Here is a 57671-nt window from a genome sequence, read left to right as displayed (position 1 = left end):
CTCGCTGCCTGCACCCGCACGCCGCGCAGGGCCAGGGGGATCAGCACGACGATGATCAAGGCGTTGAAGACGATGGCCGAGAGGATCGCGCTCTGCGGGCTGCTCAGGTGCATGACGTTCAGCACGCCAAGCTGCGGATAGATCGAGGCGAACAGCGCCGGCAGGATCGCGAAGTATTTGGCGATGTCATTGGCGATGGAGAACGTGGTCAGCGCGCCACGGGTGACCAGCAATTCCTTGCCGATCTGCACCACGTCCAGCAACTTGGTGGGATCGCTGTCGAGGTCGACCATGTTGGCCGCCTCGCGTGCGGCCTGGGTGCCGTCGTTCATCGCCATGCCCACATCGGCCTGGGCCAGGGCCGGAGCGTCGTTGGCGCCGTCGCCGCACATGGCGACCAGCCGGCCATCGTTCTGCTCATGGCGGATACGCGCCAGTTTTTTCTCCGGCGTCGCCTCGGCCAACACATCATCCACGCCCGCTTCGGCGGCAATCGCGGCGGCAGTCAACGGGTTATCGCCGGTGACCATCACCGTGCGGATCCCCAGCTTGCGCAGCTCGGCAAAGCGCTCGCGGATACCGGGCTTGACCACGTCCTTGAGGTGAATGGCGCCGAGCAATTTGCCGTCCACGCAGACCAGCAACGGCGTGCCGCCGCTCTGGGCGATCTTGTCGACTTCTCGCGCCAGTGCGGTGGGCAGCCCGTCACGGGGCAGGCCGATGAAACTCAACAGGGAATCCACCGCGCCCTTGCGATAAACGCGTCCTTGATAATCCACGCCGGACAAACGGGTTTCGGCGCTGAAGGGCACGGCGGTCAGCGCGTCCAGAGCGGGTTCGGCCTGCGGATGCAACCCGCGCAGGTATTCGACGATGGACTTGCCCTCGGCCGTATCGTCAGCCAGGGAGGCGAACAAGGCGCCTTCGGCCAACGCCTTGGCGCTTACGCCTGGGGCCGCATAAACCGCGGCACAGCGGCGATTGCCAAAGGTGATGGTGCCGGTCTTGTCCAGCATCAGCACGTGCACATCCCCTGCCGCCTCTACCGCGCGGCCGGACTTGGCGATTACGTTCAAGCGCACCAGGCGGTCCATCCCGGCGATGCCGATGGCCGACAGCAATCCGCCGATGGTGGTGGGGATCAACGTCACCAACAGCGCCACCAGGAACACCAACGGCAGGCTGCCGTTGGCGAAATGGGCGAACGGCTGCAACGTCACCACCACCAGCAGGAAGATCAGCGTCAGGCCGATCAACAGGATATCCAGCGCCACTTCGTTCGGGGTTTTCTGGCGTTTCGCGCCCTCGACCAAGGCAATCATGCGGTCCAGGGTGGACTCGCCGGGGTTGCTGGTGATGCGCACCAGCAACCAGTCGGAGACCAGCCGCGTGTTGCCGGTGACCGCCGAGCGATCGCCGCCGGACTCACGGATCACCGGTGCCGATTCCCCGGTAATCGCGGCTTCATTGACCGCCGCGATGCCTTCGATCACTTCGCCGTCACCGGGGATCATCTCCCCTGCCGCGACCCGTACGACATCGCCTTTGCGCAAGCGGGTGGCGGGTACGACTTCAAAGCCGTCCGCGGTCTGGCGACGGGCGCTCAAGCCTTCGCTGCCGGCCTTGAGGCTGTCGGCACGGGCCTTGCCCCGACCTTCGGCCAAGGCTTCGGCGAAGTTGGCGAACAACACGGTGAACCACAGCCATAGGGCGATTTGCGCGGCCACGAAAGTCGGCACGGCGCTGTCGGGAACCAGACACAGCACGGTTGTGAGGATCGCGGTGAGCTCCACCACCAGCATCACCGGCGCACGGTGCAACTGGCGCGGGTCAAGCTTGACGAACGCTTGCACCAGCGCTGGCCGCCACAGGGCTGACAGATTGGTTTTGGCTTGCTCCGGCGCCTTGGCGACGACGGTCTTGCTCATTGGCATGTTCATCATCAACTCCTCAGAAACCCAGGCTCAAGTGTTCGGCGATCGGGCCGAGGGCCAGGGTTGGCAGGAAGGTCAAGCCGCCCACCAACAGGATGGTCACGGTCAACAGCGTCACGAACAGCGGGCCATGGGTGGGAAAGCTGTTCTGGCCGATGGGCGCGGTTTTCTTCAGGGCCAGGCTGCCAGCCAACGCCAGCACCGGCAGGATGTAGCCGAAACGACCGATCAACATGCCCAGGCCGAGCATCAGGTTGTGAAACGGCGTGTTGGCGCCGAAGCCGGCGAACGCCGAACCGTTGTTCGCCCCCGCCGAGGTGTAGGCGTAAAGCAACTGGCTGAAACCGTGGGCGCCAGGGTTGCTCACCGCCGCCGCAGGGCCGGGCAGGCTCGCGGCAACAGCACCGAGCACCAGCACGCTCACCGGCATCACCAGCAGCGTTACCACCAGCAACTGCACTTCCCGGGCGCCGAGCTTCTTGCCGAGGTATTCCGGCGTGCGGCCGATCATCAAACCGGCGAGGAACACCGCGATCAGCACGTTCAGCAGCATCCCGTAGAGCCCGGCGCCGACGCCGCCGAAGATCACTTCGCCGACCATCATGTTGACCAGCGCCACCATCCCGCTCAGCGGATTGAGGCTGTCGTGCATGGCGTTGACCGAGCCGTTGGACGCCGCCGTAGTCGTCACCGACCAGAGCACCGTGGCGGTGGTGCCGAAGCGTGCCTCCTTGCCTTCCAGCGGCGCAGTTTGTTCGACGGCTGCGTCGTTGAGGGCTGGATTGGGTTGGTATTCGGCCCACAGCGACGTCGCCCCGCCGATCAGGAACAAGGCCAGCATGCAGGCGATAATCGCCCGGCTCTGGCGCAGATCCTTGACGTAATGACCGAAGGTGAACACCAGCGCCGCCGGGATCAGGATGATCGACGCGACTTCGAAGAGATTGGTCCAAGCGGTCGGGTTCTCGAACGGGTGCGCCGAATTGACGCCGAAGAAGCCACCGCCGTTGGTGCCCAGTTGCTTGATCGCAATCTGGCTGGCCGCCGGACCGAGCGGAATCACCTGATCCACTCCCTGCATCGTCACCCCATGCACATAATGCGCGAAGGTCTGCGGCACGCCCTGCCAGACCAGGAACAACGCCAGCAACAGGCACAGGGGCAACAATCCGTAGAGCGTGGCACGGGTCATGTCGACCCAGAAATTGCCTAAGGTCGTGGCGGACTTGCGCCCGATCCCACGGCACAGCGCAACCAGCACGGCCAGGCCCGTGGCGGCGCTGACGAAGTTCTGCACGGTCAGGCCGATCATCTGGCTCAAGTAACTGAGGGACGCCTCACCGCTGTAGGACTGCCAGTTGGTGTTGGTCATGAAACTGACCGCCGTGTTGAACGCCTGGGTCCATTCCATGCCGGGCAGGTTTTCAGTGTTGAGCGGCAAATGCCCCTGTAACAGGAGCACGGCGAACAACAAGGCGAAACCCGCCAGGTTGAAGGCGAGCAACGCCAGGGTGTACTTCTGCCAACTCTGCTCGGTGGTCGGATCGACGCCAGCCACCTTGTAACAACACCTTTCCACCGGACCCAGCACGGGTGAGAGCCAGGTGCGCTGGCCTTCCATCACCCGATAGTAGAACCGCCCCAGGAAAGGCGCGGGGATCAGCACCAGCGCGAAAAAGCCGAGGATCAGCCCGTAGTCATAACCGTGCATAGCCGCTCCTAACCCCGGTCCGCGCGCAACAGCGCAACCAACAGATAAATGAACAGCGCCACTGCCAGCAGCAGCGACACCCCGTCCAGAACACTCATGGGATTTCTCCGTGGTACGGCGTCGTGCCGTGTGTGGAGGGATTGTCGGTAGGGAGGGTGTAAAGGTGCGAGATCGAGGGTGGGGTGGGGGAATAAAGAATCTGTAAAAACTGGTTTCTTGGTTGCCCGGGTGGACCTCATCGCGAGCAAGCTCGCTCCCACATTGCTCGGGCTGGGAATGAAAATTCGGAGCCACTAAAGATCCCCCTGTGGGAGCGAGCTTGCTCGCGATGAGGCCAGCCCAGGCACCGACGCTCCGAACTGGGGCACAAACCCAGGCGATCCAGCCGCGAACATCCCCGATACGACACGATTCTCCCCATTACGACCGCCCGAACCATACTGGCACGTCCACTGCACTGCCCTCCTCCAGCGCTTTTGCTACTTATCGAGGGGGAGCCACCAATGAACACACAACTAAAACCCACCCTGGGCACCCTGCACCTATGGGGCATCGCCGTCGGCCTGGTGATATCCGGCGAATATTTCGGTTGGAGCTACGGCTGGGGTGTCGCCGGCACGCTGGGCTTTCTGGTGACATCGTTCATGGTCGCGGCCATGTACACCTGCTTCATCTTCAGCTTCACTGAACTGACCACCGCCATTCCCCACGCCGGCGGACCGTTCGCCTATAGCCGCCGGGCCTTTGGCGAAAAAGGCGGCTTGATCGCCGGACTCGCGACGTTGATCGAATTCGTCTTCGCCCCGCCTGCCATCGCACTGGCCATCGGCGCCTACCTGAACGTGCAATTCCCGGCGCTCGACCCGAAACACGCTGCCGTCGGCGCTTACATCGTGTTCATGGGCCTGAACATCCTCGGCGTGAAACTGGCCGCGACCTTCGAACTGATCGTCTGCGTACTGGCCGTCGCCGAGTTGCTGGTATTCATGGGCGTGGTCGCGCCGGCATTCAGCTTCAGCAACTTCGCCCTCAACGGCTGGGCCGGCTCCGACGTATTCGGCGCACCCGCCATTGCCGGGATGTTCGCGGCGATCCCCTTCGCGATCTGGTTCTTCCTCGCCATCGAAGGCGCGGCCATGGCCGCCGAAGAAGCCAAGGACCCGAAGCGTACGATCCCCAAGGCCTACATCAGCGGCATCCTGACTTTGGTGGTGCTGGCGATGGGCGTGATGTTCTTTGCTGGCGGCGTGGGTGACTGGAGCACCTTGTCCAATATCAACGACCCGCTGCCCCAAGCCATGAAAGCCGTGGTAGGCGAAAGCTCCGGCTGGCTGCACATGCTCGTGTGGATCGGCCTGTTTGGCCTGGTGGCGAGCTTCCACGGCATCATCCTCGGCTACTCGCGCCAGTTCTTCGCCCTGGCCCGGGCCGGCTATCTCCCCGCCTCCCTCGCCAAACTCTCGCGTTTCCAGACTCCGCACCGAGCCATCATCGCCGGCGGCCTGATCGGCATCGCCGCCATCTACAGCGACGGCCTGATCAACCTCGGCGGCATGACCCTCACCGCCGCGATGATCACCATGGCCGTGTTCGGCGCCATCGTCATGTACATCATGAGCATGCTCAGCCTGTTCAAGTTGCGCAAAACCGAGCCCAACTTGGAACGCACCTTCCGCGCGCCGGGCTATCCGATCGTGCCGGGGATCGCCCTGGTCCTGGCGGTGGTGTGCCTGGTGGCGATGGCTTGGTTCAATGCCCTGATCGGCTTGATCTTCCTCGGATTCATGGCGGTGGGTTTCGTGTACTTCGTGTTGACCGCGCAGTTACGCGCAGACGCTCCGGCCGATGCGATGTTGACCGGGCTATAAGGTGAGCCAGGCATAACCGGCGTAGTATGGAACCACTGCGAACCGTCTTCGCTCATAAGTGGTACGGGCAATGACCAGCGAAATACTCGTCTGGCCATTGCCCCTCAAGGAGAGCCCTATGCCCTGGTATGCCTGGTTAATCTTGATCGTCGCCATCGGCTCGATCGTGGGTGGTTTGATGATGCTGCGCGACACCGCCAACAAGGTTGAGCTGACGGACGAACAGCGCAAGCGTGTTGCCGAACGCAATGCGGAAATGGATGCGAAAGAGGCGAAGGATCGCTGACTGCTTGCTGCGCATCACTCTGTGGCGAGGGGATTTATCCCCGCTGGGGCGCGTAGCGGCCCCAAAACGTTTGAACTCGCAGTTTTAGAGTCAGGATCACTCCCGTAGGGAGAGGGCTGCTACGCAGCCCAGCGGGGATAAATCCCCTCGCCACAGAGGGCAATGCCTTGCCGCGTCAGCAGTGTTATTTCTCCCAATCCGCCTTGGCAATATGCAACCCGTGCAGCCCTTTGTAAGCCGCCCGCTCCGGCTGACTCCAGCCTTGTAGCAACGAATCCTCCAACCGATAAATCTCCACCCCCAGCGGACGACAGACGCTTAAAGGATCCTGCGCTTCCGGCCCCCACATCGCCAGCGACAGATCCCCGCCAGGGCAAGTCGACAGCGCACACAACAAATCAATCTCGGCAAAAAACTCCAGGTAGTCGCCCTTCTGCGCCGGACACGCCTTCATGAAATACATGTCGTCATGATTCAGCCCGGTGCATTGGAAGATATTCAACACGTCATGCACATCGAACTCCGTCAGGCCGTGGGGCAACACCGCACGGGTCAGGTTCGAGTGACAGTGATGATGGAAATCCTCGCCGGTCAGCATCTTGTTTACGTAGGGATCACACCGTGTACCCAGCAGATCGTGCAAACGCCCGCCATGCTCGTCGATACCATAGCCCGCGAGACTGTCATCGGTAATCGTCACCAACGGTCGCAGAAACGGCAGATTGGACCACAGCCGATCATAGGTGCTGACATGAGCGCCTTGAAGCTGACGAGTACGAGCCGCCCATAAGCGCTCCCGCGGATCGTTGGCATTCCAGACGTTGAAGTCCCCCACTTGCGGACCGACCGGGGTTGTCACACGGAAGACATGACCGGCCGGCACATGCCAGGCACGGCCGGTGCGGATTGGGACTTCGAACTGCTCGATCAGCGTGCGCTTGTCTTGCTGAGTGCGGATGCGGTCGTAGAAGGGTTTGTCCACTTGCAGGGCGGAGCCTTTGCTGACCTGGTAGGCGGCTGGGTAGTCTTTGTACATGGCGCGAGTCCTTTGATCAGTGAGGGTTGGCGGGAGTCAGTAGATGCAGAAGCAACTGCTCGGAATCGTCGAGGTAAAGGCTCAACTCGTCGTGGGCAGCGAGCTTGTTACCTTCGGCCAGCAAATCGTGGATCTGCCGGTCACGGGCAAGCCACGGCGCCTGGAAACGTGCCTCATCGGGGGCGGAACAAAACACCAAACGCAACTGTGCGACCACGTTGGTGAAAAACTCATCGAGCAAGGGACTGCGCATCAGCCCCACGATGTGTTGATGGAAGGCCAGACCGTGGGTGCCCACCGCTCGCCAATCTTCGCGCTCGCGAGCCAGCTCGGCGGCCTCCAAGGCTTCGAGCATGCGGTCGGACTGGTATTCGCTCAATGGCTTGCTGGTGAGAATGGCCTGCAGTTCCAAGGTGCGACGGACCTTGAACACGTCTCGCACGTCATCGACACCCAACCTGCGGACCATGACCCCTTTGTTACGCACGTAACGGGTCAAGCCCTCCTGGCCGAGACGGTGTAACGCTTCGCGGATGGTGTTACGGGACGCGTTGTAGGCTGAGACCAGGTTGTTTTCGATCAGCGCCATGCCGGGGATTAGGCGGCCGCCGATGATGTCGGCGCGGAGTTCGAGGGTGATCTGGTCGGCTAGGGAAAGGGGGTTGGTCATGGGGGGCCTTGGATTGTTGAACAATCGGTTGGCGTTAGGTAATCAGCATTCGTGCCAATAACGACAAGGTTAAGCCGATGAATCAAAAATCAGACCGAACAATCTCATGGGGTCACTCTTATAAAGATGGACTCAAAATATCAGAAATGAAAAAGCCCAGCGGGTGGGCTGGGCTTAAATGATTTATCCATAGAATCTTTGCCTAAGCACCCACCCCGTGCGGCCAGCCAGGGACCGCCAAAAACGATGATCGCTCGGTCGCCCATCGAGGTGGTACAGCAAGAACGGCCCCGGGCCGAAGGTCTCTCGTGGTTGCGTAGTTGGTCGCGCCGCAGGTATCCAGACTTTCGAAGTCGCTTTTGGTATAGTTCGGCAGTTTTTTAGCAGAACAGCTTTTCAGCTGTCCAAATTCGCTAGGCTTGTCCGTCATGCAAGCAAATAGAAAAGGGAGATACACATGGGCGTGCGAACTGAACAAGAGCTTTTTTGGGAAGGTGAGTTCGGAGACGTATACACGGAGAGAAACAAAGGATTGGACTGGGTTGCTAGCAATACAAGTTTTTTTTCAAAAGTCCTCCACAGAACATCCAAAATAGAATCTGTTCTTGAGTTTGGTGCTAATAGAGGTCTTAATATTTACGCATTGCAGACACTGCTTCCAAAAGCACATTTATCTGCTGTTGAGATTAATTCAAGCGCCGCCGCAGAGCTTAGAAAAAACCATCCCTTGGCAGAAGTTTTCAATACATCTATATTTGAATTCGAAGCTCCGAGAAAATGGGACCTTACATTCACCAAAGGCGTTCTGATACATATCAACCCTGAGAAACTGCCAGAGGCATACGCAGCCCTGTACAACAATTCATCAAAATACATTGTCATCGCGGAATACTACAACCCTTCGCCGGTAGAGCTGTCCTACCGCGGTCACTCGTCCAAATTATTCAAACGAGATTTTGCTGGCGAACTAATGAATACATACAATGACCTTGTATTAGTAGACTACGGCTTTGTTTATCATCGCGACAGAAACTTCCCTCAAGATGATATCAGCTGGTTCATTATGGAAAAACAACCTAAATAATTGCAAAAAATGAATCACTGATGTGTATGCTAAATAGTAAAAGGCCAGTCATCTGACTGGCCTTCCTTAAACAACCCTCAATTCACTTCCAGCTTGTCACGATTCCTATCGAGGATCGCCTTGCCGATGCCCTTGACCTCAAGCAGTTCGTCTACCGACGAAAAAGGCCCATTACTCTCCCGATAGGCAACAATCGCCTCGGCCTTGCCTTTGCCTATCCCTGACAGCTCGCGCTGCAACGTTGCGGCATCTGCCCCGTTCAGATCTACCTTGGCTCCTTGCGTTTTCACTGGCTGCTCCACCGCCGACGGCGAAGCAACCGACTCCGGCTTGGCCGCTGGGGCAGCAATAACAGCGATCGAGGCGCTGGTGAGGAAGGCAAAAATCAGCGAGTAGAAATAGCCTGTACGCATAAGTGACGCTCCATGACATCGTTGAGAGAGAAGCAGCTTTTCCGAAGCTGCTTCCCAAACTTAGGCGATGGTGTGGAACTGTCAAAAGTGTGTACGTTACGAGGTATGTAACAATCAGGGCTCGAGATGGCGCTGCTGGTAAATCCAGTCGACAATTTCTCCGTCCGGGGCGTAACCACTGACGGTGTCGCGAAGCAACTGACGGACTCGTGCGTAATCATCTTCTTCGATGGCCGTCAGCAGGTCTGCCAGCCTTAGCTTGAGGACATCCCAAGGCAGGAAGTCTTCGTTGGCGCTCATGATCATTGGGTGCTGGGTCGCGACGACGTTGTCGCCTATCAACAATTCCTCATAAAGCTTCTCGCCGGGGCGCAAGCCGGTGAATTTAATTGAGATATCACCGTGCGGATTCTTTTCGGATCGAACGCTCAAGCCAGACAAGTGAATCATCTTCTCCGCCAGCTCAACGATTTTCACCGGCTCGCCCATGTCCAGCACAAACACATCTCCACCCAAGCCCATGGAACCCGCCTGAATCACCAGTTGAGCTGCCTCGGGAATGGTCATGAAGTATCGCGTGATCTTGGGGTGGGTAACGGTCAACGGCCCGCCGGATTTGATCTGCTTATGGAACAGCGGAATAACCGATCCGGAGGAGCCCAGTACGTTACCGAAGCGGACCATGGTGAAGCGGGTCTTGTTAACTCGTGAGACGTTGGCCTGGTCACCGAACAGCACAGGGGCCAATTCACGACTCAATGCCTGTAGTGTCAGCTCAGCGAGCCGCTTGGTGCTGCCCATTATATTGGTCGGGCGTACGGCCTTGTCGGTGGAGATCAAGACAAAGTTCGACACACCCGCCTGCAGTGCAGCCTGTGCAGTGTTCAGCGTACCGATTACGTTGTTCAAGACACCTTCGGCGATGTTGTGCTCAACCATAGGCACATGCTTATAGGCGGCTGCGTGATAGACCGTGTCGACATTCCAGGTCTTCATCACATCAAGCAGTTTCTCTTGGTTGCGGACCGATCCCAAGATCGGTAACAGGCGAACAGACAGAGATTCCCGAGCGATTCGCGGCTCCAGTTCGGACAATATGCTGTAAAGATTAAATTCGCTGTGCTCGAAAAGCAGCAGCGTGGTGGGTTTCAGCGCAAGGATCTGTCGGCAAAGCTCTGAGCCGATCGAACCGCCGGCACCCGTGACCAAGACCGACTGGCCTGTGATGCAATGTTCTAATAGATCAGGCTGCGCCGGCACTGCATCACGTCCTAGGAGGTCCGCAATATCCACTTCCTGGATGTCGTCCACCTTGACCCGGCCGCTGGCCAGATCCATGAAGCCCGGGACGCTGCGTACGTGCAGTGGGAAGCCTTCGAGCAGGGTCAGGATTTCTCGACGGCGACCACGTGATGAAGAAGGGATGGCAAGCAGTATTTCCTGTGCGCCAGTCGCATCGATCATTTTTTGAATGTGGTTGGGTTGATAGACCTGGAGCCCTGCGATGACGCGATCGGCGATGCTGCTGTCATCGTCTATGAACGCAACGGGCCGCATCACCCTGCCCATGCGCAGCGCGGCGACGAGTTGGTTGCCTGCAGCGCCTGCGCCGTAGATAGCGACCTTGGGCAGACCGTCGTCTCGATTGGTGAAGGGTACATGTTGGGCGGCGGTGAACCAGTCGCCCAAGAAGTACTGACGCATCATCAGGCGTAAACCGCCGATCATGATTAGGCTTAACCACCAATAATTGAAGATGATGGAGCGCGGTACAACTGTCTTATGGTTGCTGTACCAATACACTACAAGAGCTAACAATAGCGCCGAAAGGCTCACGGCTTTGCAGATTGTGATCAGCGCATCGTTACCGAAGTAACGCATGACAGCACGGTACATGCCGAAACGGATGAAAATAGGAATGGCGACCAGTGGAGCCGATGCGAACAGCCACAGATGCGTTTCGATCGGCGCTATCAACGCATCGACACCCAGTCGCACGACAAATGCAAGCCACAGCGCAATCCAGACTAGCACAATATCCATGGCTACCTGAATTGCTCGCTTATGACGCCTCGGCAATCCCAACAAGACTGTTCTTAATTTATCCATGAATCCTTCCCGCACCCTGGCCAGCTCCTAAACCCCGTCCGCCCGTACGCCGGTGGTACATCACCGTGCGTTGGACAATCAATAACCCAAAAAAAGCGAACCTAGCTTGAAATCAGACGTTTTCAAGCTCGCCTGCATGAAACCTGACAGCAAGCATCACCAATGGCACATAAGCCACTATCAAAGCCAAGGCTCCGTCAATGTCCAACAATACAACGCATGCAGCCAACGGCAGCAGCCATAACAAATTGATTGCCATTACCGCCAAGGTCACAGGTAGATGGCGACCGAACTGACGCGAAGCGAACTGGTACGCGTGACTGCGATGAGCCTCGTACACCTTGTCGCCGCGAAGAAGACGTCGTATCAACGTGACCGTTGCATCGACAATAAATACACCGAGCAAAATAAACCAAACCCAAAGTAGCTTGGGTGAAGCCCAAGCTGCTTGCAGCGATAGGAGCGCCAAGACGATACCGAGAAATCCGCTGCCCGCGTCTCCCATGAAAATGCGAGCTGGGGGGAAATTCCAATATAGAAAGCCAGCTACCGCAAGAGCGAGCAATAGCGGAGCCATAATCAAAGATTCAAAACCTCCCAGCCAGTAAAGCAGACACGCCCCGACGCACACGCAGATAGCCTCCACACTGGCAATACCGTCGATGCCGTCCATAAAATTGTAGAGATTCAACATCCACACCAAGTAAAGAACTGCCAGGACGTGACCAAGCCAAGCCAGGTCGATTTCGACGTTAAACATCGTGATTACCGGCATTCCGCCTAGCCAGTAAAGTGCCCATACCGATGCTATGAAATGCCCCAACAGGCGCCAACGGGCAGCGATGTGGCCATGATCATCGAGGAAACCGAGCACAGCGACTACAGCTCCCGCTCCTAGCATTGACCACATAGCGTGCAAAGACAGCGATTCGTTAGCCGCTAATATTGGCAGCGCCGCTAGGAAACTAAATACAATGGCTACGCCACCGCCGCGTGGGGTTGGTACAGAATGGGAACTACGGGCGTTGGGGATGTCTATGATGCTTCGAGCCAAGGCATAACGACGCAGGACCCATGTCATCAAGGATGACGCCGCGAAGATAATTAAAAAAATTTGCCAGCCCATTATTTACCCTGATTCAAAAAATTGCTTACAGTGTCTCTCAATCCTTGGTCAACGCTAACTTTTGGGGTCCAGCCCAGCAACTCATGGGTTTTACTTGTGTCGACCTGCAGAGAGCCGCAAAGACGCTTGAAAATATCGTTTCTTCCCACCAGCTTCGCAACATGGCCGATCAAATAAGAGGGAATGGGAACTAAACGCGAGGGTTTATGAAGTGCTATCGAAAGTTTAGTTAGCAGCTGAGTTGTCGACAAATCCTCTCGATCGCTAACGAGAAAAATTTGATTGGCTGCGAGCGGGTGATCTATACAGATCACTATCAAGTCAACCAAATTATCAATCCCGACTAAGCTTCGCATATTTTTAATGGCCCCCAAGGGTAAAGGTACCCCCCTATTAAGCCATCTCATCATGCTGAGAAAATTGCCTTTGACACCTGGGCCGTAAACAAGAACGGGACGAATGATAACTACGTCCATTTGCCCCTGCTCACCAAGTGGGAGAAGCGCTGCTTCGGCTTCCATTTTTGAAATACCATAAGGATCATGCGGGTTCGGTTTATCGTCCGGCTTGAAAGCATATCCCGGCTCGGTACTTTCTCCGTTGACCTTAACGGAACTTATGAAAATAAATCGCCGAACACCTGCTGCAGCAGCTTGACGTGCAAGATTTAAAGTTCCTTCTACATTGATTTCTCTAAACTCTCTCAGAGGATCACTTGAGGCGTCGTGCATTATATGCACGCGCGCAGCCGTATGAATAACGACTTCAACCCCATCAAGTGCTGCTGTCCAAGAGGTGGTCGCACTGAGATCCGGCACTTGATAGGTGCGGACACCAGATACCTGCTGTCCAGTACGAACCGAGGCACATATCTCAAAGCAAGAATCTGCCTTAGCTCTTTCAATAAGCGCAGCCCCAACGAATCCAGTCCCCCCCGTGATCAACAGGCGCGTCATTGAGAATTTCCTTTGGGGCGTTTGAAGTACTCAACCAACTTGAAAGGCAGCTTGCTCAGGACCATTACTAAATTCGTGTAGATGCCGTTTCTCCTACAAGCCTGAACAATCTCTCTATTCAGGCGGAGACTACTCCTTACACCTGAGGTGCTGACCCCACCGGCGCGCATCCGAACTAATACCTGATCAAGCCTGGCAAAGGGCAGCTTATGAACCACTAGCAATCGCACAAACATCTCATAATCAGCCGAAATCCTGTAGAGCATCGAATACGGCCCTGCTAACTTATATGCTTCTGCCCTTATGAACGTCGCAGGATGAGGTGGCATCCAACCAAAACGAAGCTTCCAAGACCGGAAATGGCCTGCACTGTAAAAGCGGGTCACAGCATTTAAATCATTAGGATCAACAAAAACAATATCACCAAAAACAAGCTGACTTTCTGGCGACGAAGCGAAGCAACTGGCAACAGAACCAACAACGTCATCTGTCTCGAAGAAATCATCAGAATTCAAGATCCCAATGATATCACCTGTCGCCAAAGAGATGCCTTTGTTCATAGCATCATATATACCTTTGTCCGGCTCACTAACGACTTTGGCTATCTTACTTCCATACTCATTAACGATAGCCATGGTCGTGTCGCTCGAGGCGCCATCCACGACGATATATTCAATATTTTCATACCGCTGCGAAAGAACTGATTCTATAGTGTCACGAATCGTGGAAGCGCTATTATAAGAAACAGTAATAATGGAAATCTTCAAAACATCAATCCTTCACGCGACCGTATCGATCTTCAAAGCGAACGATATCATCTTCACCTAAATAGGTGCCGGACTGGACTTCTATTAGCTCCAACGGAATCACACCAGGATTCTCCAGAGCATGAATCTGGCCGACAGCTATGTATGTAGATTGATTTTCCGTTACCAAATAGGTCCGCTCACCGTTGGTTACTTGAGCCGTTCCGCTTACGACTATCCAATGCTCCGCCCGATGATGATGCATTTGTACAGATAGTTTAGCGCCCGGATTTACTGTAATACGTTTTACCTGATAGCGCGGTCCGTTATCGATGGAATCGTAAACTCCCCAAGGACGATAGACCTCACGATGGTTAGCATACTCAGGTCGCTTACAGCTCTTTAGCTGGTCAACAATTTTCTTGACTTCTTGAACATCATTTTTGTGTGCCACGAGTACCGCATCTTTGGTTTCTACAATAACAAGGTCATCAACGCCGATGGCGGCCACCAGTCGATGAGTTGCATGTAGGTAGCTGTTAGTCGTTCGCTCGGTGAGCACATCCCCATTAGATACGTTTCCGTTACAATCTTTATCTGATGTATCCCAGAGAGCCGACCACGATCCGACGTCACTCCATCCAGCATCAAGAGGCACCATTACCGCATCAGAAGTGCGCTCCATGACGGCGTAATCGATGGATATATCCGGACATTCGTTGAACGCTTGAGCGTTGACGCGGGTGAAATGCATATCCTGCTGCGCACCTGCAAACGAAGCCTGGCAGGAACGAAGGATATCCGGCGCGAAGAGCTCTAACTCCCGTAAATAACGACTGGCTCGAAACATGAACATGCCGCTATTCCAAAAATACTCTCCGCTGTCCAGATACTTCTGAGCCGTAGCTGAGTCAGGTTTTTCTACAAATCGGCTAACAACATAGGCACCCTCGGCTATCTCTTTCCCCCTTTCCAAATAACCGAAACCCGTTTCTGGGTGGGTAGGCACTATCCCGAACGTGACTAATTTTCCCGTCTCAGCCAAAGCTAAAGCACAAGCGATGCTGGCATGAAATGCCCCAACGTTCTTAATAAGATGATCTGCGGGAAGAACCAGCAGAACCGGGTCAACTCCGGAAGCGGTGGCCTCCAACGCCGCCAGCGCGATAGCTGGAGCAGTATTGCGTCCCACCGGCTCAAGCAAAATCTTGGCTTGGTCCATCTCCATCTGCCGGAGTTGTTCCGCCGCAAGGAATCGGTGTTGTTCGTTGCAAATCAGCAAGGGGAGCTCGTGATTCAGCCCGTCCAGCCGCTGAATTGTGGACTGCAGCAACGACCGCTCAGTATCAACCAAAGGCAGGAACTGCTTGGGATTAAGCTGGCGAGAAAGCGGCCAGAGGCGGGATCCCGTACCGCCTGCCATGATTACCGGAAGAAACATTGAAGGTTGTCCTTACTGACGCTATCAGGGTGCTGCTATTTCTGTTTTTGCAAGGCTAATGATCGCGAGAAACCAGCCACACAGCCATCACTTCCTAGCCTCCAGCCAATGCTCTACGAACCATTGATAGGCATCGCTAAGCCCTTCCTCGAGACCAATCGTAGCTTGCCAACCCAACGCGCGAAGACGAGAGACGTCCATTAGTTTACGCGGCGCACCGTCAGGCTTGCTTGCATCAAAAGAGAGTTGTCCTTTAAAACCAGTAACCTTGGCGATTGTTTGTGCAAGCTCACGTATGGTGCAGTCTTCTCCCGTCCCGACATTAATATGCGACAGCATGGGCTGAGTGTTGGCCTGATACGTGTTTTGATCAAGCTCCATCACATGTACGCTAGCCGCGGCCATGTCATCGACGTGTAAAAACTCCCGCATCGGATTGCCGCTTCCCCAGATAACAACCTCCCCTTGACTGGCTTGCACCGCCTCGTGAAAACGACGAAGCAAGGCCGGAATCACGTGGCTATTTTCAGGATGGTAATTATCATGCGGCCCGTACAGATTGGTTGGCATGACGCTGCGATAGTCACGACCGTGCTGACGATTATAGCTCTCGCATAACTTGATCCCAGCAATTTTGGCGATCGCATAGGGCTCGTTAGTCGGTTCTAATAAACCAGTAAGCAAAGCGTTTTCCTGCATCGGTTGCTTAGCCTGCTTCGGATAAATGCAGGACGACCCAAGAAACAGTAATTTCTGAACGTTAGATAGGTGCGCAGCCTGGATCACATTCGCTTGTATCGTCAGATTTTCATAAATAAAATCCGCAGGGTACGTATTATTGGCTTGGATACCCCCTACCTTAGCTGCCGCAAGATAGACCTGGTCAATCCGATTTTTTGAAAAATATGCATGAACCGCTTGCTGATCGAGTAAATCCAGCTCTTCCCGACCAGCGCAGAGAACAGAGCGATAGCCAAGAGCCTGGAGCCGGCGCACGATAGCGGAACCCACCATGCCTCGATGGCCTGCGACGAAAACGGTCTGGTTCAATTCGCGGGGCATCATTAGTTCTCCAAAGCGACCGGGACATCATGGCCGTGTTGCTTGAGCAAGGCATGACGCTGGGCCGCCTTAAGGTCCTCACGGACCATCTCTGCGCACATTTCCTGCACTGTGATTTCAGGTACCCAACCGAGGTCTTTTTTAGCTTTACTAGGATCACCCAACAAAGTTTCGACCTCGGTAGGCCGGAAGTAGCGCGGATCTACACAGACGATCACGTCTCCAGTCTTCAGCGCAGGGGCTAGATTTCCATCTACGCGTTCAACTATCGCGCGCTCTTCCACACCTTCACCTTCAAAGCGCAACGTGACGCCAAGCTCAGCGGCAGACCAGCGCACAAAATCTCGTACAGAATATTGGACACCTGTAGCAATTACATAATCTTGAGGGTGCTCTTGTTGCAGCATCATCCATTGCATGCGGACATAGTCCTTCGCATGCCCCCAATCTCGCAAAGCATCCATATTGCCTAAGAACAGACATTGCTCCAAGCCTTGCGAGATATTTGCCAAAGCGCGGGTGATTTTACGCGTAACAAAGGTTTCGCCACGGCGTGGAGATTCATGATTGAACAGGATGCCGTTGCATGCGTACATCCCGTACGCCTCACGATAGTTGACGGTTATCCAGTACGCGTAGAGCTTGGCCACCGCGTATGGAGAGCGCGGATAGAAAGGTGTTGTTTCCTTTTGAGGCGTTTCCTGAACCAAACCGTACAATTCGGATGTCGATGCCTGATAGAAACGAGTTTTTTTCTCCAAACCTAGTAGACGAATGGCTTCGAGGATGCGAAGTGTACCCATTGCATCAACATCGGCGGTGTATTCTGGAGACTCGAAACTAACTGCAACGTGAGATTGCGCCCCGAGATTGTAAACTTCGTCAGGCTGCACCTCTTGAATAATCCGAGTCAGGTTCGAAGAATCGGTCAAATCGCCATAATGAAGAACAAAGTTCCGATTATTCACATGTGGATCTTGATAGATATGATCGACGCGCTGAGTATTAAATGATGACGCACGGCGCTTTATGCCATGAACTTCATAGCCCTTCGCGAGTAGAAACTCGGCAAGGTAAGAACCGTCCTGCCCGGTCACACCAGTAATTAGTGCTTTCTTCACGATTGACACCTCCATCAATTAAGATCCGTTACCAGCTCACCGTAAGAGCGTATTTTAGAAAGCGCCTTCAAATGCGAAGCCCTATCATCCTCGCGCTCAAATCGATAGCGAATTATTTTTGCAGGCACTCCAGCAACTATGGCAAAAGGCGGTACGTCATGTGTAACTACAGCCCCCGCCGCAACGATGGCACCAGAACCAATGGTAACACCAGCGATCAACTTCGCAGACATCCCTATCCATACGTCATCGCCTATTGTGGTCGGCGGAATAAATTCTCTACCCGAAAAGCAGATAGGCACTCCGACCATTTTGTATTCATGGTCTCCTCCCAAGATTGAAACCTCAGGCGCTATCAGCACAAACCTTCCAGCACTCACCTTAGGATAGATAGTACAATCACGCCCAACAAATCCGTAATCTCCAATACTAAAATCTCTGGATATATATTTTTGCCTAGCTACCATCCAAGTAGTTATCGACACACCGCCCCAGCCGTAACGAAACTTCCGATAGCGCATAATTAACTCGCGCAGAGACAGATAAAACCCTCTATGCGACTTTATAAAACGTTTAAAAACACCCATCTTATCTCACCCCTAAAGGAGTTGAAACGGAGCCGGAACTTCGGAAATATTTCGCAAAAAACCAATAAAACAAAAGCGGAAACAAAAGATAATCAAACAAACCAAACAAATAAATAATATCAAACAACGCCCTACATAAAAATAATACCGCGATAGCAAGGAGTGCAAACTTCTTCTCTACAAACAACTTGAAAAGCGAAATAGCGATTAAGCATATCAGCAGAATCATCGAGATGCCATAATACGAATGCAGCAAGAGGAAGGCGTTATGTGGATTATTATTATATTCAAAAATTAAAGGAACCTGACTAAGATCCAACCCAGTGAGCAGTCCCAACCCATTTATGGAGTCTAGATATTGGAGCAGCATTTCGGATCGAGGACTATCCATACCGGCTGAAAAATTCGTTGCGCCGTAGATATAGCTCTCAATTATATCTAGGCTAGATAAAGCACACAGAATGCCGGCCCCGCCAACCAGAGCAGCCACCCTCAGACTTCTATAGCAGAGAACGACTATAAACAAGGAAAAAGCCATGGCAATTCCACTTCGACCGTACAGAGGGAAGCTAGATATGAGAACCAACATCATCAGCACCAAGGAAATTCTTTTACCTCTGTATATCCTGGAAAAAATATAGCCCCCGGCAAAAGCTAACAATATGGCCGAATAGCCGTTTCGGCTATAACCTGCAAGTACAGTGTTGAATTCTGCAGGACCATACCCAAAAACCAAAAATAAAATCAGAGTAGCGCCCAAAATTATATAAAAAGGTAGTTCATATAGGTGAAAAGTGCAGCGAGCTGCCAACGAAAACCAACTTACACCAAGCGCTCCTATAAACACCATAACCGAAAACAAACTACGCCCTTCGGATGACTGCAAACTAAACAAGGAGAAGACTGCAATAATTAAAACAAGAAAAACTAACAAGCCTCCCAGCCGGAGTTCGGCCAACCTACTCTTCAGCATATAGAATAGTATCAGACAACCGCAAAAAACCGCCGCCGCTCTGTATGCAAAAACACCGTATACCAAGCTCAGCAAGGCAAACAACACATAGCACATAGCAATACCTATGAAGAAGCCACGCAGCTTCATAGATCGCGAAACTCGTCAAGACTTGAGCGAGGAAAAGCATCAATGTAGGTTTTGCTGCTCAAGTTATATACTTGAGAATTCTTATGCTTCGCATATAGGTAGAGCGTCTCATACATCTTAAATACTTTCCCCCATCGAATGAACAAGTCTCCAATCGTAAACGTCTCGCCGGCCTCTTTATACACAGGCTTTTGCTCGACTTTATTGTCGTAAAAATGTTTCTGAGCAACCTGCACCTTCTTTCCGGTTGCGACGCTTAGCTCTTCATGCCAAGAATGATCGGCGCCTAAAATAAATACCTGCTTATAGCCTTTCAAAAGGCTAAGCGTTATTGCCGCGATTAGCACATTGTAAGGAGGCGGCATGCCAACCCCGAGATCGAAGAATCGAAAAATCAACCATTTAAACCCGCTCAGCGGAGTACGATTATAAAAACTATAAGTAACCGCACCCGAGATCAAATTATTAAATATTGAACTTTTACGCGCATCAATAGGCAACATTACTTGCATCGGCCAAGTGACACGCTCAGAAAATATTTCCAATAGTCGTGCTCTGCGAACACTAAGATCCTCCCCGACATTGTCTGCCCAGTAGCCGGGATCGGCCAACACGTAGATACTCGGACGAATATCAAAAAACACGTCAGAAAAAGCGAAATCATTAACAGCGCAGACATCGATCTCTTCACGAGCGCTAAGCGCGATGACTCCCTTTAAGTCATCCTTTAAGGAAGGACCATTTCCCAAAATAAAAATTTTGTTCCGCTGCGCGACATGACCAAGCGAGACTTTCCGCGAATATATCAATACCAAGCTCAATGAAAACATAGTTTCAAAAAACGTCATCAGAAACAAAAGGATATTTTTTATTCGGCGCTTCAAACTGTTGCCTCCTTTCGGTTCGAATATAACGACATTAGCCTTCACCAATATCAACAGCAGTCACTGGAGTATAGCGACTGACATCTCGAATAACTGTTTTACCTACAAGACGGCTGAGATTCTTAGGCGCAAGCCCGAAACCCGGCCGAACGCTCCTGATTGAATTTTCGGTAATAACGTCCCCTGCTTTTAACGACTCCACGAAATACAAAGAACGCCGGAATTGCACATTTCCTTGCTCGCTAGACTTGCGGCCATAGTCAACCTTGCCCAAAGCTGCCCATGCCGTTTTACTATCCCGACACAGCGCCACAAGCTCTGCAGGCTCGAGGGAAAAACTGTCATCAGGACCGCCACCACTTCGATCAAGGGTAAAGTGTTTCTCAATAATCGACGCTCCGAGTGCAACGCTGGTAATCGCCGTTGTGTTGTCTAATGTATGGTCAGATAACCCAGTTACCAAACCATGGCGATGGATCATATCCGGAATAGTACGTAAGTTATAATCTTTTGCCGGAGCTGGATAACCACTAACACAATGAAGGACAGCCAGTTCCTTGCAACCGCCCTCGCGCGCGGCCTCAATAGCCTCAGCTATCTCATTTGCGTCTGCCATCCCGGTAGAGATGATCATCGGTTTGCCTGTACTGGCCACATATTTTATTAGCGGCAGGTCAATCGCTTCGAACGAAGCAATTTTATAAGCAGGCGCATTGAGACTTTCGAGAAGATCAACGGCCGTGGAATCGAAAGGCGAGCTAAAAATAGTGATATCGAGTTTTCTGGCATAATCAAAAAGCGGAGCATGCCATTCCCAGGGCATGTGGGCTTCTTTATAAAGCTCATACAATGTCCGCCCATCCCACAACCCACCACGAATCTGGAAATCGGCCGAATCGCAATCTAACGTAATAGTGTCAGCGGTATATGTCTGCAGCTTGATCGCGTCGGCGCCCGCCTTCTTGGCCTCTTCCATAATCCGCTTTGCAGTCTCAAAATTGCCATTATGATTGGCGGACAGCTCTGCAATAATATACGGGGGCTCGTCTGCGCCAATTTTTCTGCCGGCTATATTGATACTAGGATTTCGCATACGATTGACTCTCTTCTGGCTGCCATTCGGCGCTCAATAATCCAAAGCAAATAACTGAATGATAGTTTTCGCCGTCGTAATGTTGATCACGAAGAACACCTTCTTGCTGAAAACCCATACCAAGATGAAATTTGATTGAGCGTTCATTATAGACAAGCGCTTGTCCGCAGATCTTATGCAGATGGAGAATTTTAAACGCGTAATCCAGCGCTGCTTTTCCCAATTCTCGGCCTGTGCCCTTCTCTGCTTCAGGCGCGATGTAGAACCCCCAGTCAGCGACTCCAGGTACGCCGAGCTCGGTTATATTCACGAAGCCTTGGGCTGCGCCGTCTATTTGAAAAATCAACAAATGCTTGCTCGAATCAACGGAGGCACGCTTGAACCAGGCATGGTGCTCTTCAAGCTTGATCTCATGCCGGGTATACATGAAACGACGTATATCCGGATGATTCCTCCAGGCAAGTACAACGTCCAAATCGTCTGCCGTCATCTTCCGGATAGATGACGCCCGCTGCACGTTATCCATTACTCATGCTCCCGAACAGCCGCTCAACACCTAAACCGTCGCAGACGTTCTTTGCCTGCCGGCTTAGCTCCGACAAGGAACTGCCTTGTGCTAAATCGAATATGGCAGCCGGTAAGCGTTCGGGAATATCGTGTGGTTGCCCAATGAGTACGACGCAGCCGGAACGCAAAAGCGCCTCTGCCCCAGGCTTCTGATTATTCGCCAACACCACCATGATTGTCGGTACCCCCAAACAACAGCGCTCCCAAGAGGTACTGCCGGCGGCACCGATGATTAGGTCTGCCGACGTCATGCGTTCGGCCATATCAGTCACGTTAACCAACACTTCGGTAGGCCAAGGCATGGTCGCCGCGATTTCGCTTACCGATGCCAGACAAGGAGCCTTAAGCCCCATGACTACACTTATCCGGCAATCGTCAGGCAGAGGGCAGACTCGCAGGGCTTGCAATATAAGTCCCGTGGCATTTGCTTGGTCAACGCCTCCCATCGTAATCAGCAGATGCTGGAGCACTGGGGAGTTTCGTCTTTCAAGGCTTCGCTTACGCAGCTGGGCAAACTCCGGGCGCAATAGGGCAAATCGTGCACCAGCCAATATCTGGCAACTATCGGGCACCAACTCTATGTAGTCTCGTTCCGTACGCCCGTGGTTTTGATCGAGAAGTATTTTGCAAACATGCGGACGATCCGCAAGGTCATCTATTACCAAAAGATCGTTGTAGTATTTTTTCAGGGCGGTTTCCCACCGGGCATCCAAAGCGTAGTGATCCACCACCAACCAGTCGGGCACTAAGTCGCCTAACAGAGCTGCGCACTCACTGGCATCTTGGGATTGGGGCGCTCCGAGCCAAGCGGAGTGAGCCAATTGGCTTTCCTGCGACGCTAGGGAGACATCAGGGTCAGCGGCCTCCGTCGCGTCCAGACTAAACGCTTCGAAATGCTTACTCCGAATGAGATCAAGCAGATTCCCTGGGTGCTCCCTACAAATGAAATAGCATGCAGCGCCTTCTGCACGTAGGGCTTCAGCCAGGGTCAAGCAACGCATTACATGTCCGCTGCCAATCTGCAGCGAGGCATCGGCTCTGAATACGACCTTCATGCCTTTCATGCTTTGGCGCTTTCCGCTTGAAAGGCTTTATACAACCATTCAGCACGAACCCAATCTTCAGGGGTATCGATGTCTTGCACGCGGTGGCGCGGCAGTACCACGGCGCTGGACGCTGGGCTGAAAATCACATGCCCAGCCAACCATGCACTTGCCAGCCCCCAATAAAACTGCCCGGCGTCGTGATAGCTTTCTTCCAGATCTTGTGAGCGAGTGTTGAAGTGCTCGGCGTGGAACATTTCCACACCTCCGTTTTCAGTCAGGCGAATCGCTCGCTGAATTGGGAATGCATAGCTGGTAACTGAAAATGCGTATTGGCTGCCCGTTCGCTCAAGAGTCGCCAGACCTCGCTGCAAATCTTCAGGGCTGACGAACGGGGCTGTCGCATAAAGGCAGCAAACCTGCTGGGCTTCAAACCCATCAGCCCTGAGACGTTCAATTGCTTGCTGAATAACCGGTATTGTTCCGGTGTAGTCGTCAGCCAACTCAGCTGGACGCATGAATGGAACGCTGGCTCCGCAATCACGCGCAACACCGGCAATCTCTTCGTCATCCGTAGACACAATGACCTTATCAAAACAGCCACTCTCGAGCGCCGCCTCGATTGACCAAGCGATCATTGGCTTGCCACAAAACATCTTGATGTTTTTTCGCGGGATTCGCTTGCTGCCGCCCCGGGCAGGAATGACGGCAAGTTTCATGCGTTCACTGCCTGATTAATGGCAGCTACCACCTGGTCTTGCTGTTCATCACTCATGGTCTGGAACATCGGAATGCTGATAGCTTCGCGATAGTAATCCTGGGCTACCGGGAAATCTTCCGGCTTGAACCCCATCTGTGCGTAGTACGGCTGCGTATGGACAGGAATGTAATGCAGGTTCACCCCAATCCCCTGCTCCCTCAGGGATTCGAACACTTGACGGTGGCTCTTGCTGATCTTGTCCAGCTGTAGCCGAATCACGTACAGGTGCAGGCCTGAATAACAGTCGGGATGTTGCCATGGGACAGTTACGGGCAACGCCGCGAGCAGATCGTTATAACGCGCCGCCAATTGGTGACGCCGAGCAATGTATTGATCCAGACGCTCCATCTGGCTGACGCCCAAGGCCGCCTGCAGTTCGGTCATTCGGTAATTGAAACCCAGATCGATCTGCTGGTAGTACCAAGGGCCGTCGGACTCGTGAGTCATTTGCTGCGGATCGCGAGTAATCCCATGGCTGCGCAAAAGCGCCATCTTGTTCGCCAGTTCGGCATCATTGGTCAACGCCATCCCGCCTTCCGCGGTAGTGATGATTTTTACCGGGTGAAAGCTGAATACGGTGATGTCGCTATATTTGCCGCTTCCGATGAACTCGCCTTGGTATTTTCCACCGATGGCATGAGAGGCATCTTCAATCACCATGAAGCCATAGCGCTTGGCGAGCCTATGGATTGCCTGCATGTCGCAGGGCTGGCCACAGAGGTGTACCGGCACGACCACCTTAGGCAGCGTACCCTCTCGCTCAGCCTTTACCAGCTTGCGCTCCAGCGCTTGGGGGCAAAGGTTGTAGGTTCGAGGATCGATATCAACGAAATCAACCTGGGCACCGCAATACAAACCACAATTCGCAGAAGCTACGAACGTAACGGGACTCGTCCATAAACGATCACCAGGACCCAGCCCCAAGGCGAGGCATGCAATATGCAGCGCCGATGTAGCGCTATTCACTGCAAGCGCATGGCTAGCACCCACATGGGCAGCAACCTGTTGCTCAAAACGAGGCACCATTGGCCCCTGGGTGAGGAAATCAGATTGCAGTACACCGACAACCGCGTCGATATCGGCTTGGGTTATGTCCTGGCGACCGTATGGAATCATGGATCAGATACTCCCGATCTTCGCTTCGTTGGCAGTGATCCAGTTGCCTAGATCCTCGTCGCTCATCCACTCGGTATTGTTATCACTGGCGTAGACGAACCCTTCCGCGACTTTCTTGCCGTCCTTGATACGTTTCGGGCAGGTCGCCCAGTCGTTGATGACCGGCAGGATCTTGAAATGCTCGGGATATTCGTAGGTGTAATAGGAGTCCTCGGCGCTGATCATCTGCTCGTGCAGCTTTTCCCCCGGGCGGATGCCGACGATCTTTTGCTTGGCGTCCGGGGCGACCACGCGGGCGAGGTCCGTCACCTTCATCGAAGGGATTTTTTTTACGTAAATTTCGCCGCCTTCCATATCCTCGAAAGCGTGCCAAACCAACTCGACCCCTTCCTCCAGCGAGATCATGAAGCGAGTCATGCGCTCATCGGTAATCGGTAGCTCGCCCTTGTCCTTGATGGACATGAAAAAGGGGATGACCGAGCCGCGCGAGCCCATGACGTTGCCATAACGCACGACGGCCATGCGAGTTTCGTGGCCGCCTGCATATGAATTACCGGCAACGAATAATTTATCGGACGCCAACTTGGTAGCACCGTACAGGTTGATCGGGCTACTGGCCTTGTCGGTGGACAACGCGACAACACGCTTGATGCCCTTATCGATACAGGCGTCGATCAGGTTCATGGCGCCGTTGATATTGGTTTTGATGCACTCGAAAGGGTTGTATTCCGCTGTCGGTACGATCTTGGTAGCAGCTGCGTGCACGACGTAGTCAACGCCATCAAGGGCGCGATAAAGACGCTCTTTGTCGCGAACATCGCCAATAAAGAACCGAACGCGCTTATCGCCTTCGAATTTCTTCGCCATGTCCCATTGCTTCATTTCATCACGGGAGAAGATGATGATCTTCTTCGGGTTGTACTTGGCCAGGGTCATCGGCACGAATGTGTTACCGAACGAGCCGGTACCACCGGTAATGAGAATGGTCTTATTGGTGAACATTGACGCGTCCCTTGGTTGCTTCCTGCCCGAAGTCAGGATTGAAATAAACGATAAGGCGCCGGAGTCAGGCGATGGAAACTCCAAGCCTTCCAACACAGGATGAAAAAGAAACTGATGCACAACCCCAGCGGCACAGCCAGCTGCGGCCGGTACTGCGCGAAAATCCAGGTAGCCAGAACGAATATTAGCAAACTGGCAATGTGGCTATGGATGATAGGCCTGTCACGCCCTTGGGCGTACAAACCATAATGCGGAACCATGCCTAGCGCATATAATACCGTAGCCAGCAGGATCCAGACGAATAAGCCTTCCCGCTCGGCGTAGAGCGGCTTTCCAAGCCAACCTAACAAGGGACCTATCGCAAGTAATCCGACCACCGCAAAAATCCCTGAGAGGATTGCAGTCTGAATGAGTAGCTTGCGCAAGCCCCGGCGAAACCCGTCGCCATCGGACCGTTGATACGCGCTGATCAAATCAGGGTAAATAAATGCAAATACGCCCGCATCTAGGAACGAAATTAGCGCCATGCTGATGCCCGTAAACAGGACATAAGCGCCCAACACCTCCACTCCCGCCAACACCTGAAACCAGTACCGATCCAGCGTGAAGAGGCCCCGAATCGCTAGCGTCGCAACCAGAAGCGCAAAGGCTATTTTCAGACCTTTGACGATCCAAGCCCAATCTACCTCCTGTCGCCATCCGTCGAGCCCCATACGCTTGATTCTACAAATACCCAGAAGCAGAGCTATCCCCCCTCCCACTGCCCAAGCCCCAAATACAACGTTAAGGTCTCGGGCATCAGGCATGACAAACATCAGCCCAGTAACCAGGACCGCCCAGACCCCGGAGCGAAAAAAAAGCATGAGACTGGCATAGAGCTGGTCCGACACCGCAACCAATAAACGACCTAGTTCCTGAGTAAGATGCTCGAGTATCAACAGCGCAAAAAACCAACCGATAACGCTCATCGGCAAAAGGTCGTTAACAAAAATCAAACTCAACAGCGGCAAAAAAATGACATAGAGGACCATGATCAAAGCGGCTTGGGCCTTCAGCACCCCACCCCATTCCTCACGATCTCGCTTGAGCAGCTCACGGGTGCTGTAGGTGTAAAAATCGAAACCCAACAGATAGAGGGAATACCCCACCGTAGCTGCTAACAAACCATAGATACCCAGCTCAGCCGGCTCAAGAAATCGGGCGAGAAAAAAAATTAGTAGAAATTTGCTGACCAACGTCAAGCCGCGAATTGCTACATTGGACAGTTGTAAGAAGTGATTATTGGGCATTAGTTTCTATCAGTTAATATACGCGACAATCGCCGCAAACCTGGCCCAGCCTGACCTTCAAAACGCGAGCTGATTAGACTGCCACGTTCAAAATCTATACGCTTATCAGATTGTTATTCAAGGCGAGCGCATAATTGTCGGCCATGGCAGCTTGAAGCGCAACATAGATACTTACACATCTTTTGAAACAAACCAGCATCACACCGCAACCTTAGCCCAACCGCGCCATCATCGCGACACCACACGCACCGCGCACGCTATGCATTCAGCCATGATGAGCTCCCATACCCCTCCTTCGTTAGAATATCGATAAGCTGCGGGCCACCACCATTTAAAATCAAATTCCAGGCATTAAAAAACCTGCCGAGCTGGATAACTAGACAGGTTAATAATATGAACTAGCACCTGAAATCCATAAGTTAAATACATCTCAGGGGCATTAACGCTGGATAGCTTTATCACGACTTATGACATATCTGATCAGAGCAAAAAAACCGCCTATTATCAAGCCCGCAACGAACCCCAACACCAGAATCAAACCCTTCCTCGGTTTAACCGGGCTCTCCGGAACCTCAACACTACCATCCTGGCGATAAACCGAAATAAGCTCAGGATCAATATTCAACTTACGATAAAAGTTATATCGCATTTGCAACGTCCGCAAATCCGATATAAATGCATCATCCGAAGCCCTCGACTCCAACGTCTGAATTTCAGCCGCCAACGCCTTACTACCACGTTGGTAATCCATCTTGTCACCTGTATCGACCGTAATATCCACCGCAGCGGAAGAATTGACTGTCGGCGAGGTCAGTCCAATCGCCTCAGCAATCTTCAACGCTTCCCGCAACTGCTGAATCCGATCCTCACGCACCCGCTGCGCAGTCTCCCGCAAGCTGGTAATCCGCTGCTCAAGATTACGCGCTCTTACCGAAGCTTCAGTCGTCACGTTCTTGATCAACTCCGACTCCGCAGCCTCGCTGGCCCTTACCACGTAGGCCTTGGCCCATTCAGTCGCCTTCACCGGATCGCCGTTTTGAACGGTCACCGAGAAACGATCCGGCGTATCCTTGCCCGGCCCCTTCACCACCAGCTCGCGCGAGAACCGATCATACAGACGATCGAGAGCGCCCTTTCGCTGCGATTCATCCAGCGAAGGAAGATAAACTTGATTGAAAAAGTTCTGACGAAGAGACTCACCTTGCAAGTTACGAGCAAACACATCGTAAACATGCTTGATGGAATAGGGTTCCAGCTCGGTACTTTTCCCACGCCCATAGTTCAACTCAGCGATCCCATTCTGAGTCGGCGGCATAATAAAAAGCTTTGCTTCATAGACAGGTTTGCTGAGGAACGCGTATGCGGCCGCGCCAGCAGTAACCAAAAGAGTTATGGCGATGATCAACCACTTTTGAGCCCAAAGCCCACGTACAAGGGCGATCAGGTCGATTTCATCTTCGTCGCGCACTGCAATACGATTATCTTGCATGGATAGCCTCGCTTCCTTTTTTTAGCTTTACGCTTGCGGACACACTGGACGCATTAAAAGGTAAGACGGGCAAGTCCCCGGCGGACACGGCGGTGTTTTTATTTAAATTAAACAAATGCAGCATACCCAAAGTCAGAAATTTGCGGCAGCGATCCTTACTCCAAGACTACAGGGTTCACATTCCATTATTTCAGCCGCCGACCTCTCCCGGCGATCCACGCCAAAAGGGGGCCAATCATCATTCCACAGAGAAGCGCTAGCAAGACAAAAACCGAAACAGGAAGTTGCGGTGCCGACCATCCGAGGAACAACAATGCGACAGGCTGATTGTTTTCAAGCACGAACAGTACGATAGCCGAAGCCACGAGCACCGCAAGTACGACAAGCGCCAGGCGCCTAAAGTTCCGCATGGGGACCTCTTTTTTTTGGGGCCGTTTCAGACGTCGTCATCCTCATCCTCATTCACCCGGTCTCGCAGCTCCTTGCCCGGCTTGAAGTGAGGTACAAATTTTCCATCGAGGCTGACCGATTGGCCGGTTTTTGGGTTGCGACCCACCCGCGGGGCGCGGTAATGCAGGGAAAAGCTGCCGAACCCACGGATTTCGATACGATCTCCGGTGGCCAGGCATTGGGACATTTGTTCGAGCATGGTCTTGATGGCCAGCTCCACATCCTTGGACGAGAGCAGCCCTTGATGGGTGACAATCCGTTCGATCAACTCCGACTTCGTCATGTTTTTCCCTTCTTTTTCAAGCAGCTAGGAAAATCGCTTCAAAGGTTTTAGCATGCCCGGAGGAATTTGAACAGCCCAACTATTGACATATCTGCCACGCATGCTGATCGCCCCTTTTCGGTGCAAACGCACAGAATCCTTCAACTAGCGACACATGACCAGCATCGTTCTTGTCACGTAACCTGCCGGATTGAAGCCGAAAGGATATTGATCCTGGTCCTTGGCATCATCTGATCGGGTTATTACCTTGTAGCCTTGTTCCTTGCACTCCCTGGCGGCGCGCTTATAGCACTTCTCCCAGCCGGAGCCCAATCCCGAACAGTCGATCTCGATGCCGCTTACACCACGTACCGCGTGGGTCTTGGCACTCGTCACGCACCCCGCCAACGTCAGCATAATGGCTACCAAAAAGAGCTTGTTCATTCAGATCCTTTCAATAAGAGACAGGCTCCTGCCTCGGATGTTTTTGATTATGTTTCATAACAGAGACAGCCTGATGAAGCGGTTGGTTTCGCCGCGCCCCGAATGATCATGACCACTCCTTGTTCGATCGAGATAAGCCCGAGAAATCGCAGGCACAAAAAAGGGCGACCGAAGTCGCCCTTTTTCTATGGTCTGACAGAACTTAGTTCTGCTTTTCCATCTGTGCACGCAGCAGGTCGCCCAGAGTGGTAGGACCAGCAGCAATGTCAGTAGCTGGCTTGTCGCGCAGGCTCTGGATTGCTTCTTTCTCTTCAGCATCGTCTTTCGACTTGATGGAGAGCTGGATTACGCGGCTCTTGCGGTCAACGCTGATGATCTTGGCTTCTACTTCTTCGCCTTCTTTCAGGACGTTGCGCGCGTCTTCAACGCGGTCACGGCTGATTTCGGAGGCTTTCAGAGTCGCTTCGATATCGTCGGCCAGGGTGATGATGGCGCCTTTGGCGTCAACTTCTTTCACGATGCCCTTAACGATTGCGCCTTTGTCGTTCTCTTGAACGTACTCGGAGAACGGATCGCTTTCCAGTTGCTTGATACCCAGGGATATGCGCTCGCGCTCTGGGTCAACCGACAGGATAACGGTGTCCAGCTCGTCGCCCTTCTTGAAGCGGCGTACGGCTTCTTCGCCCACTTCGTTCCAGGAAATGTCGGACAGGTGAACCAGGCCGTCGATGCCGCCGTCCAGACCAATGAAGATACCGAAATCGGTGATCGACTTGATGGTGCCGGAGATTTTATCGCCCTTGTTGAACTGGCCAGAGAAGTCTTCCCATGGGTTGGACTTGCACTGCTTGATGCCGAGGGAGATACGACGACGCTCTTCGTCGATGTCCAGGACCATGACTTCCACTTCGTCGCCGACTTGTACGACTTTCGAAGGGTGGATGTTCTTGTTGGTCCAGTCCATTTCGGAAACGTGTACCAGGCCTTCAACGCCTTCTTCCAGCTCAGCGAAGCAGCCGTAGTCAGTCAGGTTGGTAACACGAGCGGTGACGCGGGTGCCTTCTGGGTAACGGGCTTTGATAGCGACCCATGGATCTTCACCCAGTTGCTTGAGGCCCAGGGAAACACGATTGCGCTCGCGATCGTACTTCAGAACCTTGACATCGATCTCGTCGCCAACGTTGACGATTTCCGAAGGATGCTTGATACGCTTCCAGGCCATGTCGGTGATGTGCAGCAGGCCATCGACGCCACCCAGATCGACGAATGCGCCGTAATCGGTGAGGTTCTTGACGATACCCTTGACCTGCTGGCCTTCCTGCAGCGATTCCAGCAGAGCTTCACGCTCGGCGGAGTTCTCGGCTTCCAGGACACTGCGACGGGAAACGACAACGTTGTTGCGCTTCTGGTCCAGCTTGATGACCTTGAATTCCAGCTCTTTGCCTTCCAGGTGCGTGGTGTCGCGCACTGGACGGACGTCAACCAGGGAACCTGGCAGGAACGCACGGATGCCGTTAACGTCGACAGTGAAGCCGCCTTTAACCTTACCGTTGATAACGCCCTTGACCACTTCCTCAGCTGCGAAGGCCGCTTCCAGAACGATCCAGCATTCAGCACGCTTGGCTTTTTCACGGGACAGCTTGGTTTCACCGAAGCCATCTTCAACCGAATCCAACGCTACGTGAACTTCGTCACCAACGTTGATGTTCAGTTCGCCAGCGTCGTTGTAGAACTGCTCAAGCGGGATCAGCGCTTCAGACTTCAGACCAGCGTGAACGGTTACCCAGCGAGCCTGGTAATCGATATCAACGATAACGCCGGTGATGATGGAGCCTGCCTGAAGGTTCAGGGTTTTCAAGCTTTCTTCAAAGAGTTCCGCAAAGCTTTCGCTCATTTTAATTCCTGTTGATTAGGGCGAAGTAAACGCCCATCTCCACACCCCAGACGATGTGGGTTAGTTTCATATATAAGAAGCGCCGCAGGACTATGACTGGTCCCCTGCGGAGCTTCCTGGTCACCCGGCGATATCGCGAAGCGCGATCTCGCTCATGATGCGTTGCAACACCTGGTCGATGGACAACTCCGTGGAATCCAGCTGTATCGCATCGGCCGCCGGCTTTAGAGGGGCCACTGCGCGCTGGGTATCACGCTCGTCGCGTGCACGTATCTCATCTAGCAGACTCGACAGACTAACATCCTCGCCTTTGCCCTTCAACTGCAAATATCGGCGACGAGCCCGCTCCTCCGCGCTGGCGGTGAGGAAAATCTTCAATGGCGCATCGGTGAACACCACCGTGCCCATGTCCCGGCCATCCGCCACCAGCCCCGGCGGTTCCTGGAATGCCCGTTGGCGCTGGAGCAATGCCTCGCGCACCGCCGGCAGCGCGGCGACCTGGGAAGCCCCGGCGCCGACGCTTTCGGTGCGAATGACATCACTGACTTCGTCACCTTCGAGGATGATTCGCTGCAACTGGCCATCGGTGGCGGCGATGAATTGCACGTCCAGATGCGCGGCCAGGGCCTTGAGCAGCTCTTCGTTGGTCAGGTCGACGCCATGGTTGGCGGCTGCGAAGGCCAGCAAGCGATACAGGGCACCGGAATCGAGCAGATTCCAGCCCAGTTGCTTGGCCAGCATGCCGGCGATGGTGCCCTTGCCCGATCCGCTTGGGCCATCGATGGTGATGACCGGTGCCTTGATGTTCACGACTGTGCCTCTTGTGCTACTCGAATACCAACCTGCGCGCACAGCGCCAGGAAATTCGGGAACGACGTGGCGACGTTGGCGCAATCATGGATGCGGATCGGCGCGCTGGCGCGCAGGGACGCAACGCTGAACGCCATGGCGATACGGTGGTCGCCGTGCCCATGGACTTCGCCACCGCCAATCTGGCCGCCGTCGATGATGATACCGTCCGGCGTCGGTTCGCACTTGACGCCGAGCGCCAGCAGGCCGTCCGCCATCACCTGGATACGATCGGATTCCTTGACCCGCAGCTCTTCGGCGCCGGTCAGCACGGTGCGGCCTTCTGCGCATGCAGCCGCGACGAACAGCACCGGGAATTCGTCGATAGCCAGGGGAACCAGCGCTTCCGGAATCTCGATACCCTTGAGTTTAGCCGCTCGCACGCGCAAGTCCGCAACCGGCTCGCCGCCCACTTCACGCTGGTTTTCCAGGGTGATGTCGGCGCCCATCAGGCGCAGGATGTCGATGACGCCGGTACGGGTCGGGTTGATGCCGACGTGCTCGAGCACCAGGTCGGAGCCCTCGGCGATCGAGGCCGCCACCAGGAAGAATGCCGACGAGGAGATATCGCCCGGCACTTCGATGTGGGTCGCCGTCAGTTTGTTGCCGGATTCAACGGACGCCGTGGCGCCATCAACGGTGACCGGGTAGCCGAAGCCACGCAGCATGCGTTCGGTGTGGTCGCGGGTCGGGGCCGGCTCGGTGACGGTGGTCTTGCCTTCGGCGTAGAGCCCCGCCAGCAGCAGGCAGGATTTCACCTGGGCGCTGGCCATCGGCATGGTGTAGGTCAGGCCCTTGAGCTTGTTGCCACCACGAATGGTCATCGGCGGGCGACCTTCAGCCGCGGTCTCGATCACCGCGCCCATTTCCCGCAACGGGTTGGCGACACGGTTCATTGGACGCTTGGACAGCGAGGCATCACCGGTCAGGGTGCTGTCGAAGTCCTGGGCGGCCAACAGGCCGGACAGCAGGCGCATCGAGGTGCCGGAGTTGCCCAGGTAGATCGGGCCCGGCGCAGGCTTGAGGCCGTGCAGACCGACACCATGAATCGTCACGCGGCCGTGGTGCGGGCCTTCGATGACCACGCCCATGTCGCGGAACGCTTGCAGCGTTGCCAGGGCATCTTCGCCCTCGAGGAAACCTTCCACCTCGGTCACGCCTTCGGCCAGGGAGCCGAGCATGATCGAGCGGTGGGAAATCGATTTATCGCCCGGTACACGAATCCGCCCACTGAGGGAGCCACCAGGTTGTGCCAGGAAAATCAGATCGTTGGAGTTCATAGCGTCCACATAGGCCCGACGGGCCAGGATTTTACTGAAATGCTCGCGGGCCACCCTGGCGCGTGTGAAAACGCCCAGCAATTGGTGCCCGTCCCCTGCATCGACCGCGTCGCGCAAGGCGTCGAGATCGCTGCGAAATGTATCGAGTGTGCGCAGGACAGCTTCGCGGTTGGCGAGGAAGATGTCGTGCCACATGACCGGGTCGCTACCCGCGATTCTCGTGAAATCGCGGAAACCGCCGGCAGCGTAACGGAAGATCTCAAGATTTTCATTGCGTTTGGCCAATGAATCCACCAGACCGAACGCCAGCAGGTGCGGCAAATGGCTGGTGGCGGCCAATACTTCGTCGTGTCGCTCGACTTGCATGTGCTCGACATCGGCACCCAGCTCGCGCCACAGGCGATCCACCACCGCCAGCGCCGCCGGATCCGTCTGGTCCAACGGCGTCAGAATGACTTTATGGCGACGAAACAGCTCGGCGTTGGATGCCTCTACCCCACTCTGCTCGGAGCCGGCGATCGGATGCCCGGGCACGAAACGCGCTGGCATGCCGCCAAACGCCTCGGTCGCCGCCCGCACCACGTTGCCCTTGGCGCTACCCACATCAGTGAGAATCGCTTGCCCGAGATCCATCCCAGCCAATCGGGCCAGCAGTTTCTCCATGGCCAGGATCGGCACCGCCAGCTGGATAACGTCCGCCCCCTGGCAAGCGAGCAGCAAGTCGTCTTCACAGCGATCGACCACGCCGAGCTCTACAGCAAGCTTGCGCGATTGCGGATCAAGGTCGACCCCGACGACTTCCCGGCACAGCCCGCTTTCACGCAGGCCCTTGGCGAACGAGCCACCAATCAACCCCAGGCCGACCACCACCAGGCGACCGATCATAGGTGCCGCAGGTTGCAGCGAGGTGACATCAACCACGAGCCAGGACCTTGCTCAACGCCTCCAGGAAACGGCTGTTTTCCGCCGGCAGGCCAACGGTGACCCGCAGGTGATTGGGCATGCCGTAGTTCGCTACCGGACGGACGATCACGCCTTCGCGCAACAGCCCCTGATAGACCGGCGCCGCGACGCGACCCACATCTACACAAATGAAATTGCCCTTGGAAGGAATCCAGCCCAGGCCCAGCTCACGCAAGCCGGCTTCCAACTGTTGCATGCCGGTTTCGTTCAAGCGACGGCTTTCCGCCAGGTAGGCTTCGTCCTGCAACGCTGCGCAAGCGGCAGCCAGGGCGAAGCTGTTGACGTTGAACGGTTGGCGCACACGGTTCAGCACATCGGCCACCACAGCGGTGGACAGGCCGTAGCCAACCCGCAGCGACGCCAGTCCGTAAGCTTTGGAGAAGGTGCGCGACACCAGCAGGTTCGGGTAGGCAGCTAGGAAATCCAGACCGTCAGGCAAATCGCTGCCTTCGGCGTATTCGATGTAGGCCTCGTCCAATACCACCAGCACGTGCTCGGGCACGTCTTGCAGGAAATCGTCCAGGGCCTGGGCGTCGAACCAGGTGCCGGTCGGGTTGTTCGGGTTGGCGATGAAGACCACGCGCGTGTTGGCGTCGATAGCAGCCAGCATGGCCGGCAGGTCGTGCCCCCAATCCTTGGCGGGTACGACATGAGCATCCGCGCCAACGGCCTGGGTGGCAATCGGGTAGACCGCGAACGCGTGCTCGCTGAACACCGCGTTGAGGCCTGGCGCCAAATATGCACGGGCAACCAGCTCGAGAATGTCGTTGGAACCGTTACCCAGCGTCACTTGGCTCAGCTCGACACCGCAGCGCTCGGCCAGCAGGCTCTTCAATGCGAAACCATTGCCATCCGGGTAACGGGTCAGCTCGGCCAGTTCGTCGCGGATTGCCGCGAGCGCCTTGGGGCTCGCGCCCAACGGGTTTTCGTTGCTCGCCAACTTGACGATGCTGGCCGGGTCCAGGTCCAGCTCGCGGGCCAGTTCGTCCACAGGCTTGCCCGGAACGTAAGGCGAGAGTTGTTGCACGCCTGGCTGAGCCAGTGCGAGGAAGTTGCCACTCATTAGCTATCCGCCCTTAAAGAACTGCCTTGGGGTAGGAACCCAGCACCTTGAGTGCCACTGCTTCCTGACTGATTTTCTCCAGCACACCTTTTACCAGCGGATCGCGGTGGTGGCCGACGAAATCGATGAAGAACACGTAGGTCCATTTACCGCTGCGCGACGGACGGGTCTCGATGCGTGTCAGATCGATACCGTTGTCGTGGAACGGCACCAACAGTTCATGAAGCGCGCCGGGCTTGTTGCTCATGGAGACGATGATCGAGGTCTTGTCGTCGCCGGTTGGCGGTACTTCCTGGCTGCCGATCATCAGGAACCGCGTGGAGTTGTCCGGACGGTCCTCGATTTTTTCGGCCAGGCGCGTCAAGCCGTAGAGGCCCGCCGCCATGTCACCGGCGATGGCCGCCGAGTTCCACTCACCCTTGACCCGCTTGGCCGCTTCGGCGTTGCTCGATACCGCCACGCGCTCGACATTCGGGTAATGGGCGTCCAGCCACTTGCGGCACTGGGCCAGGGACTGGGCGTGGGAGTAGATCCGGCTGATGCTGTCGGTCTTGGTGTTCTCGCCCACCAGCAGGTGATGGTGAATGCGCAGCTCGACTTCGCCGCAGATCACCATGTCGTGCTCGAGGAAGCTGTCCAGCGTGTGGTTGACCGCGCCTTCGGTGGAGTTCTCCACCGGCACCACGCCGAAATTCACCGCGCCGGCGGCTACTTCACGGAAGACTTCGTCGATGGCCGCCATCGGTTTGCTGATCACGGCGTGGCCGAAGTGCTTCATGGCCGCAGCCTGGGTGAAAGTGCCTTCCGGCCCCAGGTAGGCGACTTTCAGCGGCTGCTCGAGGGCCAGGCAAGAAGACATGATTTCGCGGAACAAGCGCGCCATCTCTTCGTTGCCCAGCGGTCCCTTGTTGCGCTCCATGACACGCTTGAGCACCTGCGCTTCACGCTCGGGACGATAGAACACCGGGACTTCGCCTTCGGCCAGGGAGGCCATTTTCACCCGGGCGACTTCCTGGGCGCAGCGCGCGCGCTCGCTGATCAGTTCCAGGACTTTTTCGTCCAGGGCATCGATGCGCAGGCGCAGCGCCTTGAGTTCTTGCTCAGACATCAGCCGTGATCCTTCTCGAACTCTGCCATGTAGGCGACCAGCGCATTGACGGCGTTGATGTCCACGGCGTTGTAGATGGAGGCGCGCATGCCACCGACCGAACGGTGACCCTTGAGGTTCAGCAGGCCGCGCTCGTCGGCGCCGGCCAGGAACGGCTTGTCGAGACGGTCGTCGGCCAGGCGGAACGGGACGTTCATCCACGAGCGGTCGGACTTGTTGATCGGGTTGCTGTAGAGGCCGCTGGCGTCGATGAAGTCATACAGCGTGCGCTGCTTCACTTCGTTGAGCTTGCCGATGGCTTCGACACCGCCCTGCTCTTTCAGCCACTCGAACACCAGGCCCGACAGGTACCAGGCCAGGGTCGGCGGGGTGTTGTACATCGAGCCGTTATCGGCCGCGACCTTGTAGTTGAGCATGGTCGGGCACAGGGAGCGGGCGCGGCCGAGCAGGTCTTCGCGAATGATCGCGACCAGGATGCCGCTCGGGCCAATGTTCTTCTGGGCGCCGGCGTAGATCATGCCGAAACGGGAAATGTCCACCGGGCGCGAAAGAATGTCCGAGGACATATCGGCCACCAGCGGCACGTCACCGGTTTCCGGGATCCAGTTGAATTCCAGGCCACCGATGGTTTCGTTCGGCGCGTAGTGAACGTAGGCAGCGTCGCTGGACAGGTTCCATTCGTTCTGGCCAGGAATGGCGAAATAGTCGTAGGGCTTGGCGGTAGCCGCCACGTTGACGTGACCGTAGCGCGACGCTTCTTCGATGGCTTTCTGCGACCAGATGCCGGTGTCGATGTAGTCGGCCTTGCCGTTTTCCGGCAGCAGGTTCAGCGGGATCTGGGCGAACTGCTGGCTGGCGCCGCCCTGCAGGAACAGCACTTTATAGTTGGACGGGATGTTCAGCAGATCACGCAGGTCCTGCTCGGCCTTGGTGGCGATGGACACGAACTCATCGCTGCGATGGCTCATTTCCATGACCGACAGGCCCTTGCCGTGCCAGTCGAGAAGTTCACCCTGGGCGCGCTTCAGGACCGCCTCAGGAAGCGCCGCCGGGCCGGCACAGAAGTTATAGGCTCTCTTGCTCACATCCAATCTCGCTCTGATCTGGTGGTCACTTAAATCTTTTAGTCTTCACTGCTCCCACAGGGGTTACCGCTCCTTCAAGGTATGGATGAGTCCGTGGCGAGGGAGCTTGCTCCCGCTGGGCTGCGCAGCGGCCCCTCTTTTTTGTGAGCGCTTCGCACTCAAGCGGGAGCAAGCTCCCTCGCCACAATAATTCCAACAAGCCTCAAGAGAGCGGCAGTCCCCACGGGGATGGTGCAGTGTCGCAAATTTTCAAACGGAACAAACAACAAGGGGGCGAATCTTCATCCGCCCCCTGTGTGTCCGCTTAGTCCTGCGGTTCTTCTTCGTCTGCGGCAGCGTCGAGTGGTTGATCGCCGACGGTGTCGTCGACATCGGCACCGAGGGTGCCATCGAACGCTACACCTTCCTCGCCTTCTTCGCCTTCCAGCTCCTCGCCTTCGACTTCCGACGGTTCCTGGACGCGCTCAAGCCCGACCAGTTTTTCGTCTTTGGCGAGCTTGATCAGCGTCACGCCCTGGGTGTTACGACCCAGGCTGGACACTTCGTCGACCCGCGTACGCACCAGCGTGCCCTGGTCAGAGATCAGCATGATCTCCTCGCCATCGAGCACCTGGACAGCACCGACCAGGCGACCGTTACGCTCGTTGCTGACCATGGCGATCACGCCCTGGCCGCCACGCTTGTACTCGGGGAACTCGCTGATGGCGGTCCGCTTGCCGTAGCCACGCTCGGAAGCAGTGAGGATCTGGCTGCCTTCTTCCGGGATCAGCATGGAAATCAGCTTCTGCCCTTCCGGCAGGCGCATGCCGCGCACACCACGAGCGGTACGGCCCATGGCGCGAACGTCGGATTCCTTGAAGCGCGTGACCTTGCCACCGTCGGAGAACAGCATGACTTCGCGCTCGCCGTCGGTGATGGCGGCGGAAATCAGCACGTCGCCTTCGTCCAGCTCCAGGGCGATCAGGCCGACGCTGCGCTGGCGGCTGAAGGATTCCAGCGGGGTCTTCTTCACGGTGCCGTTGGCGGTTGCCATGAAGATGTAGTGACCTTCAGTGTATTCCTCCACCGGCAGCATGGTGGTGATGTATTCACCATCATCCAGCGGCAACAGGTTGACCAGCGGACGACCGCGGGCGGCACGGGATGCTTCGGGGATTTCGTAGGTCTTCAGCCAGTACACCTTGCCCTTGCTGGAGAACAGCAGCAGCGTGGTATGGCTGTTGGCGACCAGCAGGTGAGCGATGTAGTCCTCGTCCTTGACGCCGGTCGCCGATTTGCCTTTGCCACCGCGACGCTGGGCCTGGTAGGCGGCCAGCGGCTGGGTCTTGGCGTAGCCGCCGTGGGAAATGGTCACCACGCGCTCTTCTTCCGGGATCATGTCGCCCAGGGTCAGGTCCAGGCGCGCATCGAGGATCTCGGTGCGGCGCACGTCGCCGTATTCGGCGCGGATCACTTCCAGTTCTTCGCGGATCACTTCCATCAGGCGCGTGGCGCTGTTGAGGATGCGGATCAGCTCGCCGATCTGGTTGAGGATTTCCTGGTACTCCGCCAGCAGCTTTTCGTGCTCCAGGCCGGTCAGGCGGTGCAGGCGCAGTTCCAGGATGGCTTGCGCCTGCTCCGGGGACAGGAAGTACTTGCCTTCGCGCAGGCCGTATTGCGGATCGAGGTTTTCCGGACGGCACGAATCGGCGCCGGCGCGTTCGACCATCGCCACCACCGCGCTGGATTCCCAAGGCGTGCTGACCAGCGCTTCCTTGGCTTCCGACGGGGTTGGCGAAGCCTTGATCAGGGCGATGACCGGGTCGATGTTCGACAGGGCAACGGCTTGGCCTTCAAGGATATGACCCCGCTCGCGGGCCTTGCGCAGCTCGAATACGGTACGACGGGTCACGACTTCGCGGCGGTGACGGACGAAGGCTTCCAGCAGGTCCTTGAGGTTCAGTATCCGCGGACGGCCGTCGATCAACGCGACGATGTTGATGCCGAACACGCTTTGCAACTGGGTCTGGGCGTAGAGGTTGTTGAGGATCACCTCAGGCACTTCGCCACGGCGCAGCTCGATCACGACGCGCATGCCGTCCTTGTCGGACTCGTCACGCAGCTCGGTGATGCCTTCGAGCTTCTTCTCTTTTACCAGCTCGGCGATCTTCTCGATCAGGCGGGCCTTGTTCAGCTGGTACGGCAGCTCGGTGATGACGATCTGCTGGCGGCCGCCCACCTTGTCGATGTCTTCGACGGTCGAGCGGGCGCGCATGTAGATGCGACCGCGACCGGTGCGATAGGCCTCGATGATGCCGGCGCGACCGTTGATGATCGCGGCGGTCGGGAAGTCCGGGCCAGGGATGTATTGCATCAGCTCATCGACGGTCAGCTCGGGATTGTCGATGAGGGCCAGGCAACCGTCGATGACTTCACCGAGGTTGTGTGGCGGGATGTTGGTCGCCATGCCTACGGCGATACCGCTGGAGCCGTTGACGAGCAGGTTGGGAATACGGGTCGGCATGACCGCCGGGATCATTTCGGTGCCGTCGTAGTTCGGCACCCAGTCCACGGTTTCCTTGTGCAGGTCGGCCAGCAGTTCGTGGGCCAGCTTGGTCATGCGCACTTCGGTGTATCGCATGGCCGCGGCGTTGTCGCCGTCCACCGAACCGAAGTTGCCCTGGCCGTCCACCAACAGGTAGCGCAGGGAGAATGGCTGCGCCATACGAACGATGGTGTCGTACACGGCAGTGTCGCCGTGGGGGTGATACTTACCGATCACGTCGCCGACGACACGGGCGGACTTCTTGTAAGGCTTGTTGAAGTCGTTGCCCAGCTCGCTCATCGCGAACAGCACGCGCCGGTGCACGGGCTTCAAGCCATCGCGCGCATCCGGCAGCGCCCGCCCGACGATTACGCTCATTGCGTAGTCGAGGTAGGACTGTTTCAGCTCGTCTTCGATATTGACCGGGAGGATTTCTTTGGCCAGTTCGCCCATGAGAAGCCTGATTCCTTTTTCTGGTGAAACCTCGTCACGTCCAGATGGGACGAACGAAGCTCGCCGCTGCAGAACAAATGCCATGCAGCGACTTACGACAAATCAACGAGTTATGCCATGGATCTGCGCAGTAAAGGCCGCCTCGCGAGGCAGCCTTGGAAACCGCCGGATGTTATCACAAGAGCCGCCACGCACCTATCCCCCAGATGCGCATGGTGTGTAGTTAGTTGACCGATGACAGGCTGGAATGGGACGAGAGGGGCTCAGAGGCGCTGGGATTCGCGATTCGTGGCTGGATTCGGCTAATTTTCAGGCTTTGCCGGCCCCATCGCGAGCAAGCTCGCTCCCACAAGGGCGCCGTATACCATCCAATGTGGGAGCGAGCTTGCTCGCGAAAGCGATTGTTCAGGTGACGACTATCCTCAATGCAACCGCTTGCGACACATCAATTGCGCCATCTTCGCCGCATCCGGCCGCTCGACGATGCCCTTCTCCGTCACGATCGCATCGATCAGGTCCGCCGGAGTCACGTCGAACACTGGATTGAAGGCATCGGCATCCGCCCCGACCCGCTTGCCGCCGACTTCCAGCAGCTCACGCCCATCACGTTCTTCGATCGGAATGTCATCGCCACTGGCCAGGTTCATGTCGATGGTCGAGCTCGGCGCCACCACCATGAAGCGCACGCCGTGGTGCATGGCACACACCGCCAGTTGATAAGTGCCGATCTTGTTCGCCACGTCGCCATTGGCGGTGATGCGGTCGGCGCCGACGATCACCCAGGTCACGCCCTTGGTCTTCATGATGTGGGCGGCAGCGGAGTCGGCGTTGAGTGTCACCGGAATGCCTTCGTTGGCGAGTTCCCACGCGGTCAGGCGAGAACCTTGCAGCCACGGACGGGTTTCATCGGCATAGACGCGCTCGACCATACCCTCGATGAACGCCCCGCGAATCACCCCAAGGGCGGTACCGAAGCCACCGGTGGCCAGGGCGCCGGTGTTGCAATGGGTCAGGATGGCCTGGGCGTTGCCCTGGTGCTTGCGGATCAGGTCAACACCGAGCTGGGCCATGGTCAGGTTGGCCTCGCGGTCGCTTTCGTGGATCGCGATGGCCTCAGCCTCAAGGGCCGCCAGCGGGTCGGCCTGTTCCTTGAGACGCGCCAAGCGGTCGCGCATGCGGTCCAGCGCCCAGAACAGATTGACCGCCGTCGGCCGGGAATCGGCCAGCAAGGCAAAATCCGCTTCCAGCGCATCTTGCCAGTCACCACCCTCGGCCAACCGCGCCCGCGCCGCCAGCACCACGCCATAGGCGGCACTGATGCCGATCGCCGGCGCACCGCGCACCACCATCGAACGGATGGCCTCGGCCACGCCGGCCGCGCTGGTGTAGCCGATCCAGTTTTCCTCGAACGGCAAAACACGCTGATCCAGCAGATAAAGAGCGCCATCGCGCCAATCGATGGCCTTCACCTTCTCCGCAGCCAACAGTCGATCGCGCATCCTTCACCCCGCACTCATGAACAAAAGCCGCCGATTATAGCGATCCCTCCGCGAAGACGCTCGGGTATACTTCGCCATCCTTTATAACCCATGGAACCGTTCCACGATGCCCAAGCCTGCCGTTGCGCTCGACTTATTATTGCTGCCGACCTGGTTGGTGCCTGTCGAACCCGCCGGTGTCGTGCTCAAGGATCATGGTTTGGGCATCCGTGATGGCTGCATCGTGTTCATCGGGCCACGGGCCGAAGCCATGAAGTGCGATGCCACGGAAATCCGCGAACTGCCTGGCATGCTCCTCAGCCCGGGCCTGGTGAACGCCCACGGCCACGCGGCGATGACGCTGTTCCGCGGCCTGGCGGATGATTTGCCGCTGATGACCTGGCTCGAACAGCACATCTGGCCCGCCGAGGGCAAATGGGTCGATGAAGACTTCGTCCGCGACGGCACCGACCTGGCGATCGCCGAGCAGATCCAGGGCGGCATCACCTGTTTCTCCGACATGTACTTCTACCCCAAGGTTGCCAGCGAGCGTGTCCATAACAGCGGCATCCGCGCGCAAATCGCCATCCCGATCCTCGACTTTCCGATACCCGGTGCCGCCAGCGCCGACGACGCCATTCGTCAGGGCATCGAGCTGTTTGGCGATCTCAAGCACCATCCACGGATCAAAGTCGCATTCGGCCCGCACGCGCCGTACACCGTAGGCGACGAGAACCTGGAGAAAATCCGGGTGATCGCCGAGGAACTGGACGCGGCCATTCACATGCACGTTCACGAAACCGCCTTCGAAGTGCAGCAGGCTGTGGATAACACTGGCGAGCGGCCAATGGCGCGGCTGGCCCGGCTTGGCCTGTTGGGACCGCGCTTTCAGGCGGTGCACATGACTCAGGTCAGCGACGAGGACCAGGCCCTGCTGGTAGAACACAACTGCAGCGTGATCCATTGCCCGGAATCGAACCTGAAACTGGCCAGCGGTTTCTGCCCGGTGGAGCGCCTGTGGCAGGCCGGCGTCAACGTCGCGGTCGGCACGGACGGCGCGGCAAGCAACAATGACCTGGACCTGCTGGGCGAAACCCGCACTGCCGCCCTGCTGGCGAAAGCCGTCGCCGGCTCGGCCACCGCGCTGGATGCCCATCGGGCCCTGCGCATGGCCACGCTCAACGGCGCCCGCGCGCTGGGTATCGAGTCGATCGTCGGTTCACTGGAAGTCGGCAAGGCTGCCGACCTGGTGGCCTTCGACCTGTCCGGCCTGGCGCAACAACCGATCTATGACCCGGTTTCGCAGTTGATCTACGCCACCGGCCGCCATTGCGTGAAACACCTGTGGGTGGCCGGCAAGCCGTTGCTGGAGGACGGTCGCCTGACTCGCATGGACGAGGCGCAACTGACCGCCACGGCCCAGGCCTGGGGCCGCCGGGTGAGCGGCCAGAACGAATAGCACGCCCCTTGAGCCACGGCTCGGGGTCACTGATTTTTCAAGTTTTTCGAGGATCTGCACATGAGCAACGTCGACCACGCTGAAATCGCCAAGTTCGAAGCCCTGGCCCATCGCTGGTGGGACCGCGAGAGCGAATTCAAACCGCTGCACGACATCAACCCGCTGCGGGTCAACTGGATTGACGAGCGGGTCAGCCTGGCCGGCAAGAAAGTCCTCGACGTCGGCTGTGGCGGCGGCATCCTCAGCGAAGCCATGGCCCTGCGCGGCGCCACCGTCACGGGCATCGACATGGGCGAGGCGCCGCTGGCCGTTGCGCAACTGCATCAATTGGAATCCGGCGTCAGCGTGGAATACCGGCAGATCACCGCCGAAGCCCTGGCCGAGGAAATGCCCGGGCAGTTCGACGTGGTCACTTGCCTGGAGATGCTGGAACACGTGCCGGACCCGTCATCGGTGATTCGCGCCTGCTTCCAGATGGTCAAGCCCGGCGGCCAGGTGTTCTTCTCCACCATCAACCGCAACCCGAAGGCCTACCTGTTCGCGATCATCGGCGCCGAATACATCATGAAGCTGCTGCCACGCGGCACCCATGACTTCAAGAAATTCATCCGGCCTTCCGAACTGGGCGCCTGGAGCCGCATGGCCGGGCTGACCGTCAAGGACATCATCGGCCTGACCTACAACCCGCTGACCAAGCACTACAAGCTGGCCGCCGACGTTGACGTCAACTACATGATCCAGACCCTGCGCGAGGAATAAGTCGATGCGTCTCCAAGCGGTTCTCTTCGACATGGACGGCACGCTGCTCGACACCGCGCCAGACTTCATCGCCATCTGCCAGGCCATGCGCGCCGACCGTGGCCTGCCGCCGATGAACACCCAGCACATCCGCGACGAAATTTCCGGCGGTGCCCGGGCGATGGTCGCGGTGACGTTTTCGATGGACCCGGAATCCCCGGGGTTCGAGGAGCTGCGCCAGGAATTCCTCGACCGTTACCTCAAGGGGTGCGCGGTCCACAGCCATCTGTTCGATGGCATGGCCGAAGTGTTGGCCGACATCGAGGCGGCCAACCTGATCTGGGGCGTGGTCACCAACAAGCCGGTACGCTTTGCCGAGCCGATCATGCAGCAGTTGGGCCTGGCCGAGCGTTCGAAAGTGTTGATCTGTCCCGATCACGTAAAAAACAGCAAGCCGGACCCGGAACCGTTGATCCTGGCCTGCAAGATGCTCGACCTGGACCCGGCCAGCGTGCTGTTCGTGGGCGATGACCTGCGGGACATCGAGTCCGGCCGCAGCGCCGGCACCAAGACCTGCGCGGTGACCTACGGCTACATCCACCCGGACGACAACCCCAAGCACTGGGGCGCGGATGTGGTGATCGACCATCCTCTGGCCCTGCGTGAAGTGCTGGATAACGCGCTGTGCAGTTGCTGATCTGAGTACCGCTTTTGTGGCGAGGGAGCTTGCTGTGGCGAGGGGATTTATCCCCGTTGGGTCGCGAAGCGCCCCCAAAATATATCTGCCACCGCAGTACATCAAATCGAACCCAGCGGGGCGGTGCGACGTTTCGCTAAATCCCCTCGCCACAACTGCGCACCACTACGCATTGTTTTGTTTCGTGAGGTTTCTTTATGTTTGACTACTCCGCCCGCCCCGACCTGCTCGAAGGCCGCGTCATTCTGGTCACCGGTGCCGGCCGTGGTATCGGAGCGGCTGCCGCCAAGGCTTATGCCGCCCATGGCGCCACCGTGTTGTTGTTGGGCAAGACCGAGGCCAACCTGACCCAGGTCTACGACGAAATCGAAGCAGCCGGTCATCCACAGCCGGCAGTGATCCCCTTCAACCTCGAAACCGCCCTGCCCCATCAATACGATGAGCTGGCCGCCATGATCGAGACCGAGTTCGGCCACCTCGACGGCCTGCTGCACAACGCCTCGATCATCGGCCCACGCACGCCCCTGGAGCAGTTGTCCGGTGAGAATTTCATGCGCGTGATGCACGTGAACGTCAATGCCATGTTCATGCTCACCAGCACCCTGCTGCCATTGCTGAAGCTGTCCAAGGACGCGTCCGTGGTGTTCACCTCCAGCAGCGTCGGGCGCAAGGGCCGGGCGTATTGGGGCGCCTATGGCGTCTCCAAATTCGCCACCGAAGGGCTGATGCAAACGCTCGCCGACGAAGTCGACACCGTTGCGCCAGTGCGCTCCAACAGCATCAACCCCGGCGCCACCCGCACCAGCATGCGGGCCCAGGCCTATCCGGGGGAAAATCCGCTCAACAACCCGACGCCTGAAGAAATCATGCCGGTCTACCTGTACCTGATGGGGCCGGACAGCCAAGGCATCAATGGCCAGGCTTTCAACGCGCAATAACCGCCTCCCGTCGCGGCGGTTTACCGTCGCGGCGCAGACGCCTTCGGTGCATTACCCAGCGAAGCGCCAAGACCTTGCCGCCAGCCGCCCCTCTTATCGCCCCTAACCCGACGGTAACATGCTGTTTTTTCGCGTATTTTTTTAAAGATGAACCGAATGGCACGACTTTCGCTCTAACCACTCAAGCACGCCATGTCCGGCAAGCAATGGACGTTGAGACGCAATCCGCCAGCGCAAGTAAAGCGGACTAAACTCAGATCAATGTCCCTCGGGACTGATGGACCAGTACGACGCGTAGCCCAGTGCCGCTTCACCCGCCGGCCAGGATCGACTCAGTTAGGGGCTCACGCCATATGAAAACGCCCACGCAGACCAATGCGATCGACTTTGACAGCGCCAAGCTGCAGCGCCTGGGCCTGGCCCAGCCGTCGCCGCTCGTGACGCGGCCCGTCAGCCTTTCACAAGTGCGCCAGCAATTGAGCCAGCAGTTGCAGACCAGCCTGGAGCCGCAACGGATCCTCGGCCTGTTCTTCCGCGAAGTGCAGCGGCTGGTGCCCCTGGATGCGCTGGCCTACCAGCACAAACCCAGCGACTTGCGCCTGGAATTCGGCCAGCGCGGACATCACAGCCTCAGTTACAACCTTAGCCATGAAGGCGAACACTTGGGTGAACTGGTGTTCCGCCGCAACCAGCGCTTCGCCAACTCGGAGCAGAGCGAACTCGAGTCGATACTCTCCACGCTGTTTTTCCCGCTGCGCAACGCCTTGCTCTATCGCGCCGCCACGCAAAGCGCCTTGCGCGATCCGCTGACCGGTACCGGCAACCGTATCGCCATGGACCAGACGCTGGAACGTGAGATCGACATGGCCAGGCGTCACATGCAGCCACTCTCGCTGTTGATGCTGGACATCGACCATTTCAAGCGTATCAACGATAGCCATGGGCATGGCGTCGGCGACGAAGTGCTGAAAGCCGTGGCCGACTCGATCAAGAGCCAACTGCGCAATGTGGACATGGTGTTCAGGTTTGGTGGCGAAGAATTCCTGATCCTGCTGGCCAATACCAGCCGGGACGCGGCGGCCATGGTCGGCGAACGGCTGCGTTACGCCGCCCAGGCACAGGATTACTTTGCTGCGGGCACTCGGATCGAACTGACCGTCAGCCTGGGATGCGCAACGCTGCTGCCGGGTGAGTCCGCTGAAAGCCTGTTGCGCAGGGCCGACAGCGCGTTATACGTGGCCAAGCGCGAAGGTCGGAACCGGCTGACGATGGCGGGCTGAAGCCCAAACGCTCTGAACACCGACCCATTGCCTTCGCAAGCAAGCCCGCTCCCACAAGGGAATGGCGGCGCACTTGAAACTTCTGGTCACCACAAAACCAATGTGGGAGCGAGCCTGCTCGCGAAGGGGCCGGATCAGTCAACGCAAGGTTGAAGGTCAGACCGCTTTCGCGAGCAAGCCCGCTCCCACAGGAGGGTCAAGCTATAGGGGATCAGCTACCCGCCAACGCCAGGCGTTCACGGCTGGGCGCAGTTTTCTCTACAACGCCCGAGTGTTCCAGTTGCATGCAGCGCTCCAGGAACAGGTACATGTAGTCGTAGCTTTTGCAGACGGCCTGGCGCAGTTCCATCTGCAACGACTTGCTCGGATTCATGCCCGCCAGGGTGCAGATGATCTCCAGCGCTTCCCAAGGGTGGGCATCGTCATACTGGGCGTGCATCTTCAGCCACTTCATGGCCCGCTTGCGGTCTTCCTCGGCGAAAGCCGCCGCGTAGACGCCACTGGAACAGACCACCGCCGACCACTCCCCGGTCGCGCCCTCGATGGCGTAGTTGGTCGCGGCAATCGCCACGATCAACGAGTCCGCCGAGCTGGTGTGCCAGCACCAATGACTCAACGCATGCAGCTCAGGTGGCACCTGCTGCGCCTGCAGATCTTCGAGTGTCACGCCATGAGCGGCGCTCCAGTTCACCCAATAATCGGCATGATTGAGTTCGACTCGAATGTTGCGCATCAGCCAGCGGCGCGCCATGTCCTCGCCGGGATGGCGGGCAAAGCGTGTCTTGGTGAGGTTTTGTGCCATGTACAAGGCGAACTGTTCGACGACGGGCCAACCACCGATAAGGTAGTGGCGCATGGTCTTGGCGCTGAGCTTGTTGTCGCGCATGCGTTGATACAGTTCGTGTTCTACAACCCGGCGCTTGCTCTCGCCGCAATCTGCAATGAGCTGCTGTGCCCATTGCGGATAGCTCTTGGCGTCCATGAGCGGGCCTGTTCGGTTGAATGTGTCGATCACTGTCGGGCTCCTTTTGATTGTGATTTTCTGCGGATCAACAAGAGTTTCAGCGGAACGTGCCGGGGGCCTTGAACAACAACGGCTGAGGCCTGGCCGGCCTACATTGCAACGTGTCACAGGTAAACATCTGTGGCCGCTCAATGACATACCCCTGAGCGTAGTCCACACCAATTTCCAGCAATGCCTGCTCGATCTGGGCCGTTTCAACAAACTCGGCAATCGTACGCTTACCCATGACATGGCCGATATGATTAATCACTTCGACCATTGCCCGGTTGATCGGGTCGTCCAGCATATCCTTTACGAAACTCCCGTCGATCTTCAAGAAGTCTACAGGTAAATGTTTCAAGTAAGCGAATGAAGACATTCCGGCACAAAAGTCATCCAGTGAGAAATAACAGCCCAAACCTTTGAGTTCATTGATAAAGCGGATCGCGCTACCGAGATTCGAAATGGCGCTGGTCTCGGTAATTTCAAAACAAATCATTTCCGGCGGAATCGAGTAGGCCGCGAACTGTTTACGCAAGAAGTCCAGGAACGCCTGATCTCCTATAGTCGTGCCTGACAGATTAATCGCACACATGGCCAACGGGCCTTGCCGGGATTCGTTCAGGCATTGGCGAATGATCCTGAAGACATTCTCCACCACCCAGCGGTCCAACGACGTCATCAAGCCATAGCGCTCCGCCGCCGGAATGAAGCTGTCAGGCAGGATCATCCGCCCGGCCTCGTCATGCAGGCGCAGCAATATCTCGATATGCCCACCGCCATGATCCCCCGGGCCCAATGCAGCGATCTCCTGGGCGTACAGGCAGAAACGGTTTTCCTCCAGGGCCATGTGCAAGCGCTGCACCCAGGCCATCTCGCCGAAGCGCAGGGACAACTCCGAGTCGTCGGCATGGTAGACCTGGACCCGGTTGCGCCCCTTTTCCTTGGCCATGTAGCAGGCCATGTCGGCGGCGCGCAGGGATGCCTCCAAGGTGGTCGGGCTCTGGGCGATATGCACCAGGCCGATACTCACGGTGGTCACGAATGGCCGGCCTTTCCACACGAAATGCAGGTTCTGTACGGTCTGGCGCAGACCTTCGGCAATTTTCTCCGCGGCCTCCGGCGAGCAGTTTTCCAACAAGATGCCGAACTCATCGCCGCCCAAGCGGGCCAATGTGTCGTTTTCCCTTAACCCCGATTGCAGCAAGGCACAAATGTGCCGCAACAACTCGTCACCGGCCGCATGGCCACAGGTGTCGTTGACCAGCTTGAACTGATCGAGATCGAGAAACATCAGGGCGTGGCGCCCAACCTGGCGGGTCAGGTTATGCAGGGCTTGTTCAAGGCGGTATTCGAATTCGCGGCGGTTCGCCAGGCCGGTCAGCGCATCGTGAGTGGCTTGCCAGGACAGATTGGCAATGTACTGGCGTTCCTGGGTCATGTCGTGCAGCACCAGCACCGCACCACTGACCTTGCCGGCGTGGCGGATCGGCGCCCCCACCAGGGTGACCGACACCGTGCTGCCGTCCAGGCGCTGGATCAACTTGGAATGCTCGCTGCCGCCCCCCAATCGTCCGCTCAGGATATGCTCGATCAAGGTCAGCCCTTCCGTCTGGGCATTGTCATCGAGCAGATTGAACAGCGCCGCCAGGGGCAACCCCGTGGCGTGCTCGGCTTTCCAGTGGGTCATCGCTTCCGCGGCGGGGTTCATGTAGGCAATGGCGCCCTCGACGTCGGTGGTGATCACGCCGTCGCCAATCGATTGCAGGGTGATCTGGGCCCGCTCCTTCTCCAACTGAAGCGCATTGGCGAAGACCTGCCGCTGGGCCAGCAGTTTATGGGTGCGCAACAGCGCGAGGACAATCAACCCAAGGGCCGTGGCGAAATTGGTCACCAGCAACAGGCGCAGGATAAACCGCGACCCCTCGCCCAAGGCATCGCTGAAGGCCTTCGCGGCTGGGGTTACGGAATCGTTGATGGCGAAGATCTGTGCCTTCCAGCCGCGGATATCCGTTTCCGAGGCTTGGCCGGTGCTGATGTTGGCGTGCATCTGCCGGGCGACGTTGTCCAGTTCAATCAGGTAGCCATCACCCACCGTCCAGAGATCGATAGCTTCTTCCAGATAGCTGAAATGACGGAAATTGAGATACAGCCAGATCACGCTGGCTACGTCGTCGGGATGATTGCCACCCTTGAGAATCCCGGCCCGCGCGGCGTCGAGATCAGGCGGCTGGCGGTCCAGTGCTACCCGCAGTTCGTGACCGCCCTCGGGCACGGCGATGGCTTGCTGGTACTTGAGAAAAATCGCCTCGTCACGGCTGTCAGCGTAAAGATTGAGGTAATAAATGGCGTCTTTCTGGCCCTTGGACCAAAGGCTTTCCCCTGCTACATAACCGCGAACTGCCGACAATACGTAAAGACTGACGCCTCCCAGAAGGGCTTGAAACAGGACAACTGCTATAAAAGGCCAGACGATGCCCAACAGCCGAGGGGTTCCGAGAGTCCGCTTTTGCTTCATGAGGTCCCTTGCACAGGTAACTGCGATCAGCATTGACGCCAATCATCCTTGCAAGACTAGGAGGCGCAGCAGCTCCCCGCAAGAGGCTGTCCATTTATTTGACGCACTGAACCTCGGTACCTGGAGTCCGAAGAGGGTAAGCGTCGTCTTTTAGACGCCCCCTTATATTTTTCACACCGTATACATATATACCACGACGATTTTTTCTGAGGTGTTTTGATACGAACCTCCCCGCATGGCGAATGACAACGCCGCCTGAGAGCCGTATCTACTACCGAGAAAAAATGGACATGTCATTACTACAAACCCCCAACCCTCTAATTGACCCGTCACTGAGTCCAGTCCCGTCGCCTGATGAAAAACATCAAGGCCTACTGGGGGACTATGACTCTTTGCTCTCACTGCTCCGGAACACGCAACCCGAAGTACTTGCAAACACCTTGGTGAAACCCAAGCGTTGCTCTCCGATGTACTTGGAGGATGAAGCCGGACAGCGTTCGCTTCAGGCACTGGCGCAACATGAAGATTATCGGACACAGTGCACAAGGGTGGGCGCGCCATACTATCCCTTGACCGTCACCTTGATAGATGGAAAAGCCGTCTATGAAACACTTGCGAGAGACAGCCAGGTCACCGTCGCAATTCCACTGGGCAAAAATCCGGTGTGGGACTTATGGCTTCCCAATATTGAAAAAGCCGCTCGAAAACTGGGGGGCCAAATTCGCCAAAGCAGCGAGGTTACATTCGCAAGAATGGCCTGGTATTACGGCGTACCCCTCTGGGATCCGCTTGATGAAAAACAACGCGAAGACGTGATTCAGGCACTCGAAGAAAAGCGTGCCCGTCACGTGTTGGGACTGGGAGACGCAGTCCGTCTCGACGAACTGGGTCACGGCTCCGCCGTTGAGAACAGATCCGTCGACGATGTGATTATGGAGACGATGCGTGAACGCCTTCCCCACCTTCGTACATCATTACTGGCCCACCTGAGTCCGATAGACATAGCCAGCCTGACGATTCAGGACCTACGAGCAAAGCCATCGTTTTATCTCGAAAAAATCCTGCTGTCAGAAGAGTCCGAGGTGTTGACGAAAGCTCTGTTGCGAGCCTTGAACTGGTACGGCGGTCGTCACGGCGAAGACAGTGCTCCAAACGTGCGAATCAAATTGCTGGTCAAAGCCATTGATCTTTGGTTATTAGCGGGCAAAAACGAACCAGATGATGCTATCGCCGGTTATCAATGGCAGGTGCACTCCAATTGGGGCAAGAGCTACGAAGCGATTTCGCTGGCGTTCGAGTCGCACCTGGTTGCTTCGAAACACGCTTCATCGGTGAATGAATCCATCCTGCTGGCCTGTTTGTATCGCTCATCGTTTCCCCTGGACTTCCAGATCCCTGACATTCCCTCGGAACTGCCCTACCGGAGCTCGACCATCTGGGTCAACTTTGTTCATGGCGTACATCTCGCAAATGCGATTGATCCGATGCTGCTGCAACGACTAAGCGTCCAACAACTGATTAACCTACCCACCGAATATATGGCTGAGGGCAACGCCGAAGATCTTAATCTGGTCTCACTCACAAGACTCCAACCTGCTACGGATTGGGCGGTCACCAATGGCTTCCTTCCCGAACGCACCGATGGAGGCCACTCGCCGCAGGCTATCGAAGAAGCAATGCAAAAACTCGACGAGACTATCGCCCAGTTAAATAGCGCTATCGTCGATCTCGACAAACAGCCGCCCGACAGACTGAAGATGGCAACCCTTGAGCTGACAAAGCTATTTGGGCATACCCGTTTCTTAGACTGGACACTGCTGAGGGAGGCCTCCGCTTTCCCCACCGGGACTCCTACATTTAGAAGCGGCCCGCGAGTCCACTCCTCTTATTCGCTCGTTGATGTGTATGCATCTGGAGAGTTGAGCAAAGCAAAATGGTACATCAACCCGCCCTCTTCGGCATGGTTAACGCTATCTGAAGAGGGAATATTAAACACCAATCTTTTTGGTCGCAAATTTAAAGGAAAAAAACCACAAAATATAGAGCAGACATTCGACAACCAGTTCAAGGATTATATCAAGCTGATTAGCAGCGCCTACCAGCAGTTGATAATTAACTTACTCGCATCGCTTCCTCTGCTTGATCGACGGGCATTGGAATACGGCACCATCAGGCTATACAGCCTTAGACAACCCACTGGGGATATAGGTGGCGTGTTTCAATTACAAGACGAAACACTAGCCTCCCGAGCCCGCTGTGGTTTTATTTTGGAAGCGACTTACCGCAACAACGTAACATACTACGAACTTGTACCGCGAGCGGGTGTGATTCGCCCCCGATTGGATATCATGCCGTACCATTTCAATCCAGGTATTGCACCCCGAACTGAGATAAACCCTGCCCAGCAAATCCAAATCGGCATCCCATTAACGATCGAAGATAAAAATAAACAGCTCCCTTTTGATTGGAATGCTCACGTCAACGGAACCGTTCCCGAAAGAAATATGCAATGCCAAACCATCATGGACCACATCGGCGGCACATTGGGCAGATTAATGAACAATGATCTTCCCAACATCATCCCGACCACCTTGGAGTCAACCTCCATTCAGTCGATCGCTAATCACATTGCCGACCGCTTGCTTTTTATTGATGAAACAGCGTTGCGCCGCGCCTGTTACGGCCAAACCAAATTTGATACCCAGCAGGCGAATTTTGATAAGGTAGTAAGCGTAATAAAATCATTCGTTCCGTTTTGGGAAAGCATAGAAAATCTGAGATCAGGTGATAGAAGAAAAGTAAATGAAGGTTTGTTTGGTTTATTCGTAGACCTCGCAGCCTTCGCACTTCCCCTTGGAAAGTTTGCGTCCGGCTCCATGAAGATAATCAGTGCGGGCGGCAAACTTACCTTCACGAAAAAACTGCCTTTACTTGCAAAAAAAATAGGCGTTCTCATCAACTCCACCTTGAATCCACTTGATGGTATTCCCTCGCTGCTCAAGGCTGGTGGCGTGAGCCTGTTCAGGCTCAGTAAAAAAGGGTTTATCCGTCTCAAGCGATTAACTGGCAGAGCCGGTCGATACGACTTTCCCCAAGGCGTACCTCAAGCGACCGATCCGGGCCGATGGCGCCCGTTGTCAACGAAAGATCAAATAGCCACAGTCTATGGAATTGAAGATGTCCCGGTGCGCAATATCGCACCCCAAGGCAAACCCGACTTTCGGTTGGTCGACCCTTTTTCCACCAAGCCTTATGGACCTGCGCTGACAGCTGAACGTTCCGAATTGTCGTTGGGGCCCTCCCGATACGACCTGCTGGGCAAAACCGAAACCGATAGTTTCTTCAACATCCCTGACAAAACCCACATAAGAGAGGTATTGGAGGTCAACGGCAGCCGCACCTTTTATTTGGATGATGTTCCCTATCGACTGGAAGACGGCGCCCTGCGCAGAGTTGATACCTTGGATGCCACTAAAAACTTTAGGAAATTGCCATGCCGCTAGATCAAACTTGCAACATTCACTCATTGACCGGTGAAGTCGCCAAGCGCCCTGCCCTGGGAACGGACATTGGAGGCAAAAGCTGGGCGCCTTGGTTTGCCGATGTTCTCGTCGAACCCGTGAGCATTAGAGGCCACGAAGTGTTCTACAAACAAGGGAAGATATATGAAGTCAAAAATGGCAAATATGCGCCCTATAAAGGCAAGCCGGAATGGATCGGCCTGAGTAAAAAAACAGTCAAACCTAAATCAATAGTAGACGTAACGATAGAGTTTCAGACGGGCATATATGCGGGCATCAAGATCACCGGCATCGCCGAGGACATCAACGACATCCGTCGAGTCGGGGCGATCATGGTTCCCGATCTCAACCCGGACTTCAACTATATTTTCGCCAAACTAGATGACAAATACTACGTCCTTAGAAATCTCGCCAAGAATAAATCCGAAACATTGAAGCTACGACAACTGGAATCCAGTGAACTGGCCGAAGGGTATGGAGAGGAACTGAAGCGAATCTATGAGGGGTCGCTTAATGCAAACAATACCGTGCGACTCCACGGAGAAGAACTAGTTAACCAAGCGTTGGAAAGACTTGAAAAAGTTTCGATACCTATCGGCACCACCGCTAACCCTCCGAGGAATATGGATTGGGCCCAAGTCGACACATCTCCTGCCGAAGCCTTGATGTTCGATCAAAGAACCAGGTTGCTAGTCTGTGAAATGCCTGCTGGAACGGCTTTATGGAGCCCCGTCCACCTTTCCCCTCAGAACATACAGAACAAAACAACTTCCATCTTTGGCGACATTTTTAAAAAAAGAGAGCTTTCTATAGAACACGCTATGGGAGAATTAAAAAAAATCCTTCCGGGATCTCAAAAAAACATTGCTTTTGCCGAGGTGACTCTTACATCAGGAAGAGTTGAAATCTATGTCAGTGTTTCCGGCATCAACGACTATACCCGGCATCTCCCCGTATTCCGTGAAGGAAATCAATTGCAAATTGGCGACGTCACCTACTACAACGTGGACGCGCTTAAAGGCGGCACAGATCCCACCTCTCTTCTTCTAACGAAAGAAGGCGAATCGCTGCTAGCGATACCGCACCCCACGGCCGGCAGCTCGCAGACAATGAATCCCATTACGTCCGGCGACAGCGAGAGCAAGCTGATCAGTTATATCAGCGAAAAATATCCGGATAATGGAGATATCCGGTCGATCACTATTGCCACAACCTTGCCGCCATGCGATTCCTGCGCGATTGTGATGAAGGAGTTCGGTCATTTGCGTGGTGCAGATGCCCTGAACGTTACTTGGGGGAAACGTAAGAGTACGACAAATAGCTAAACTGAATCCTTGGTTGCTATTCCTTAATGCCGCTGCAAATGCCCATAAAGCCTGGCGTACAAACCACCATCGGCGATCAGTTGCTGGTGGTCACCATCCTCGGCAATTTGCCCGGCATCGAACACCAGCACCCGGTCCGCCTGTTTCACCGCGGATAACCTGTGGGCAATGATCAGCGTCGTACGCCCACTCAAGAACCGCGCCAATGCCTGGTGAAGGTTGTATTCGGTGGCCGCGTCCAGGGCGGACGTGGCTTCGTCGAGGATCACCACCCGTGGATCGGCCAATATCATGCGAGCGATCGCCAGGCGTTGGCGCTGCCCGCCCGAAAGCCTGACGCCGGAACGTCCGACAACGCTCTCCAAACCTGCGGGAAGCGCTCGCACCGTGGCGTCGAGCTGGGCAATTTCCAATGCCCGCCAACAGGCCTCGTCGCTGCAGTCGCGGCCCATGGCGAGGTTGGCCCGCACCGTGTCGTTGAACAACGCGGGGTGCTGGAGCACCACCGCGACGTTTTCGCGGATGGTTTCGAGGCCAATTTCCTGCTGCGTCGCGCCACCAAACCGGATGCTGCCGGCCTGGGGTGTGTAGAGGCCCAACAGCAATTGCACCAATGTGCTTTTACCGCCACCGCTGGCACCCACGATAGCGACCTTCTCACCCGGCGAAATGGACAGGTTCAGTCGGTTGAGAACCCTCTCCTCACCGTAGCCGAACGAGAGCCCTTGAATATCGATGCCTACGGTGTCGCGCCCCGTGAACGGGTCGACGCCGCCGCTGTACTGCGGCTCATCGGCCCGGGCCAACAGTTCGTTGATACGGTTCAAGGCTCCGCCCGCCGCGTAAAAGGCATACTGCAGGTTCAGCAATTGCTCGACCGGGCCGATCATGAACCATAAGTAGCTGAACACCGCCAGCATCTGCCCGATGGACAAGTCGGAAAACAGCACGGTGAGCATGGCCGCGGCGCGAAAGATATCGATGCCGAACTGGAACAGTAGACCGCTGGCACGGTTCGAGGCGTCGGTTTTCCACTGCGAGTTCACCGCGTAATCGCGCACTTCCCTGGCGCGCATCCCCAGCCGCCCGAGGAAAAAACCCTGGCGATTGCCGGCGCGCACTTCCTGTATCGCATCCAGTGTCTCGGTCAGGGCCTGGGTGAAGCGCGAGGTGCTGTCGTTTTCCAGTTTCTTCAGGTGCTTCACCCGTTTGCCCAACTGCACCGTGGCGTAGATCACCAGCGGGTTGAACAACAGGATCAGCAGTGCCAGCTTCCAGTGCATCCACATCAGGATGCTGGCAGTGCCCACCAGTGTCAGCATGGCGACCAGGAAGCGGCTAAGGGTTTCGCCAACAAACTTGTCGAGGGTGTCGAGGTCGGTGACCAGGTGCGTGGTCACGGTACCGCTGCCCAGGCTTTCGTATTCCTTCAATGAAATTCGCTTCAGGCGTTCGATCAGCCGGACACGGATGCGATAGACGATGTCCTTGGCCAGGCTGGCGAACAGGCGCGCCTGCAACACGTTGAACACCAAGGCGCAGCAGCGCAGCGTCAGGGTGACCAACAGCATCAGTCCTATATAACCGGCCGCGCTCTGCCAAGCCGTTGGCAAGGCGAGGTTCATGATCTTCAACGCCGCATCGCCGTGGCCCAACAGCACCTCATCCACCAACAGCGGCAGCAGCAACGGGATGGGCACGCTGCACAAGGTGGCCAGCACGGCCACGCCGTTGGCGATCCACAAGGCTTTTTTATGTTTGAGGGCCAGGCGACGGATTTCTGCCCAGCTCAACCGATCAATAGGCGCCGGGGCCGACGCGTTGACGTTGGGCAGGTCATCAGG

General features: G+C 56.2%; 49 protein-coding genes and 1 pseudogene (3 of these 50 cut by a window edge). 10 read left to right on the top strand and 40 right to left on the bottom strand.

The genetic code is table 11. The annotated features are described in order from the left end of the window. The 3 genes in view from kdpB to kdpF are tightly spaced (at most 10 nt apart) and all read right to left on the bottom strand, a layout consistent with a single transcriptional unit that may run on beyond the window. Nucleotides 1-1940 carry the 5' portion of a potassium-transporting ATPase subunit KdpB gene (kdpB, locus tag JMN22_RS07770; protein ID WP_198797578.1) on the bottom strand. 115 nt of this gene lie to the left of the window's left edge, so 1940 of the gene's 2055 nt are visible here — the first part of the coding sequence; its start codon is at nt 1938-1940; its stop codon lies beyond the left edge, outside the window. Nucleotides 1941-1950: 10 nt separating this feature from the next. Further along, the gene (gene kdpA, locus JMN22_RS07765) at nt 1951-3645 is read right to left on the bottom strand and encodes a potassium-transporting ATPase subunit KdpA (RefSeq protein WP_198797577.1); all 1695 of its coding nucleotides are present in this window, start codon (nt 3643-3645) and stop codon (nt 1951-1953) included. Nucleotides 3646-3653: 8 nt separating this feature from the next. Then, complete coding sequence (gene kdpF / locus JMN22_RS07760; protein WP_032863112.1) at nt 3654-3743, bottom strand: K(+)-transporting ATPase subunit F; 90 nt, start codon at nt 3741-3743, stop codon at nt 3654-3656. A 405-nt stretch (nt 3744-4148) separates the two neighbouring features. On the opposite strand from kdpF, the gene eat reads away from it, so the two are divergent. Together eat and JMN22_RS07750 are read left to right on the top strand one after the other, a co-directional pair. After that, nucleotides 4149-5513, top strand: coding sequence for an ethanolamine permease (gene eat / locus JMN22_RS07755; protein WP_198797576.1), 1365 nt, complete (start codon nt 4149-4151; stop codon nt 5511-5513). Nucleotides 5514-5631: 118 nt separating this feature from the next. After that, complete coding sequence (locus tag JMN22_RS07750; RefSeq protein ID WP_003183831.1) at nt 5632-5799, top strand: DUF2897 family protein; 168 nt, start codon at nt 5632-5634, stop codon at nt 5797-5799. A 184-nt stretch (nt 5800-5983) separates the two neighbouring features. Here JMN22_RS07750 and JMN22_RS07745 read toward each other — a convergent pair whose 3' ends face one another. From JMN22_RS07745 to JMN22_RS26805, 3 genes and pseudogenes are all read right to left on the bottom strand, one after another. Then, nucleotides 5984-6835 carry an urea carboxylase-associated family protein gene (locus JMN22_RS07745; RefSeq protein ID WP_198797575.1) on the bottom strand — a complete coding sequence of 284 codons (852 nt, stop codon included), beginning with the start codon at nt 6833-6835 and terminating at the stop codon, nt 5984-5986. A gap of 16 nt (nt 6836-6851) precedes the next feature. Further along, on the bottom strand, nt 6852-7505 hold the full coding sequence (locus JMN22_RS07740) for a GntR family transcriptional regulator (RefSeq protein WP_198797574.1): 654 nt from the start codon (nt 7503-7505) through the stop codon (nt 6852-6854). Between the two features lie 183 nt (nt 7506-7688). Next, nucleotides 7689-7808: pseudogene (locus JMN22_RS26805) on the bottom strand (phage tail protein); the annotation flags it as partial. A gap of 154 nt (nt 7809-7962) precedes the next feature. Here JMN22_RS26805 and JMN22_RS07735 point away from each other — a divergent pair. Then, nucleotides 7963-8589, top strand: a complete 627-nt coding sequence (locus tag JMN22_RS07735; RefSeq protein ID WP_198797573.1) for a pseudaminic acid biosynthesis-associated methylase — start codon at nt 7963-7965, stop codon at nt 8587-8589. A gap of 77 nt (nt 8590-8666) precedes the next feature. Here the strand turns inward: JMN22_RS07735 and JMN22_RS07730 are convergent, their stop codons facing one another. The 30 genes from JMN22_RS07730 to mtnA all read right to left on the bottom strand — a co-directional run bounded on the left by JMN22_RS07730 (nt 8667) and on the right by mtnA (nt 42369). Next, complete coding sequence (locus tag JMN22_RS07730; RefSeq protein WP_198797572.1) at nt 8667-9002, bottom strand: ComEA family DNA-binding protein; 336 nt, start codon at nt 9000-9002, stop codon at nt 8667-8669. 114 nt (nt 9003-9116) lie between these two features. Continuing rightward, a complete protein-coding gene (locus JMN22_RS07725; protein WP_198797571.1) occupies nt 9117-11111 on the bottom strand; it encodes a polysaccharide biosynthesis protein in 1995 nt (664 codons plus the stop codon). Nucleotides 11112-11223: 112 nt separating this feature from the next. Continuing rightward, nucleotides 11224-12237, bottom strand: a complete 1014-nt coding sequence (locus tag JMN22_RS07720) for an MraY family glycosyltransferase (protein WP_198797570.1) — start codon at nt 12235-12237, stop codon at nt 11224-11226. Next, on the bottom strand, nt 12237-13193 hold the full coding sequence (locus JMN22_RS07715) for a UDP-glucose 4-epimerase family protein (RefSeq protein ID WP_198797569.1): 957 nt from the start codon (nt 13191-13193) through the stop codon (nt 12237-12239). Before JMN22_RS07715 ends, JMN22_RS07720 begins: the two co-directional genes overlap by 1 nt. Then, complete coding sequence (locus JMN22_RS07710; RefSeq protein WP_198797568.1) at nt 13190-13960, bottom strand: glycosyltransferase family 2 protein; 771 nt, start codon at nt 13958-13960, stop codon at nt 13190-13192. Before JMN22_RS07710 ends, JMN22_RS07715 begins: the two co-directional genes overlap by 4 nt. Before the next feature lie 4 nt (nt 13961-13964). Next, nucleotides 13965-15380 carry a mannose-1-phosphate guanylyltransferase/mannose-6-phosphate isomerase gene (locus JMN22_RS07705; protein ID WP_198797567.1) on the bottom strand — a complete coding sequence of 472 codons (1416 nt, stop codon included), beginning with the start codon at nt 15378-15380 and terminating at the stop codon, nt 13965-13967. A gap of 87 nt (nt 15381-15467) precedes the next feature. After that, nucleotides 15468-16442, bottom strand: coding sequence for a GDP-L-fucose synthase (fcl, locus tag JMN22_RS07700; protein WP_198797566.1), 975 nt, complete (start codon nt 16440-16442; stop codon nt 15468-15470). A gap of 2 nt (nt 16443-16444) precedes the next feature. Further along, the gene (gene gmd, locus JMN22_RS07695) at nt 16445-17578 is read right to left on the bottom strand and encodes a GDP-mannose 4,6-dehydratase (protein ID WP_198797565.1); all 1134 of its coding nucleotides are present in this window, start codon (nt 17576-17578) and stop codon (nt 16445-16447) included. After that, nucleotides 17578-18150, bottom strand: a complete 573-nt coding sequence (locus tag JMN22_RS26695; protein ID WP_225936067.1) for a CatB-related O-acetyltransferase — start codon at nt 18148-18150, stop codon at nt 17578-17580. The genes gmd and JMN22_RS26695 overlap by 1 nt, the downstream gene beginning before the upstream one ends. A gap of 1 nt (nt 18151) precedes the next feature. Next, nucleotides 18152-19252 carry a hypothetical protein gene (locus JMN22_RS07685; protein ID WP_198797564.1) on the bottom strand — a complete coding sequence of 367 codons (1101 nt, stop codon included), beginning with the start codon at nt 19250-19252 and terminating at the stop codon, nt 18152-18154. Beyond that, on the bottom strand, nt 19249-20136 hold the full coding sequence (locus JMN22_RS07680; protein WP_198797563.1) for a hypothetical protein: 888 nt from the start codon (nt 20134-20136) through the stop codon (nt 19249-19251). Before JMN22_RS07680 ends, JMN22_RS07685 begins: the two co-directional genes overlap by 4 nt. A gap of 34 nt (nt 20137-20170) precedes the next feature. Next, nucleotides 20171-21229, bottom strand: a complete 1059-nt coding sequence (gene pseI / locus JMN22_RS07675) for a pseudaminic acid synthase (protein ID WP_198797562.1) — start codon at nt 21227-21229, stop codon at nt 20171-20173. Then, complete coding sequence (pseH, locus tag JMN22_RS07670; RefSeq protein WP_225936068.1) at nt 21216-21755, bottom strand: UDP-4-amino-4,6-dideoxy-N-acetyl-beta-L-altrosamine N-acetyltransferase; 540 nt, start codon at nt 21753-21755, stop codon at nt 21216-21218. Before pseH ends, pseI begins: the two co-directional genes overlap by 14 nt. Continuing rightward, nucleotides 21748-22860, bottom strand: coding sequence for a UDP-2,4-diacetamido-2,4,6-trideoxy-beta-L-altropyranose hydrolase (gene pseG / locus JMN22_RS07665; RefSeq protein WP_337248686.1), 1113 nt, complete (start codon nt 22858-22860; stop codon nt 21748-21750). Before pseG ends, pseH begins: the two co-directional genes overlap by 8 nt. Continuing rightward, nucleotides 22857-23558, bottom strand: a complete 702-nt coding sequence (gene pseF / locus JMN22_RS07660; protein ID WP_198797561.1) for a pseudaminic acid cytidylyltransferase — start codon at nt 23556-23558, stop codon at nt 22857-22859. The genes pseG and pseF overlap by 4 nt, the downstream gene beginning before the upstream one ends. Beyond that, nucleotides 23555-24715 carry a UDP-4-amino-4,6-dideoxy-N-acetyl-beta-L-altrosamine transaminase gene (gene pseC / locus JMN22_RS07655; RefSeq protein WP_198797560.1) on the bottom strand — a complete coding sequence of 387 codons (1161 nt, stop codon included), beginning with the start codon at nt 24713-24715 and terminating at the stop codon, nt 23555-23557. The genes pseF and pseC overlap by 4 nt, the downstream gene beginning before the upstream one ends. 3 nt (nt 24716-24718) lie before the next feature. Next, nucleotides 24719-25717, bottom strand: a complete 999-nt coding sequence (gene pseB, locus JMN22_RS07650; protein WP_198797559.1) for a UDP-N-acetylglucosamine 4,6-dehydratase (inverting) — start codon at nt 25715-25717, stop codon at nt 24719-24721. Between the two features lie 32 nt (nt 25718-25749). Next, complete coding sequence (locus tag JMN22_RS07645) at nt 25750-27006, bottom strand: lipopolysaccharide biosynthesis protein (RefSeq protein WP_198797558.1); 1257 nt, start codon at nt 27004-27006, stop codon at nt 25750-25752. Between the two features lie 439 nt (nt 27007-27445). After that, on the bottom strand, nt 27446-28495 hold the full coding sequence (locus tag JMN22_RS07640) for an LPS O-antigen chain length determinant protein WzzB (protein ID WP_198797557.1): 1050 nt from the start codon (nt 28493-28495) through the stop codon (nt 27446-27448). A 185-nt stretch (nt 28496-28680) separates the two neighbouring features. Then, on the bottom strand, nt 28681-28905 hold the full coding sequence (locus tag JMN22_RS07635) for a lipopolysaccharide assembly protein LapA domain-containing protein (RefSeq protein ID WP_030141010.1): 225 nt from the start codon (nt 28903-28905) through the stop codon (nt 28681-28683). Nucleotides 28906-28931: 26 nt separating this feature from the next. Next, the gene (ihfB, locus tag JMN22_RS07630) at nt 28932-29228 is read right to left on the bottom strand and encodes an integration host factor subunit beta (protein WP_030141011.1); all 297 of its coding nucleotides are present in this window, start codon (nt 29226-29228) and stop codon (nt 28932-28934) included. A 144-nt stretch (nt 29229-29372) separates the two neighbouring features. Then, nucleotides 29373-29651, bottom strand: a complete 279-nt coding sequence (locus tag JMN22_RS07625) for a hypothetical protein (RefSeq protein ID WP_198797556.1) — start codon at nt 29649-29651, stop codon at nt 29373-29375. Between the two features lie 202 nt (nt 29652-29853). Beyond that, nucleotides 29854-31545 carry a 30S ribosomal protein S1 gene (gene rpsA / locus JMN22_RS07620; protein WP_030141013.1) on the bottom strand — a complete coding sequence of 564 codons (1692 nt, stop codon included), beginning with the start codon at nt 31543-31545 and terminating at the stop codon, nt 29854-29856. A 120-nt stretch (nt 31546-31665) separates the two neighbouring features. Further along, nucleotides 31666-32355, bottom strand: a complete 690-nt coding sequence (cmk, locus tag JMN22_RS07615; RefSeq protein ID WP_030141014.1) for a (d)CMP kinase — start codon at nt 32353-32355, stop codon at nt 31666-31668. Beyond that, nucleotides 32352-34559 carry a bifunctional prephenate dehydrogenase/3-phosphoshikimate 1-carboxyvinyltransferase gene (locus JMN22_RS07610; protein ID WP_236010372.1) on the bottom strand — a complete coding sequence of 736 codons (2208 nt, stop codon included), beginning with the start codon at nt 34557-34559 and terminating at the stop codon, nt 32352-32354. Before JMN22_RS07610 ends, cmk begins: the two co-directional genes overlap by 4 nt. 28 nt (nt 34560-34587) lie before the next feature. After that, entirely contained in the window at nt 34588-35700 is a 1113-nt protein-coding gene (gene hisC, locus JMN22_RS07605; protein ID WP_198797555.1) for a histidinol-phosphate transaminase, read from the bottom strand. A gap of 13 nt (nt 35701-35713) precedes the next feature. Next, a complete protein-coding gene (gene pheA / locus JMN22_RS07600; RefSeq protein ID WP_003199233.1) occupies nt 35714-36808 on the bottom strand; it encodes a prephenate dehydratase in 1095 nt (364 codons plus the stop codon). Further along, complete coding sequence (gene serC, locus JMN22_RS07595; RefSeq protein ID WP_198797554.1) at nt 36808-37893, bottom strand: 3-phosphoserine/phosphohydroxythreonine transaminase; 1086 nt, start codon at nt 37891-37893, stop codon at nt 36808-36810. Before serC ends, pheA begins: the two co-directional genes overlap by 1 nt. 304 nt (nt 37894-38197) lie before the next feature. Continuing rightward, entirely contained in the window at nt 38198-40870 is a 2673-nt protein-coding gene (gene gyrA / locus JMN22_RS07590) for a DNA gyrase subunit A (protein ID WP_030141018.1), read from the bottom strand. Between the two features lie 422 nt (nt 40871-41292). Then, the gene (gene mtnA, locus JMN22_RS07585) at nt 41293-42369 is read right to left on the bottom strand and encodes an S-methyl-5-thioribose-1-phosphate isomerase (RefSeq protein WP_030141019.1); all 1077 of its coding nucleotides are present in this window, start codon (nt 42367-42369) and stop codon (nt 41293-41295) included. 106 nt (nt 42370-42475) lie between these two features. On the opposite strand from mtnA, the gene JMN22_RS07580 reads away from it, so the two are divergent. The 5 genes from JMN22_RS07580 (at nt 42476) to JMN22_RS07560 (ending at nt 47460) form a co-directional block, all read left to right on the top strand. Continuing rightward, a complete protein-coding gene (locus tag JMN22_RS07580; RefSeq protein WP_198797553.1) occupies nt 42476-43807 on the top strand; it encodes a TRZ/ATZ family hydrolase in 1332 nt (443 codons plus the stop codon). 60 nt (nt 43808-43867) lie between these two features. After that, nucleotides 43868-44566 carry a bifunctional 2-polyprenyl-6-hydroxyphenol methylase/3-demethylubiquinol 3-O-methyltransferase UbiG gene (gene ubiG, locus JMN22_RS07575; protein WP_030141021.1) on the top strand — a complete coding sequence of 233 codons (699 nt, stop codon included), beginning with the start codon at nt 43868-43870 and terminating at the stop codon, nt 44564-44566. A gap of 4 nt (nt 44567-44570) precedes the next feature. After that, nucleotides 44571-45242: an N-acetylmuramic acid 6-phosphate phosphatase MupP gene (mupP, locus tag JMN22_RS07570; RefSeq protein WP_030141022.1), complete on the top strand. Its 672-nt coding sequence runs from the start codon at nt 44571-44573 to the stop codon at nt 45240-45242. Nucleotides 45243-45439: 197 nt separating this feature from the next. Then, nucleotides 45440-46180: a YciK family oxidoreductase gene (locus JMN22_RS07565; protein WP_198797552.1), complete on the top strand. Its 741-nt coding sequence runs from the start codon at nt 45440-45442 to the stop codon at nt 46178-46180. 353 nt (nt 46181-46533) lie between these two features. Continuing rightward, nucleotides 46534-47460: a GGDEF domain-containing protein gene (locus JMN22_RS07560; protein ID WP_030141024.1), complete on the top strand. Its 927-nt coding sequence runs from the start codon at nt 46534-46536 to the stop codon at nt 47458-47460. Nucleotides 47461-47671: 211 nt separating this feature from the next. Here JMN22_RS07560 and JMN22_RS07555 read toward each other — a convergent pair whose 3' ends face one another. Then, complete coding sequence (locus tag JMN22_RS07555; protein ID WP_206768601.1) at nt 47672-48442, bottom strand: TenA family transcriptional regulator; 771 nt, start codon at nt 48440-48442, stop codon at nt 47672-47674. Between the two features lie 79 nt (nt 48443-48521). Then, complete coding sequence (locus JMN22_RS07550) at nt 48522-50981, bottom strand: EAL domain-containing protein (protein WP_030141026.1); 2460 nt, start codon at nt 50979-50981, stop codon at nt 48522-48524. Nucleotides 50982-51265: 284 nt separating this feature from the next. On the opposite strand from JMN22_RS07550, the gene JMN22_RS07545 reads away from it, so the two are divergent. Together JMN22_RS07545 and JMN22_RS07540 are read left to right on the top strand one after the other, a co-directional pair. Continuing rightward, nucleotides 51266-54484 carry a hypothetical protein gene (locus tag JMN22_RS07545; RefSeq protein ID WP_202334962.1) on the top strand — a complete coding sequence of 1073 codons (3219 nt, stop codon included), beginning with the start codon at nt 51266-51268 and terminating at the stop codon, nt 54482-54484. Continuing rightward, nucleotides 54475-55827 carry a deaminase domain-containing protein gene (locus tag JMN22_RS07540; RefSeq protein ID WP_198797550.1) on the top strand — a complete coding sequence of 451 codons (1353 nt, stop codon included), beginning with the start codon at nt 54475-54477 and terminating at the stop codon, nt 55825-55827. The genes JMN22_RS07545 and JMN22_RS07540 overlap by 10 nt, the downstream gene beginning before the upstream one ends. 23 nt (nt 55828-55850) lie before the next feature. On the opposite strand, the gene JMN22_RS07535 is transcribed toward JMN22_RS07540, so the two are convergent. Next, a protein-coding gene (locus JMN22_RS07535) for an ABC transporter ATP-binding protein (protein ID WP_236010370.1) crosses the window boundary here: on the bottom strand, nt 55851-57671 show its 3' portion. 66 nt of this gene lie beyond the right edge of the window; 1821 of the gene's 1887 nt are visible here — the last part of the coding sequence; the start codon falls outside the window, past its right edge; it ends in the stop codon at nt 55851-55853. Beyond that, nucleotides 57667-57671, bottom strand: the end of a protein-coding gene (locus JMN22_RS07530) for a DsbA family protein (RefSeq protein ID WP_187293339.1). The gene runs 598 nt beyond the window's last position; 5 of the gene's 603 nt are visible here — the last part of the coding sequence; its start codon lies beyond the right edge, outside the window; it ends in the stop codon at nt 57667-57669. Before JMN22_RS07530 ends, JMN22_RS07535 begins: the two co-directional genes overlap by 71 nt.

Origin of the sequence: Pseudomonas sp. HB05 (assembly GCF_016756915.1) — a bacterium.
Classification (GTDB): Bacteria; Pseudomonadota; Gammaproteobacteria; order Pseudomonadales; family Pseudomonadaceae; genus Aquipseudomonas; species Aquipseudomonas alvandae.
Note: the sequence above shows the minus strand (reverse complement) of the source record. Positions and strands in the feature narration are given on the sequence as shown.

Coding starts and splice junctions, on each gene's coding strand:
- kdpA (WP_198797577.1), bottom strand. CDS start 3,645: ATGCACGGTTATGACTACGGGCTGATCCTCGGCTTTTTCGCGCTGGTG.
- kdpF (WP_032863112.1), bottom strand. CDS start 3,743: ATGAGTGTTCTGGACGGGGTGTCGCTGCTGCTGGCAGTGGCGCTGTTC.
- eat (WP_198797576.1), top strand. CDS start 4,149: ATGAACACACAACTAAAACCCACCCTGGGCACCCTGCACCTATGGGGC.
- JMN22_RS07750 (WP_003183831.1), top strand. CDS start 5,632: ATGCCCTGGTATGCCTGGTTAATCTTGATCGTCGCCATCGGCTCGATC.
- JMN22_RS07745 (WP_198797575.1), bottom strand. CDS start 6,835: ATGTACAAAGACTACCCAGCCGCCTACCAGGTCAGCAAAGGCTCCGCC.
- JMN22_RS07740 (WP_198797574.1), bottom strand. CDS start 7,505: ATGACCAACCCCCTTTCCCTAGCCGACCAGATCACCCTCGAACTCCGC.
- JMN22_RS07735 (WP_198797573.1), top strand. CDS start 7,963: ATGGGCGTGCGAACTGAACAAGAGCTTTTTTGGGAAGGTGAGTTCGGA.
- JMN22_RS07730 (WP_198797572.1), bottom strand. CDS start 9,002: ATGCGTACAGGCTATTTCTACTCGCTGATTTTTGCCTTCCTCACCAGC.
- JMN22_RS07725 (WP_198797571.1), bottom strand. CDS start 11,111: ATGGATAAATTAAGAACAGTCTTGTTGGGATTGCCGAGGCGTCATAAG.
- JMN22_RS07720 (WP_198797570.1), bottom strand. CDS start 12,237: ATGGGCTGGCAAATTTTTTTAATTATCTTCGCGGCGTCATCCTTGATG.
- JMN22_RS07715 (WP_198797569.1), bottom strand. CDS start 13,193: ATGACGCGCCTGTTGATCACGGGGGGGACTGGATTCGTTGGGGCTGCG.
- JMN22_RS07705 (WP_198797567.1), bottom strand. CDS start 15,380: ATGTTTCTTCCGGTAATCATGGCAGGCGGTACGGGATCCCGCCTCTGG.
- fcl (WP_198797566.1), bottom strand. CDS start 16,442: ATGCCCCGCGAATTGAACCAGACCGTTTTCGTCGCAGGCCATCGAGGC.
- gmd (WP_198797565.1), bottom strand. CDS start 17,578: ATGGAGGTGTCAATCGTGAAGAAAGCACTAATTACTGGTGTGACCGGG.
- JMN22_RS26695 (WP_225936067.1), bottom strand. CDS start 18,150: ATGGGTGTTTTTAAACGTTTTATAAAGTCGCATAGAGGGTTTTATCTG.
- JMN22_RS07685 (WP_198797564.1), bottom strand. CDS start 19,252: ATGAAGCTGCGTGGCTTCTTCATAGGTATTGCTATGTGCTATGTGTTG.
- pseI (WP_198797562.1), bottom strand. CDS start 21,229: ATGCGAAATCCTAGTATCAATATAGCCGGCAGAAAAATTGGCGCAGAC.
- pseH (WP_225936068.1), bottom strand. CDS start 21,755: ATGGATAACGTGCAGCGGGCGTCATCTATCCGGAAGATGACGGCAGAC.
- pseG (WP_337248686.1), bottom strand. CDS start 22,860: ATGAAAGGCATGAAGGTCGTATTCAGAGCCGATGCCTCGCTGCAGATT.
- pseF (WP_198797561.1), bottom strand. CDS start 23,558: ATGAAACTTGCCGTCATTCCTGCCCGGGGCGGCAGCAAGCGAATCCCG.
- pseC (WP_198797560.1), bottom strand. CDS start 24,715: ATGATTCCATACGGTCGCCAGGACATAACCCAAGCCGATATCGACGCG.
- pseB (WP_198797559.1), bottom strand. CDS start 25,717: ATGTTCACCAATAAGACCATTCTCATTACCGGTGGTACCGGCTCGTTC.
- JMN22_RS07645 (WP_198797558.1), bottom strand. CDS start 27,006: ATGCCCAATAATCACTTCTTACAACTGTCCAATGTAGCAATTCGCGGC.
- JMN22_RS07640 (WP_198797557.1), bottom strand. CDS start 28,495: ATGCAAGATAATCGTATTGCAGTGCGCGACGAAGATGAAATCGACCTG.
- JMN22_RS07635 (WP_030141010.1), bottom strand. CDS start 28,905: ATGCGGAACTTTAGGCGCCTGGCGCTTGTCGTACTTGCGGTGCTCGTG.
- ihfB (WP_030141011.1), bottom strand. CDS start 29,228: ATGACGAAGTCGGAGTTGATCGAACGGATTGTCACCCATCAAGGGCTG.
- JMN22_RS07625 (WP_198797556.1), bottom strand. CDS start 29,651: ATGAACAAGCTCTTTTTGGTAGCCATTATGCTGACGTTGGCGGGGTGC.
- rpsA (WP_030141013.1), bottom strand. CDS start 31,545: ATGAGCGAAAGCTTTGCGGAACTCTTTGAAGAAAGCTTGAAAACCCTG.
- JMN22_RS07610 (WP_236010372.1), bottom strand. CDS start 34,559: ATGATCGGTCGCCTGGTGGTGGTCGGCCTGGGGTTGATTGGTGGCTCG.
- hisC (WP_198797555.1), bottom strand. CDS start 35,700: ATGAGTGGCAACTTCCTCGCACTGGCTCAGCCAGGCGTGCAACAACTC.
- pheA (WP_003199233.1), bottom strand. CDS start 36,808: ATGTCTGAGCAAGAACTCAAGGCGCTGCGCCTGCGCATCGATGCCCTG.
- gyrA (WP_030141018.1), bottom strand. CDS start 40,870: ATGGGCGAACTGGCCAAAGAAATCCTCCCGGTCAATATCGAAGACGAG.
- mtnA (WP_030141019.1), bottom strand. CDS start 42,369: ATGCGCGATCGACTGTTGGCTGCGGAGAAGGTGAAGGCCATCGATTGG.
- JMN22_RS07580 (WP_198797553.1), top strand. CDS start 42,476: ATGCCCAAGCCTGCCGTTGCGCTCGACTTATTATTGCTGCCGACCTGG.
- ubiG (WP_030141021.1), top strand. CDS start 43,868: ATGAGCAACGTCGACCACGCTGAAATCGCCAAGTTCGAAGCCCTGGCC.
- mupP (WP_030141022.1), top strand. CDS start 44,571: ATGCGTCTCCAAGCGGTTCTCTTCGACATGGACGGCACGCTGCTCGAC.
- JMN22_RS07565 (WP_198797552.1), top strand. CDS start 45,440: ATGTTTGACTACTCCGCCCGCCCCGACCTGCTCGAAGGCCGCGTCATT.
- JMN22_RS07560 (WP_030141024.1), top strand. CDS start 46,534: ATGAAAACGCCCACGCAGACCAATGCGATCGACTTTGACAGCGCCAAG.
- JMN22_RS07555 (WP_206768601.1), bottom strand. CDS start 48,442: ATGGACGCCAAGAGCTATCCGCAATGGGCACAGCAGCTCATTGCAGAT.
- JMN22_RS07550 (WP_030141026.1), bottom strand. CDS start 50,981: ATGAAGCAAAAGCGGACTCTCGGAACCCCTCGGCTGTTGGGCATCGTC.
- JMN22_RS07545 (WP_202334962.1), top strand. CDS start 51,266: ATGGACATGTCATTACTACAAACCCCCAACCCTCTAATTGACCCGTCA.
- JMN22_RS07540 (WP_198797550.1), top strand. CDS start 54,475: ATGCCGCTAGATCAAACTTGCAACATTCACTCATTGACCGGTGAAGTC.